The sequence below is a fragment of the Petralouisia muris genome (assembly GCF_004793545.1).
Taxonomy (GTDB): Bacteria; Bacillota; Clostridia; order Lachnospirales; family Lachnospiraceae; genus Petralouisia; species Petralouisia muris.
The window spans coordinates 1-57671 of record NZ_SRYA01000021.1 but is presented as its reverse complement, the minus strand read 5'-3'; the positions used below and the strand labels follow the sequence as shown (position 1 = coordinate 57671).

The window sequence follows — 57671 nt, the reverse complement described above, 5'->3', positions numbered from 1 at the left end:
TGGCAGGAAGGTTTTGAACTGCAACCATATATTGGGGATGAATTTCGTTTTCCGGCAGCTTTCTTTTTAATGATTCATTTTAATTGCGGCTTCCACGAATCCGCGGAACAGCGGGTGAGGCCGATTCGGCCGGGATTTCAATTCTGGATGCGCCTGTGTGGCAATGTACCAGGGATGATCCGGAATCTCAACCATTTCCACAATCCGTCCGTCAGGGGAAAGTCCGCACAGTTTCATGCCATGTTCTGTCAGGACAGAACGGTAATCATTGTTTACTTCATAACGGTGACGGTGCCTTTCATGGATGGTATCTGTCCCGTATACCTGATAAGCCAGGGAGGACTTGTCCAGAATACAGGGATAGGAGCCAAGACGCAAGGTTCCTCCGATATCCTCCACATCACTCTGATCCGGCATCAGCGCAATGACAGGATGTGTCGTGCCTGGATTCAGCTCAATGCTGTGTGCGTCTCGAAGGCCGCAGATATGCCGGGCGTATTCCACAATAGCAAGCTGCATTCCAAGGCAGAGTCCCAGGAAGGGCACTTTATGCTCTCTGGCGTACCGGCAGGCAAGGATTTTCCCGTCAATGCCCCGATCTCCGAAACCGCCGGGAACCAGGATTCCCTGTACGCCGCCCAGTATCTGATTAATATTTTCCTCATTTAAAAGTTCGGAATCCACCCATTTAATATTTACGGTGGCGCGTTCTGCAATTCCGCCGTGCTTTAAAGCTTCCACCACAGAAATATAAGCGTCATGAAGGGAAATGTATTTTCCTACCAGTGCAATTTCCACTTCTTTATCCGGATTGCGCAGTGCGTCTACCATATCAATCCAGTCGGTCAAATCAGGCTCCGGACAATCCAGCCGGAGACATTCGCAGGCCACCTGGGCCAGATTTTCTTTCTCCATGGCAAGAGGGGCCTCATAGAGGTATTCCACATCCAGATTCTGCAGTACATGGCTGTCCGGCACATTGCAAAACAGTGCAATCTTATCTTTAATTCCCTGATCCAGCGGATGCTCGCTGCGGCATACAATGATGTCAGGCTGGATTCCCATTCCCTGCAGCTCCTTTACGCTTGCCTGGGTTGGCTTGGTCTTGATTTCACCGGAAGCAGAAATATAGGGAATCAGGGTGACGTGGATTAAAATGGCATTTTCATGGCCCACCTCGTGTTGAAATTGGCGGATGGATTCCAGAAAAGGCTGGCTCTCAATGTCGCCTACCGTACCGCCTACCTCAATGATGGCGATGTGGGTTTCCTCTGTGGTAAAATTCCGGTAGAACCGGCTCTTGATCTCATTGGTGATATGAGGAATTACCTGAACAGTGCCGCCGCCGTAGTCCCCCCGGCGTTCCTTCTGCAGCACAGACCAGTAAACCTTTCCGGTGGTAACGTTGGAATTTTTACTTAAATTTTCATCAATAAAGCGCTCATAATGTCCCAGATCCAGGTCCGTTTCCGCACCGTCATCCGTGACAAATACTTCTCCATGCTGAATGGGATTCATAGTACCAGGGTCAATGTTGATGTAAGGATCAAATTTCTGCATGGTAACTTTGTATCCCCGGGCTTTCAGCAGACGTCCCAGGGAAGCGGCAGTGATTCCCTTACCGAGACCAGAAACAACTCCACCAGTGACAAAGACGTATTTTACGGGCATAGGAAGCTCCTCCTTTATAGTTGTGAACATTTTTACGAAATATAACTAACTCATTATACAACCTGTGTGGGAAGAATGCCAGAACTTTTGGTGAAAATCTTCAATTAATTGTAATAAGAATGTCATTAATATTGGAATACTGTTTATAAAAACTTTAGAAATTGTTCCCGAAAGTTTCGGAGAATTGTATTGATTTTCAGGTCAAATACACATATAATTGAAAAAGGCGCTGTGAAACAGAATGTTGCAGCATGCAGGAGGAAATAAATGGAGAACAAAGGAAACAATAATAATAACGGCGGCAATAATAATAATAGCGGCAATAATAAAAATGGCATGACAATTATGATTTTTATTCTGGCCGCATTGCTGGTGCTGTTTTTGACAAGCTTGCTGAATAGCTGCGCCAAAGACGCCACCAACAAAGAAATCACATATTCTGAGTTTATAGATATGGTAGAGAAGGACAAGGTAGAGTCTGTAACCTTCACATCCAGCAGAATTAACATTACTCCCAAAGGAGAGAATAAATTATACCGAATTAATTATTATACGGCAGAGCTTAACGATGAGAGCCTGCTCCCTCTTCTGAAAGAGCATGGCGTCAAATTTGGCGGAACGGTGGAAGATGTTTCTTCTGTAATTATGTGGAATATGTTAAGCTATATCCTTCCGCTGGTGCTGGTATGGGTTTTGCTGTATTTCTTGATTTTCCGTAAAATGGGAAGCGGCGGTATGATGGGAGTTGGAAAAACAACAGCGAAAGTCTACGTGGAGAAGTCCACAGGCGTTACCTTTAAGGATGTGGCGGGACAGGATGAGGCAAAGGAATCCCTGCAGGAGGTTGTGGATTTTCTGCACAATCCCAGGAAATATACGGATATCGGAGCCAAGCTGCCCAAGGGCGCACTGCTGGTAGGACCTCCCGGAACAGGGAAAACACTGTTGGCAAAAGCAGTGGCAGGAGAGGCGAAGGTGCCCTTCTTCTCACTGGCAGGTTCCGATTTTGTAGAGATGTTTGTAGGCGTGGGCGCCTCCCGTGTCCGGGACTTGTTTAAAGAAGCCCAGAAGCAGGCTCCCTGTATTATTTTTATTGACGAAATTGACGCTATCGGCAAGAGCCGCGATACCAGATACGGCGGCAATGATGAAAGAGAGCAGACCTTGAATCAGCTTCTGGCAGAAATGGATGGATTCGATACATCCAAGGGGCTTTTAATTTTGGCGGCTACCAACCGTCCGGAGGTGCTGGATAAGGCGCTGCTGCGTCCTGGGCGTTTTGACCGGAGGATTATTGTAGATAAACCGGATTTAAAGGGAAGGGTAGAGACGCTGAAGGTGCATGCTAAGAATGTACTGCTGGATGATTCCGTAGATTTGGACGCTATTGCGCTGGCAACCTCCGGGGCAGTAGGTTCAGATCTTGCCAATATGATTAATGAAGCGGCCATCAATGCGGTAAAGCAGGGCCGGAAATATGTAAACCAGAGCGATTTATTTGAATCTGTGGAAGTGGTCATTGCCGGAAAAGAGAAAAAGGACCGGATTATGGGGCCGAAAGAGAAGAAAATGGTGGCCTACCACGAAGTGGGACACGCCCTGGTTACCGCCTTGCAGAAAGATGCGGAGCCGGTGCAGAAGATTACCATTGTCCCCAGGACCATGGGAGCCCTTGGCTATACCATGCAGGTGCCCGAAGAAGAAAAATTCCTTATGACCAAGAATGAGCTGGTAGCTCATCTTGTTACTTATATGGGCGGCCGCGCTGCAGAAGAGATTGTATTTGATTCCGTAACCACAGGCGCTTCCAACGATATTGAGCAGGCAACGAAGATTGCCAGGGCCATGGTAACCCAGTATGGTATGTCAGAGAAATTCGGCCTGATGGGGCTGGTAACCATTGAGAACCAGTATCTGGATGGAAGAGCCAGCTTAAACTGCGGCGAAGAGACAGCGGCCCAGATCGATCAGGAAGTAATGAAAATTCTCAAAGAAAGCTATGACGAGGCAACCCGTCTGCTTCTGGAGAACAGGGAAATTCTGGATAAGATTTCCCAGCATCTCTATGAACATGAGACCATCACTGGCAAAGAATTTATGAAGATTTTCCGAGAATTAAAAGGAATTCCGGAGCCGGAAGAGAAGACAGAGGCGGAGAAGGCGGCGGAAGGCTTTCAGGCAGAAAGCGCCAAAAGCTGGGAAGTGAAGGAAGAAGAAATACTGGTGAATACTCTGAAGGAAGAGGATTTGCCCCCGGAAATTACCGGGGCGAAAGAGGATTTGTCTCCTGAGAATACCAGAGCGAAAGAGGAGGATTTGCCAAAGGAACAGAGTCTGGAAGTGAATACATTGGAAGGAGAAGAACTTCCCGGAGAGCTGACGGCATTGCAGCGGGAGGACAGAAGTTCAGGGGATGAGGCCAAATCAGAGACGGAGGTAGAGCTTATTCCTGTAATGGTCAACATGCCCAAAGTGCAGGAAACCGTCTCAGAAGAAGAGGCGAAGCCTGCGGATGTAGAGACAAAGGAAGAGCTTAAGCCTGCGGATGTAGAGACAAAGAACGAAGCGAAGCCCGCAGAAGCAAAGAAAGATCCGAAGCCGGCTTCACTGGAGCTATCTACTCCGGAAGAACTGGGCTTCTTCCCAGCGAAAAAAGGCAGCGGTAAGAAAGGAAAGAGCGTCCCTGTGAAAGGAGAAGCGTCCGTGCAGGAGAAGCCGCAGCCAGAAAAAAAAGAGGAAGCTGAGGAAGATTATCTGGATCAATTGTTAAAGGAATTGAAGTAATGTTTGATATTCAGGAAGAATTGAAAAAGCTCCCCCAGAAGCCGGGAGTGTATCTGATGCATGATAAGAAGGATACCATTATTTACATTGGAAAGGCGGTTAGCCTGCGGAATCGGGTACGGCAGTATTTTCGGCCAAGCCACAATGAAGGGCTGAAAAAGGATCAGATGGTAAGGCAGATTGAACGGTTTGAATATATTATCACCGATTCTGAGCTGGAAGCCCTGATTCTGGAATGCAACCTGATCAAAGAACATCGCCCCAAATATAATACTATGCTGAGGGATGACAAGACATATCCTTATATTAGAGTGACGCTGGGAGAAGATTTTCCCAGAGTCCTCTTTTCACGTCAGATGAAAAAGGACAAATCCCGCTATTTCGGGCCCTACACCAGTGCAGGCGCAGTAAAGGATACCATAGAACTGATTCAGAAAATCTATACACTGCGCACTTGCAATCGTTTGCTGCCCAAAGATATTGGGAAAGAGCGGCCCTGCCTGAATTACCATATTCACCAATGCACGGCGCCCTGCCAGGGGAATGTCAGCAAAGAGGATTACCGCAGGCAGATAGGCAGAGCGCTGGAATTTCTCAACGGAAATTATCAGCCGGTGATAAAAGAACTGGAAGAGAAGATGCAGGCTGCTTCTGAGGACATGAATTTTGAGAAGGCCATTGAATATCGGGAATTGTTAAAGGCGGTGAAGCAGATTGCCCAAAAGCAGAAGATTACCAGTTCAGATGGAGAAGATAAGGATCTTATTGCTATGGCGGCGGACGAAGAGGATGCAGTGGTCCAGGTATTTTTTATCCGGGACGGCAGGCTGATCGGAAGAGATCATTTTCATGTAAATATTGGCAGCGATGAGAATACCAGATCCCAGATCCTTGCCACCTTCCTGAAACAGTTTTATGCAGGGACGCCCTTTATTCCAAGGGAACTGGTCATACAGGAGGAGATTGAGGAGAGGGAAGTTATTGAAGAATGGCTGAGCCAGAAACGTGGGCAGAGAGTGTATCTCCATGTGCCGAAGAAAGGAACCAAGGAGAAGCTGGTGGAACTTGCAGCCCAGAACGCTGCCATGGTTCTGACACAGGATAAAGAGAAAATCAAGCGGGAAGAAGGAAGAACTATCGGCGCTTTAAGAGAGATCGGAAAACTGCTGGAATTGGAGGATTTGAAACGGGTGGAAGCATATGATATTTCCAATATCAGCGGATTTGAAACGGTGGGTTCCATGGTGGTGTATGAGAAAGGGAAACCCAAACGCAGCGATTATCGTAAGTTTAAATTGCGCACAGTAACCGGGCCGGATGATTACGGCTCCATGCATGAGGTGCTGACCAGACGGTTTTCCCACGGCATGAGAGAGCAGGAAGAATTAAAGGAACGGAATCTGGAAAATGACTATGGAAGCTTTACCCGGTTTCCGGATCTGATTATGATGGACGGCGGGAAAGGGCAGGTGAATGTTGCGCAGAAGGTTTTGGAAGAGCTGGGGCTTCATATTCCCGTTTGCGGCATGGTAAAGGATGATAATCACCGCACCCGCGGGTTATACTATCTAAATCAGGAGATCCCCATTGACAGGCATGGAGAGGGATTCAAGCTGATTACAAGAATTCAGGATGAGGCCCACCGGTTTGCCATTGAATACCACAGATCCTTAAGGAGCAAGGAGCAGGTGCATTCCGTATTGGATGATATTCCAGGCATCGGCGCTGCAAGGAGAAAAGCGCTGATGCGGGCCTTTCAGTCACTGGAGGAAATCCGGAACGCCCAGATAGAGACATTGGCGGAAATTCCTTCTATGAACGAGCGGGCGGCCAGGGCAGTTTATGAATTTTTCCACAGAGGTGATATTGAAGAAGAATCATAACTGTGATAAGATTAAGTGAGAGAATCAGCCATGAATTTTTGGGCTGTCAGGCAAAACATAATGCAAAATAATTGTGCCGCCAAAGGCTATGCCCGGAACATCCAACTGAAAGAAAGGAGATGCGGATGAAAGGCGTAAGTGTAAAAAAAATAGTAGAAAAAATGAACTTAAAAGTACTGAATCCGGAGATAGATATCCGGAACCGAAAAGTTACTACGGCAGAAGTCAACCGTCCGGCATTGCAGCTTACAGGATATTTTGACCATTTTGAGAAAAGCAGAATTGAAATTATCGGCAGGGTGGAACATACTTATGTGCAGAAATTAAGCCAGCAGGAAAAGTTGGATGTATACCGGAAGTTTCTGTCTTATCAGGTTCCCTGTGTGATTTTCAGCCGGGATTTGGAACCGGATTCGGATTTTCTCAGGATTGCAACGGAAAATGACACCCCCGTACTTTCCACAGATTATGGAACTTCCGCATTTATGGCTGAACTGATTTATTATCTGGGAGAGGTGTTAGCGCCCTGCATTTCCATTCACGGAGTTCTGGTGGATGTTTACGGCGAAGGACTTTTGATTATGGGAGAAAGCGGCATTGGAAAAAGTGAGGCTGCATTGGAGCTGATTCGCCGGGGACACCGTCTGGTCAGTGATGACGTGGTAGAAATCCGCAAGATCAATAAACGTACCCTGGTAGGCACCGCGCCGGATATTACAAGATATTTTATCGAATTGCGGGGCGTAGGGATCATTGACGTAAAGACCCTCTATGGAGTGGAATGCGTCAAAGAGAAACAGAACATCGATCTGGTGATTAAGCTGGAAGACTGGAAGAAGGATAATGAGTATGACAGGCTGGGCCTGGAAGAAGAATATACAGAATTTCTTGGAAACAAGGTGGTGTGCCATTCTCTTCCCATACGTCCGGGCCGTAATCTGGCTGTCATCTGCGAGTCAGCGGCCGTCAACCACAGACAGAAGAAAATGGGTTACAATGCGGCAAAAGAGTTGTATCGCAGGGTACAGGAGAATCTGCAGAAAACCGATGATGATGAGCTGGAAGAATAAAATATTTGCAAAATAAGAATCAGGAGGAAGAACCAATGGAAAGAAAAAATGCATGGAAAAAATATCCGGAAGGAAAGCGTGAGGAAATATTTGCCTTTGGAGAAAAATATAAGAAATTTATTTCTGACTGCAAGACAGAAAGAGAGTGCGTCACAGAGCTGATTGCGCAGGCAGAAGCGGCAGGCTTTGAGGATTTGAAGGAGGTTCTGGCGTCAGGAAGAACCCTTCAGGCCGGAGATAAAATTTATGCGGAAAATATGGGAAAGCTGCTGGCATTGTTTGTCATAGGGAAACAGCCCTTAGAACAGGGTATGAATATTCTGGGGGCCCATATTGATTCTCCCAGACTGGATTTAAAACAGGTGCCCCTGTATGAAGATACGGAGTTGGCGCTTTTGGATACTCACTATTACGGCGGCGTCAAGAAATACCAATGGGTAACGCTGCCTTTGGCCCTTCACGGAGTTATTGTGAAAAAAGACGGAACGAAAGTGGTTGTAAATATTGGAGAGAAAGAAGAGGATCCGGTATTCGGCGTCAGCGATTTGCTGATCCATCTGTCTGCAGACCAGATGGAAAAGAAAGCATCCAAGGTAATTGAAGGAGAAAACCTGGATGTGCTGGTAGGCAGCATTCCCTTTGAAAGCGAAGAGGATGAGAAAAAGGCCAAAGAGACAGTCAAAACAAATGTACTGAATATTTTAAAGGAACAATACAATATAGAAGAAGAGGATTTTCTGTCTGCGGAAATTGAGGTGGTTCCGGCTGGAAAGGCAAGGGATTACGGCTTTGACCGCAGTATGATTATGGGATATGGACATGATGACAGAGTATGCGCCTATCCGTCTTTTGCGGCAATTGCAGAGGCAGGCGTCTGCGAGAAAACCAGCGTGTGCCTGTTAGTAGACAAGGAAGAAATCGGAAGCGTAGGGGCAACCGGCATGGAGTCACAGTTCTTTGCCTATACGGTGGCAGAGATTTTAAATAATATGAAAGGTTTCGACCAGATTGTGTTCAACCGTGCCATGAGCAATTCCAAGGTGCTTTCCTCAGATGTGAGCGCAGCTTACGATCCCCTGTACGCGTCGGTTATGGAGAAGAAGAATGCTGCTTATTTCGGAAACGGCCTGGTATTTAATAAATACACAGGCTCCAGAGGAAAAGGCGGCTCCAACGACGCCAATCCGGAATATATGGCGGAGCTTCGCAGGATTATGGATGATAACCATGTGTCCTTCCAGACCTCAGAGCTGGGCAAGGTAGATCAGGGAGGCGGCGGAACCATCGCATATATTCTGGCAAATTATAATATGTCGGTCATTGACAGCGGCGTACCAGTGCTGAATATGCATGCACCCTGGGAAATTATCAGTAAAGTGGATCTTTATGAAGCAAAATTGGGCTATAGAGCATTTTTGAAAGAGGCATAATGTGAAGGAAGAATTTTTAGAGCATCTGCAGACGATTTTACGAGAGGATCAGTGGGCGTTAGAGGAAGATATGAAAAGCCACGTGACCTTCCGCACCGGAGGGCCGGCAGAGTATTATGTACGGCCAAAACGGCGGCAGGTTCAGCCGGTAATCTCTCTGTGCAGCAGATTTGGCATTCCCTGGATGGTAATCGGCAACGGCAGCAATTTGCTGGTGGGGGACAAGGGCATCAGGGGACTGGTGATGGAAATCGGGAGAAAGATGAATAAAATTTCTGTAAATGGAGAGCAGATTACTGCAGAAGCAGGAGCGCTTTTGTCTTCTGTGGCCAGGCATGCCGCCCAAAAGGAACTGACAGGTATGGAATTTGCCTCTGGAATTCCGGGAAGCGTAGGCGGGGCAGTGGTGATGAATGCAGGAGCCTACGGCGGAGAAATGAAGCAGATTATAAAAAGTGTGGCAGTTCTGACTCCTGCAGGGCAGGAACTGGAGCTTGAGGCAGGGGAACTGGAGCTGGGATACCGGCACAGCTGTATTCCAAAGAACCGGTATATTGTACTGGAGGCAAAGATGCAGCTTGCCAAAGGGAAATCAGAAGAAATCTGTCAGCGGATGGAGGAACTGAAGAAGCAGAGAGTGGCGAAGCAGCCTTTGGAATTTCCAAGCGCCGGAAGTACCTTTAAGCGGCCGGAGGGCTATTTTGCAGGTAAATTAATACAGGACGCCGGGCTTCGGGGATATCAGGTAGGAGGGGCCCAGGTTTCAGAAAAACACTGCGGTTTTGTCATCAACAAAGACAACGCTGTTTCTGCAGACATCCGTCAGCTTATTACAGATGTGCAGGAAAAGGTGGAGACACAGTTTGGGGTGCGTCTGGAGCCGGAGGTAAAATTCATAGGAGAATTCTAGCTGGCCTGAGTATTAGGGAGGAAATGAATTGAAATTTGTGATTTTAACAGGAATGTCCGGCGCCGGGAAAAGTACGGCGCTGAAGATAATGGAAGATATTGGATATTTCTGTGTGGATAATCTGCCGATTGCATTGATTGAAAAGTTTGCGGAACTGGTGAATGTGTCGGGAGGAGAGCTGCAGAAGGCAGCCGTGGGAGTGGATATCCGCAGCGGGCAGGCCTTGGATGAATTGCAGAATGTGTTAGATGAGCTGAATCAGACAGGAATTGATTTTGACATTCTCTATCTGGATTCAGCCGATGAAGTTCTGGTAAAAAGATATAAAGAGACAAGACGCACCCATCCCCTTGCAGCAGGGGAGCGGGTGGACAAGGGGATACAGAAGGAACGGAGACGTCTGGAGTTTTTGCGGAAGCAGGCAGATTATATTGTGGACACCAGCAATATGCTGACCAGGGAATTGAAAGCGGAGCTGGAGAAGATTTTTGTTCAGAATCAGGATTACAAGAATCTGTTTGTGACGATAGTATCTTTTGGATTTAAGTATGGAATTCCTACAGATTCCGATTTGGTATTTGACGTCCGGTTCCTGCCCAATCCCTATTATGTGGAGGGACTGCGGGCTAAGACGGGAAACGACAGGGAAATACAGGATTATGTCATGCAGTATTCGGAAGCGGGTCAGTTTTTAGATAAGCTGGAAGAGATGGTGAAATTTCTGATTCCCTATTATATTACAGAGGGAAAAACAGCCCTTGTGATCAGCATAGGGTGCACCGGCGGAAAACACCGTTCCGTCACCCTTGCCAACGGACTTTTTGAACGGTTGAAGAATCAGAAGGAATTTGGAATCAAAATTGACCACAGAGATATCCAGAAAGATGCACTGCGCAATAAGTAAAGGGATAAGCCAGGAATTTGGAAACCGAATTGCCAAAGGAATGTCCCGGGCGGAATTGAGCGCTAAGCAAGGGAAAACAGCGGGAGGAAAGCGTTATGTCTTTTTCCGGTCAGGTAAAGGAAGAACTGGTGCGCCAGGTTTCCGAAAGCAGGCATTGCCGAATTGCAGAAATTGCGGCAATTTTGAGCTTTGCAGGAAAGACAGAGGAGGCAGGCGGAGAACATATTCTGAGGATTTACACAGAGAATCTTCTCCTTGCCCGGAAATATTTTATCCTGATGAAGAAAACCTTTCAGGTCACGTGCCGGATAGCTGTACGGCAGAATATTTATCTTCACAAGAGCAGAACCTTTGTGATTTCCCTCTTTGGGGAACGAGAAGTGAAGCGTGTGCTGCAGGCGGTGAAATGGCGGAATGAGAAAAATGAGGATATCAGAACCAGAGAACTGGTAAATGGCCTTCTGGTACAGAAATCCTGCTGCCGCAGGGCTTTTATCCGTGGGGCTTTTTTGAGCGCAGGCTCCATGAGCGATCCGGAAAAATCTTATCATTTTGAGATTGTCTGCACCGGAGAGGGAAAAGCCAGGCAGTTGATGGAAATTATTAATAGCTTTGAAATGGACGCAAAGGTTGTGATGCGAAAGAAGAACCATGTGGTATACTTAAAAGAGGGTTCACAGATTGTGGATATGTTAAATATTATGGAAGCCCATGTGTCTTTGCTGAATCTGGAAAATGTGCGGATTATAAAGGAAATGCGCAATTCTGTCAACCGTAAGGTAAATTGTGAAACAGCCAATATCAATAAAACTGTCAGCGCGGCAGTGAAGCAGCTGGAGGATATCAATTATATCAAAAATACCAGGGGGCTGGACAGCCTGCCGGATAATTTAAGGGAGATTGCGCTGGTGCGCCTGGAGTATCCCCAGGCGCCCTTAAAGGAGCTGGGCGCATATCTGGAGCCGGCAGTGGGCAAGTCCGGGGTGAATCACCGGCTGCGTAAATTATCTGAGCTGGCAGAAGAGTTTCGGCAGGCAGAGACAGGAAATGGGTAGCAGACAGTATTTTTGCAGACAGGAAATTTGGAGGAACTATGGAAATAAGGAAGCTTTTATTCGTATTCAACCCTTTTTCCGGAAAGGGCCAGATAAAAAGTAAGCTGTTTGAGATTGTGGATCAGTTTGTGAAAAGCGGATATGAGGTTACAGTTTATCCCACCCAGAAAGCCCAGGACGCCATGGAGCTGGTAAAAGAGCGGGCTGGGGAATATGAACTGGTGGTATGCAGCGGCGGAGACGGTACGTTAGATGAAGTGGTGACAGGAATGATGTGCGGGGACAGCAAGACCCCTATCGGCTATATCCCGTCAGGAAGCACCAATGATTTTGCTAATTCCCTGGATATTCCCAAAGGTGTGGAGCAGGCGGCGGAAATCGCAGTAAATGGGATTCCTTTTTCTTGTGATATTGGGAAATTTAATGAGGATTATTTTGTCTATATTGCAGCCTTCGGTCTGTTTACAGATGTATCCTATGCCACCAGCCAGGAATTGAAGAACCGGATTGGACATATCGCATATATCCTGGAAGGGCTGAAACGGCTTCCATCCATTCAGTCTTTCCATCTTCAGGTTATCTGGGAAGGGCAGACCATAGAGGATGAATTTATCTACGGCATGGTGACAAATTCTACCTCAGCAGGAGGCTTTAAGAACATTACCGGGAAAAATGTCCAGTTGGATGACGGGCTCTTTGAAGTAACCCTGATCCGCATGCCCGGAAATCCCATAGAGCTGAATGAAATTATCGGCAGCCTTACAAATCTGATTGATAATACCGATTCTATCTATACCTTTAAGACAGACAGCTTGTATATCAAAAGTTTAGAGGAGATCCCTTGGACGCTGGATGGAGAATACGGCGGAACTCACAGTGAGGTAGAAATAAGAAATCAGAAGCAGGCAATACAAATTATGGTAAAAAACTCAGAATTATCTGCATAAGACCTTTTCTTTTTGGGAAAAATGGGGTAAAATGTAAATGGTATTTGTCCGCGGGCCATGTTTTGAAATATATTCCCGCCATCATCTTGCCGCAAGGCAGCCTTTCAACAGGCCCCGGGCAAATCATATGAAATTTAGGAGCGTTCCCTGTGCGGGGAACAGAAATGGAGGAAGAGAAATGTTAGTATCTGCAAAAGAAATGTTACAGAAAGCAAAAGCAGGACACTATGCTGTGGGCCAGTTCAACATCAACAACCTGGAGTGGACCAAATCTATCTTACTTACGGCACAGGAATTGAAATCACCGGTTATCCTGGGCGTATCTGAAGGCGCCGGCAAATATATGGCCGGATATAAGACCGTTGTAGGAATGGTAAATGGTATGTTGGAAGAGCTGAATATCACGGTTCCCGTTGCAATCCATCTGGATCACGGCAGCTATGAAGGATGCCTGAAATGCGTAGAGGCAGGATTTTCTTCTATCATGTTTGACGGTTCCCATTATCCCATTGATGAGAATGTAGAAAAGACAAAAGAGCTGGTGAAAATTGCTCATGACAAGGGAATGTCTATTGAAGCAGAAGTAGGCTCTATCGGCGGAGAAGAAGATGGAGTTATTGGTGCAGGAGAATGTGCAGATCCTAACGAATGCAAGGCAATTGCAGATCTGGGCGTTGATATGCTGGCAGCAGGCATTGGCAACATTCACGGCAAATATCCGGACAACTGGGCAGGTTTAAGCTTTGAGACATTGGATGCAGTTCAGCAGAAAACTGGAGATATGCCGTTAGTGCTTCACGGCGGTACCGGTATTCCGGAGGACATGATTAAGAAAGCAATCTCTTTGGGAGTTGCTAAGATTAATGTAAATACAGAGTGCCAGCTTTCCTTTGCAGCAGCTACCAGAGAGTACATCGAGGCAGGCAAGGATCAGCAGGGCAAAGGATTTGACCCGAGAAAATTACTGGCTCCCGGTGCAGAAGCAATCAAAGCAACCGTAAAAGAGAAGATGGAATTATTCGGATCTGTAGGCAAAGCAGAATAATTTTAAAGCTCTTTCCTCAGAGAGTTTTGGATATGTTTCATTTTATTATATTATATAGAAAAGATTGCCCATTGGTAATTTTTAATAAAAATGGAACGGAAATTGAATAAATTTATCCGAAATAGCAAAAAATAAAATATTTCTAAAATTTCTATTGCTTTTTTCTAAAAAGTGGAGTATCTTATTACCAGACAGAAAATAAACGATAGAACAAGGGTGTTCCAAGAGGCTTGGAATGCCCTTTTTTTGGAAAGGATGAGAATATGAGTGAATACTACAACGTAGCGGAAATCTTCGGAGAAAACGTATTCAATGATGCAGTGATGCAGGAGCGTCTGCCCAAGAAGGTTTACAAAAGGTTGAAAGACGTCATCAGCGAAGGCAGGGAGCTGGATCTGGAAACAGCAGACGTAGTTGCCCATGAGATGAAGGAGTGGGCCATTGAAAAAGGAGCTACCCACTATACCCACTGGTTTCAGCCCTTAACCGGCGTAACGGCGGAGAAGCATGATTCTTTTATTACAGCGCCGATGCCCAATGGAAAAGTATTGATGAGCTTTTCTGGAAAAGAATTGATCAAGGGTGAGCCGGACGCCTCATCTTTTCCATCCGGAGGACTTCGGGCAACCTTTGAGGCAAGGGGCTATACAGCCTGGGACTGCACTTCTCCGGCGTTTGTAAGGCAGGATGCGGCAGGCGCCACACTCTGTATTCCCACTGCCTTCTGTTCCTATACAGGAGAAGCCCTGGACCAGAAAACCCCCCTTCTGCGTTCCATGGAAGCAATCAATACCCAGTCCATCCGGCTTTTGCGTCTGTTCGGAAATACGACTTCCAAGAAAGTGACGCCTTCCGTAGGGCCGGAGCAGGAATATTTCCTGGTTGACCGTCAGAAATATTTAAAGAGGAAAGATTTGATTTTTACTGGACGTACCTTGTTCGGCGCAATGCCCCCCAAGGGCCAGGAAATGGATGATCACTATTTCGGAGCCATTCGGGAACGGATTGCAGCATATATGAAAGATGTGAATAAAGAACTGTGGAAGCTGGGAGTCAGCGCCAAGACACAGCATAACGAGGTGGCCCCGGCCCAGCACGAACTGGCGCCGATTTATGCGGAAGCCAATATTGCAGTGGATCACAATCAGCTTGTGATGGAAACTTTGAAGAAAGTGGCCGGCCGCCACGGAATGACCTGTCTCCTTCATGAGAAGCCTTTTGCAGGGGTAAATGGTTCCGGTAAGCACAACAACTGGTCCATCACCACAGACGATGGCATTAACTTGTTGGACCCAGGCAAAACCCCTCATGACAATATTCAGTTCCTTCTGGTGCTGACCTGTATTCTGAAAGCGGTTCACAAGCATGCGGATCTCCTTCGGGAATCTGCCGCAGATGCAGGAAATGACCACAGGTTAGGGGCAAATGAGGCGCCTCCCGCAATTATTTCCATTTTCCTGGGAGAGCAGCTTCAGGATGTGCTGACACAGTTAATCAGTACCGGAGAGGCCACCAGAAGCCTGAAAGGGGAAGTGCTTCAGACAGGCGTAAAGACTCTGCCGGATTTCATGAAAGACGCCACCGACCGGAACCGTACCTCTCCCTTTGCCTTTACCGGAAATAAATTTGAATTCCGTATGGTTGGTTCCAATGATTCCATTGCAGCGCCCAACGTTGTATTAAACACCATTGTGGCGGAAGCCTTTTCTGACGCCTGCGATGTGCTGGAGAAATCCAATGATTTTGAAATGGCTGTGCACAATTTAATTAAGGAGCAGGCTACCGAGCATCAGGATATTGTATTTAATGGAAACGGTTATTCTCCGGAATGGGTAGAGGAGGCAGAACGACGGGGACTTCCCAATATCACCAATATGGTGGATGCAGTTCCGGCTCTTACCACAGAGAAGGCAATTGCGCTGTTTGAGAGATTCAATGTGTTTACCAAGGCCGAGCTGGAATCCAGAAGCGAGATTCACTATGAGAACTATGCAAAAGCCATTAACATAGAGGCCCGGGCTATGATCGATATGGCAGGCAAACAGATTATTCCTGCTGTAATCAAATATACTACAGCCCTTGCAAATTCCATCAATTCCGTAAAGGCGGCGTGTGACGCAGATTTAAGCGTTCAGACCGGGCTTCTGACAGAAGTTTCTGCTTTGCTGGCTGAAACAAAGGCGGCATTAATCAGATTGACAGAAGCTGCGGAAAAAGCATATGCAGTGCCGGAAGGAAGAGAACAGGCGGTATGCTACCGTGATGATGTAAAAACTGCCATGGATGCGCTGCGGGCTCCGGTGGATAAGCTGGAGATGATTGTAGATAAAGAAATGTGGCCCATGCCGTCTTATGGAGATTTGATTTTTGAGGTTTAATCTTGAAATCAGATAACGGGAATTGACGTTTGGATTTATACAGAAGCAAATAAATTGCAGTTCAGAAAGGGAGGATGCCAGGTAACCTCCGTTACCTGGCATTTATTATGAAAAAGTTTATTCAAATAGTAATTTGTAATTACTTGTGTTTGTCATTTGTTATGGTTTTATTATATGTGGAAGAAATGAAGTTTCCGTGTTGATGAAATGAAACTTTTTTGAATCTAAAATGAATAATTTATGAACGTAAAATGTAATAAACGGTATTTTTGTCGGACCACAACGCTGTGGAAAACGGGAAAAGTACCGTTTTTTATATACATGAAAATTTGATTTCAGGGAGGAATTATTATGACGGAAGAAACAATTGTAAGCCTGGTAAGCGAACATACCTTTGGCGTCTGGTTTTTGATTGGCGCTGCACTGGTGTTTTGGATGCAGGCGGGCTTTGCTATGGTGGAGGCAGGCTTTACCAGGGCAAAAAACAGCGGCAATATTCTAATGAAAAATCTTATGGATTTCTGTATTGGAACAGTAATGTTCATTTTGATTGGATTTTCCCTTTTGCTGGGAGAAGATTTGATGGGCTTTATCGGGAAGCCGGGATTTGATATTTTTACTGCTTATCAGGAATTTGATTTTTCAAATTTTGTATTTAACCTGGTATTCTGTGCAACTACGGCCACTATTGTATCCGGCGCCATGGCAGAGCGGACAAAATTTATATCTTATTGTATTTACTCTGGCGTGATTTCTGCATTGATTTACCCCATTGAGGCCCATTGGATCTGGGGAGGAGGATGGCTGGCACAGCTGGGATTCCATGATTTTGCAGGTTCCTGCGCCATCCATATGGTAGGGGGCATGTCAGCGCTGATTGGCGCGAAAATCATCGGTCCCCGCATTGGGAAATTTACAACGGACAAAAATGGAAAGGTTACGAAAGTCAACGCATTTCCAGGGCATAATCTTCCTTTGGGGTGTCTGGGGTGCTTTATCCTTTGGTTTGGCTGGTATGGATTTAACGGTGCGGCTGCCACAAGCATTCCCCAGCTTGGCTCCATCTTTTTAACCACAACCATTGCGCCGGCAGTTGCTACAGTAGCTTGCATGGTATTTACCTGGGTGAAATTCGGAAAACCGGATGTGTCTATGTGCCTGAATGCATCACTTGCTGGCCTGGTAGGAATTACTGCCCCTTGTGATGTGACGGATGCCTTCGGCGCGCTGGCAGTTGGAATTGTATCAGGAGTGTTAGTGGTATTTGGCGTATGGCTGCTGGATGATAAGCTTCATGTGGATGATCCGGTAGGCGCGGTTGCGGTTCATTGCCTGAATGGCGTCTGGGGAACTTTGGCAGTGGGGCTGTTTGCTACTTCCTCTGCCCCTGGAAATGAGATTGACGGTTTATTCTACGGCGGCGGATTCCACCAGCTGGGCCTGCAGATTCTGGGAATTGCAGCGGTGGGCCTATGGACCGCAGTAACGATTACCATTGCATTTCTGCTGATAAAGGCAACTCTGGGGCTTCGGGTGAGCGAAGAGGAGGAAATTGTGGGTCTGGATTCCACAGAACATGGAATTGCTTCTGCATATTCGGGATTCAGCATTATGGATGTGTCCAACACCATGACTATGGACATCAATGAGAATACCAATCTTGGCACTGCGGAGTACGAAAATGCTTCTCAGGCAGTCAGGGATGCAGCAGTTCCAGTGGTTACTGCAGTCGGCACCGGCAGCGGCATGTATAAGGTGACAATTGTGGCAAAGCTGTCTAGGTATGACAAGCTGAGAAAGGCCATGAATGAACTGGGCGTTACAGGAATGACCGTTACACAGGTAATGGGATGCGGAATTCAGAGGGGCGCCGGGGAGAAATACAGAGGCGTGGAAATGGACGCTACCTTGCTGCCCAAGGTAAAACTGGAAATTATTGTGGGAAATATTCCGGTGGAAAAAGTGATTGAAGCGGCAAAGCGAACATTGTATACAGGACATATCGGCGACGGCAAGATTTTTGTTTACGAGGTGGCAAAGGTTGTGAAAATCCGTACCGGTGAGGAAGATCTGGACGCTTTGCTGGATGTAGAATAAAGAAATGATTCATGTGTATCAGAAAAAGAGTCTCCTTCGGGGGATTCTTTTTCCGGTTTTGGAAAGGAAAGGATGAAAATGTCTGGATTTTTCCGCACAGAGGGATTATAATGGACAAAAGACGAATGCAACGGGAGGATGGGAAATGGAAAATAATCTGTTGTTTGTCAATCAGAATCAAGAAATTATTCAGGAATTTCTGACGGCTATGGAGGGGAGAAAGGGAAATCTCGTGATCGATACGGCAGACAGCGGACTGGAGGCTGCTTATCTGCTGAAGAAAAAGAAATATAAGGTGGTAGTCACAGGATTGGATCTTCCTACGTTTGACGGCTCCAAAATCATCGAATATCTGAATCGGAATTATCCGGAAACAGTGTGCATTGTATACACCTGGAGGCTGGAGCTGGCGCATCTGAGGCTGCTGATCAATGAACGGAAGGTGTTCCGGATTTTTCAGAGGCCCGTAAAGTATCATAAGATCTACGATGCCGTAATGGATGGTATGGTAAAGTATGACAGACGGGAGATTGACCAGCTGAACAGGCAGGAGCTGGAACAGGAATTGCGGAAGAAATCCTTGCAGGTGGCGGAATTGAGACGGGTGACAGAAGAGAGAGGCTGGGAGAGAGAGGGACTGATAAAGTTTCTGTCTGCCCTGATGAATGTATTTCTTCATAATACCGAATCAGATTTGGAGGGAAAGGGAAAGTGGCAGCTTGTCCGTTATGAGAAGAAGTTGGTTTTCTGGCTGTTAGAGCATCAGCAGTCTTTGAAAAAAGACTTGGAAGATGTGAAAAAAGATATTTACGGCAGATTTCTGCATCCGGAACACAAACAGAAGGTGGAAATCCGCTTAGACGAGGGAGTGGGAATGCCCTCCCAGGATTTTTGCAGCAGCCTGCATTTTATTATCTGGCTGCTTCTTACGAGGTTTGTGATGATTTCTTCCGTTTATGACGTGCGGATAATTCTCATTCCCATGGGTCAGGAGCGGTTTCGTGTACGGGTAGAAGGAATATTTCCGGAAGGCGTCTGGAGTGCAGCCCATGAGGATATGACGGCACAGACTCTGACAAGCGTTACACAGACGGTTTTAGAATGTTTTGCAGCTAGGTTTACCCAGAGCATCAGCGATGAAAAAGTTATTTATTATATGGAATTATAGAGAAATTGCACTAGAGGATTTTTCAAGCACGCTCTGGCAGCGCCTGCAGGTCAGGTCAGGAATTTAGTTGGTTCATCAGTATGCGCTTAAGTATAAAGGGGCTGTCGGGAAATGAGTGGTTAGCACAATGGATCATGTGATTCTTTCGGCGTCACACGGTAGGTTGTGTTATAATTTCATTTTCCGACAGCCCCATTTTCACTTCCTATAAGGCGTTTCTCAGGGTTCTTCTCCTGGCGGAACAGCATCTGGGCCGTTTCCTTCTGGAGAAGTGTCCTCGGGAGGCACGCTCACGTCATCTTCTCCTGGCAGCTCATCTTCTGGAGGTTCCTCCTCATCTTTCTTATCATTGGTATGCTCCTTATCATCTTTATTGGGTTTCTTTCCGCCTCCCTGGGTATCGTCGTCTGGGATTTGGATTTCCGGAATTTCCGGAATCACAGAAGCAGCGGTGTGGACGGTACAGTAGTTTTCCTGTGACAGAGAATCCGACAACAGGAAAGGTCCGTCTTCCGTATCCGGAGAGCCTCCAACAATATAGATGCCGCCCTGACGGTTTTCCTGCGGGCAGAATTCGTTGGCCAGCATGCCGGAAGCAGTACAGACGGTTGCGCTGACATGATGGTCGCAGTATTCGGTGGGGACAGTTCCGGCAGCGAAAAATTCCGTTTCCACCATGCTTCCTCTGGGATCTGCATCACACAGCCCTTCGACTGCTAATTTTCCGGATTTTTTGCAGACGGCGGCAGTGGTAATGCCCTCCGGCTGGGTAAAATCTTTGTATTCCAGGTTTTCATGAATTCTTCCCATAATATTGCGCCAGAGAGTTTTGGGATTGGCAGTCAGCGCACTGTCCTGGGGGGAGTTGTCGTCGTATCCGCACCAGACAGAGCAGGTGTAATAAGGGGTGAAACCGGCAAATAGCGCGTCTCTGTTCTTGGTGGTGGTTCCGGTTTTTCCCGCAATGGGCATAGTTCCAAAATTAACAGCTCCGCCGGTTCCAACTGTGATAACATCCTGCATGGCGGAAGTTAAAAGAAAGGCGGTGCTTTCTTTCAGTACGGTATGGGTTTCCTGGTTATTGTCAATCAGCACATTGCCGTTGTGATCCAGAATTCGGGTATAAAATCTGGGCTTTGTGTAGGTTCCCCCATCGGCAATGGTGGCATAGGCGGCAGTCAGTTCCAGATTGGTGACGCCCTGGGTAATGCCGCCCAGAGCTAAGGACTGGACAATATCGTCTTCCGTCAGGGTGGTAAATCCAAAATTGGTCAGATAATCATAGCCGGTCTGAGGAGAAATGTCTGTCAGGGTTTTGACGGTTACCACGTTGATGGATTTGGTTATGGCATAGCGGATGGTGGTAAATCCCCGGTAGCTGTTGTCATAGTTGCGCAGTGAGGTTCCGTTGGCGTAAGAAAAGGGCGCATCGTCCTGGACAGTAGCCAACGTCATCCCGGCGGTATCCAGAGCCGGAGCATAGGCGGCCAGAACCTTGAAGGTGGAGCCAGGCTGCCTGGTGGTGTCTGTGGCCCGGTTCAGGGTACGGCTTCCGCTTTTGTCGCCTCTTCCTCCCACAATGGCCTTAACATCGCCGGTATATTGATCCATTATGGTAACCGCCGCCTGGGGCTGCAGGGTAAATACCACAGATTCTCCGCCTTCCACAATGGTATCTCCCGGTTCCATAATTGCCGCTTTGTAAGCGTCAATGGCCGCCTGCGCCTCCTCCCGGCTGGAAAAGTTCAGAGAATAGTCTGCAGAGGAAGCGCTGTAATAGGAGATCATGGTCTGGTCACTGTAATTTTTTATGGAACCGTCTTTGTCCTCCACCGTCAGGCGGTAAGAAAAAGAATACTGAGGAGCCGTGGAATAATTTTCCTGGTTATTGACTTCTTCGTCGCAAATCTGCTGGATTCCCATATCCTGGGTGGATTCGATGGTAAGACCGCTGTTGTAGAGCGCTTTGTAAGCCTGGGTATCGGTATATCCCTTTTTCTCCACCAGATCTCGGGCCACCTGATCAATTAATGCGTCTACAAAATAAGAATTGGGATTGTCGGTGCCGTATTCAATGTTGACCTGCTGAATGCGGGAATAAACGTCATCCTTTAGGGCTTCATTGTATTCTTTCTCAGAAATGTAGTTCTGGTCCTTCATATTTTTCAGAACCAGCTTCCGCCGTTTGTTATTTTCCTCTGGATGGCTGACTGGATTATAAGCAGAAGGATTCTTGGTAATTCCGGCAATTACTGCCCCTTCCGAAAGAGTCAGCTCTGAGACGTCTTTGCCGAAATAACGGCGGGAAGCGGATTGTACCCCCAGCGTGTTCTGTCCCAGGTTGATGGTATTCAGGTAATTCTCCAGAATCCAATCTTTGGATTTCACCTTGCTCAGCTCTATGGCCAGGTATTGTTCCTGGATTTTCCGCTTTACCTTCTCAATGCCGGATTGGTTGGTCCAGCCTTCGAATACGTTGTTTTTCAAAAGCTGCTGGGTGATGGTGCTGGCACCCTGGCTGAAATGAAAGCCATTGGCGATGCCGGTAAAGCCTGCCCGGATAATTCCCTTGATATCAATGCCGTTGTGCTCATAGAACCGTTCATCTTCAATGGCTACAAAGGCATGCTGAAGATCCTCGGGAATTTCATCCAGCGTCACATAAACACGGTTGGAGCCGGAAGCCACCAGCTTAGCAGTCTGATTCCCCTGGTTGTCCAGCACTACGGACAAGTAGCCGGTAGGGGTGGGATCGATATCGGAAATATCCGGGGCGGAATCAATAACGCCCTTGAATACGCCGATTCCTGCGCAGCCGCCGATAACGATGGCCGCCAGAAAGAAAACCAGCAGTGTTTTAAAGAAAATAACTGAAAATTTCCTGCGTACCAGCGAGGCGGTAGAAGTAAGCTGCTTTTCCTTTCGCGATACGCCTTTTTTTCCATAATTCATTCGTAAACCTCCTTTACCAAGAAATGTGGGTGTTGCTTTGATTTATCCAAATACACGTTCAAAATACATTCCGTAGAAAGCTGCCTGTTTTTATATGATGTAGTATCTGACTTATCGCCGCAAATTAACCATTAGATTCCCTTTGACGGATGGCAGCTTTCACAGTATTATAACAAAAAAGAATTGTGAAATAAAGAAAAATTTTGTGACTTGTGGAAATACAGGCAGGTGTGTTAGAATAGAAAGCAGCAGTTCAAAGGGAGGAAATCATGTCGGTGAAAATATTATATCAGGGGGGAAGCGGCGAAATTGTGGAAAAGAAATCACGTTTCATTGCCACCACAGAGAAGATAGAAACAGAAGAAGAGGCGCTTTCGTTTATCGGGAGAATGAAAAAGCAGTACTGGGACGCAAGGCATAACTGTTTCGCCTTTGTTGCAGGGGAGCGTCAGAACCTGCAGCGATGCAGCGATGACGGAGAGCCTGCCGGAACGGCAGGACGTCCGATGCTGGATGTGCTGCTGCGGGAGGATATTCACAATATGGCTGTAGTGGTGACCCGGTATTTCGGCGGAACGCTTTTGGGCACCGGAGGTCTTGTGCGGGCTTATCAGAAGGCAGTGCAGGAAGGACTGAAGAACAGCGTTGTGATAGAAAGAATCCAGGGAAGGCTTCTGACCATCGAGAGCGATTATAACAGCATTGGAAAGATACAGTATCTGCTGGCGCAGAATCAGATTACGGCTATTGATACTGTTTATACGGATAAAGTGGTGACAGAGGTAATGGTTCCGGCTGAAAAGCTGGCGGGGCTGCAGCAGGAGATTACAGAAGGAACCAGCGGGACGGCAGGATTTCAGGTAGGAAAAACGGCAGAATTTGCCTTAATTGACGGAAAAATAAAAATTTTTTAAAAAATAAAAAAAAATGCTTGCATTTCTGTCGGAACTCGTATATAATACATTTTGTTGAAAACAATGGCCCATCGCCAAACGGTAAGGCAACGGACTCTGACTCCGTCATTTCAAGGTTCGAATCCTTGTGGGCCAGCTTGGAACCCATCACAGAGCGTGATGGGTTTTTATCATATCACAGGAAATTGGATGTTAGTTTGGAGGAAGAGATGTACAGTTTTGACAGCAGAGTCCGCTACAGCGAGGTGGACAGTAAAGGATATATCAAGATGAATTCCATCCTGGACTATTTTCAGGATTGCAGTTCCTTTCAGGCAGAAGAAGTGGAGGTAGGGCTGGATTATATGGCAGAGAAACATATGGCGTGGGTACTGACCTGCTGGCAGGTAGAATTCAAACGCTGTCCCTCCTTTGGAGAGAAAATCACAGTCAGCACCTGGCCCTATGATTTTAAGGGTTTTTTTGGCTATCGCAATTATACCTTGAAGGGAGAGGGAGAAGAGCTTCTGGCCTGCGCCAATTCTGTTTGGGTGCTTCTTGATTTGGAAAGCGGGAAGCCCGTCAGAGTGCTGCAGGAAATGGCAGACGCTTACGAGTTTTGTCCCAGACTTCCTATGGAGCATACATCCAGGAAGGTGGCCCTGCCAAAAGAGATGGAGGCGAAGGAGCCTTTTCCGGTGCACAAATATCATATTGACACCAATCAGCATGTGAATAATGGAAAATACATCTGCATGGCACAGGAATATCTGCCTCAGGGATTTCAGACAGGCAAAATGAAAGCAGAATACCGAAAAGCGGCAGTGTACGGAGATATGATATATCCTTATGCCCGTCAGGAAGCGGGGAAAATAACCGTAAGTCTGGCAGATGAGCAGGGCAGTCCTTATGCAGTCATAGAATTGGAGGAAAGAAAATGATTCGGTTAGGAGAAAAACAGAGTCTTATAGTGGTGAAAAAGGTGGAATTCGGCATTTATCTGGCAGAGCGGGAGGGGGATGAGACCAGAGTTCTGCTTCCGGCCAAGCAGGTGCCCCAGGGAACAGAGATTGGAGATCGTCTGGAGGTTTTTGTCTATAAGGATTCCAAGGATCGGATGATTACCACCACCCGGGAGCCGAAACTGAAAATGGGGGAAGTGAAGGTTCTGACGGTAGTATCCGTACAGGGGATCGGTGCATTTCTGGATTGGGGTCTGGAAAAAGACTTATTTCTTCCATATAAAGAGCAGGTCGGCAAGGTGCGGGAACAGGACGAAATACTGGTAAGGCTGTATATAGATAAAAGCCGGCGTCTCTGCGCCAGCATGAAGGAAATCTATGAAATGCTGGATACTGATTCCCCCTATCAGGCGGGAGATACAGTCCAGGGGCGGGTCTATGAATTCAGTGATAATTTCGGCGCCTTTGTGGCAGTGGATGACCGATATTCTGCCTTGATTCCCTGTCATGAGGATCACAGTTTTCTTCGGATCGGAGATTGCGTCAATGCCAGGGTGACCGGCGTAAAGCCGGATGGGAAACTGGACTTGACCCTGCGGGAAAAAGCATATGTGCAGATGAATGAGGACGCCCTTAAGGTGCTGGAGCTTTTAGACCAGTACAACGGAGTGCTTCCCTTTACGGACAAAGCATCCCCGGAGCTTATTATGCAGGAGACGAAAATGAGCAAGAATGCATTTAAGCGGGCTGTGGGACGGCTGTATAAAGAACGAAAAATTGAAATTACAAAAGAAGAAATCCGAAAGAGTTAGGAGGGGCTGTTATGTCCGAAAACAAAAGTGTAAACCGTGTATTTCTGCTGACTGTAGTCCTTTATGTGGGCGTGAGCCTGGCGTTTAGCTTCCTGTCTGTTATCGTGCCGGCAATTGGGAATATGTCCACATATGTTTCCATTCTGATTTCCCAGATGCTGGTCTTTGTGCCAGGATTTTGGTACTGCAGAAGGCTGTCCCGTTCCCAGGCTTTGGCGGTGCAGAGCGGGGAACGGGACAGCGGGGAAGGAGCAAACGGAATACGGCAGTTTATTCCTTATCGGAAAATCAACATTGCCACCATTGTGCTGGTGGTGGTGTGCACGTATCTGATGTATCCGCTGATTATTGTGCTGAACGCCATTTCCATGATTTTTACTACCTCCGGTTCGGCGGCAGTGATGGATATGATGCAGGGACAGAATTTTTTTCTGAGCCTGTTGTTTACAGCAGTCATGCCGGCTTGTGTGGAGGAGTTTCTGTTTCGGGGCGTGATGTTTCAGACTTATAAAAGGAGCAGGATGCTTCCGGCTATTCTCCTTACCGGATTTCTGTTCGGCTGTATGCACATGAACTTAAATCAGTTTGTGTATGCCTTTGCCCTTGGAGTGTATCTGGCGTTTCTGGTGGAGGCTACCGGCAGTATCTTCAGCTCCATGATTGCTCACTTTACGTTAAATGCTACCAGTGTGGTGATGAGTTTTCTTCTGCCAGTTCTGTATGAGATGGTGGGATTGGAAGCCGATATGCAGGTGCAGGCAGGAGGATATGCCTCCACCATGGAGAGCGGTGAGCTTCTGATGTTTTTGATAGGGATTACGGTCTGGGCAATCGTCGCGGTGGGAACCACCTGCGGTGCAGTGGGGATTTATATTGCCATTTGCAAAATCAATCACCGCTGGGAGTATGTGAAACAGATGTTTTCTGGCGGAACGAAGAAGAGAATGATTACAGTACCCCTTGTCATTGCTGTTATTATTTGCTTTGGAATGATGGGAATGCGCATTTATATAGAAAGAATGGGATAGAATAGGTGATAAAGGTACTTTTTCAGCCCCGGGAAAGAAATATCCGAATGCCGGAATCCTTCCTGGGGCTGTCCTTACAAGGGATTAGATGGAAATATCAATGTTTCCGCCGATATGGGGATTCACAGACTGTTCCATGAGCTTAATCATGGAGTCCCCCATGTTTTCCATCGTATCCAGTTGTTTGCTCAGCATAATGGCGCCCACGTCGTTGTTGACGCTGGTCATGCTGAGAGCAGTTGATAAAGAAGCAATATCCATAATCGTGCCTCCTTTCTTAGATTCCGGAACTGTGAGACAGAAATCCGCCTGGTTCCGCAGGTAAAATCACCCTGTTCCTATTATGGCACGAGATATGGGAAAAATCAATATCAGATAAGCAGGAGGGTTCACATGATGTATGATGTAATAATTTTGGGCAGCGGCCCGGCGGGTTTGAGCGCAGCGATTTATGCACAGAGGGCAAGGTTAAGCACTTTAATAATAGAAGAAAAGCCTCTGAGCGGAGGCCAGATTCTGGATACCTATGAAGTGGATAATTATCCGGGGCTTCCGGGGATTACAGGTTTTGAAATCGGTCAGAAATTCCGCGCCCATGCAGATCGATTAGGAGCCGAGGTGGTGAATGCCAGGGTGACAGAGGTAAAATTAGAGGGTGAGAAGAAGGTTGTCATCACTTCTAAGGACGCTTATGAAGCAAAAAGCCTGATTATTGCAACCGGAGCCAGGCACCGGAAGCTGGGAGTGCCGGGAGAAGAGGAGCTGGCAGGAATGGGAGTGTCCTACTGCGCTACCTGTGACGGGGCCTTTTTCCGGGGAAAAATCGTGGCAGTGGCCGGAGGCGGAGATGTGGCGTTAGAGGATGCATTATTTCTGGCGCGGGGCTGCGAGAAGGTTTATCTGATTCACAGAAGAGAAGAGTTCCGTGGCGCAGGGATTTTGCAGGAAAGGGTCAGGGATACCCCGAATATTGAACTGGTGCTGAACAGCAATTTAACTGCTATTCAGGGAGAAGGGCAGGTATCGTCGGTTCTTGTCCATAATCACAAAGAGGATAGGGACAGAGAGCTTTTTGTGCATGGGGTGTTTATTGCAGTGGGAATTGAGCCCAATTCCGGGGCGCTGAAAGATCTTGTGGCCCAGGACGCCCAGGGATATATTGTAGCCGGTGAAGATACAAAGACCAGCGCCGCAGGGGTATTTGCGGCGGGAGATGTGAGGACTAAGCAGTTAAGGCAGGTGTTGACGGCTGCGGCTGACGGAGCCAATGCAATTACTTCGGTGGAAAAATATATTGCGAAGCAGGGAAAATAATATAAGCTGCAATGCAATAATGACAAGATCAGAGTAAATATTGCAACTTTTTTGTCAAAGATTACGGTTGACATAAACAGCCCTCCTTGTTATAATAAGTCCTGTAATAAATTTGTAACATATGAAGAATCCTATCAGGACTTCACACTTTATAGAAGATTATGGGTGAAAATGGAGGGTATTGTTATTATGAACAGGAATTCAATTAGAAAAGCAACAACTTGTTGTTTAACTGCAGCAGTAGTACTTACAGGAAGCTCTTTCGTATCTCATGCGGCAGTAAGCGCCGGAGCAGGCGATTTGATTTCGGCAGCTACCGAAGCGCCGGCGGACAATGCGAAGGAAGCGGATCAGGCAGCAGAAAAAGAAAGCACTGCAACTGCAGGGGTTACAGAGATTTTTGCAAATTCTTTAGCTCCCAGGCAGGAAGCAATTGATACAGGCGCAGCAAAGGACGGAGCTGAGGCTCCTGCTAAGACAGAATATGACGACATTGCAATTGCGCAGGTTGACAATTATGTAAATGTACGTTCCGCAGCCAGTGAAGAGGGCGAAGTGCTTGGCAAGTTATATAATAACTCTGCATGTACCGTACTTGGAACCGAAGGCGATTGGTATAAGATTCACTCCGGTAATGTGGAAGGCTACATTAAGGCAGAGTTCCTTGTATTAGGAGATGCTGAGCTTGCTAAGTCTGTGGGATACAGAGTGGCGGATGTAACGACCGAGACTTTGAATGTCCGTGCAGATTCCAGTACGGAAGCTGAGTTGTTGGGACAGGTGCCTCAGGGAGAAGAACTCAGCGTAGTAGAAGAGAAAGACGGCTGGGTTAAGGTAGCAATTGAAGAAGGCGATGGCTGGGTATCCAGTGAATTTGTAGATTGCAACACACATTATGTAGTGGCAGAATCCAAGGAAGAAGAGGAAGCGCGCCTTAAGAAAGAAGAAGAAGAGCGTAAGGCAGCAGAGGAAGCGGCAAGAAGAGCTACCAGATCCAAATCTTCCAACTCAGGTTCTTCCAGTTCAGGCTCCTCAGAATCTAGTTCCGGAGAGAGCAGAAGCTATGCTCCTCCAAGCGGCGGAAGCGGACAGGCAGTTGCAGATTATGCATGTCAGTTTGTGGGCAATCCTTATGTATACGGCGGGACAAGCCTGACAAATGGAGCTGACTGTTCTGGATTTGTAATGAGCGTATATGCAGCGTTTGGCGTTGGCCTGCCTCATTCCTCCAGTGCACTGGCAGGAGTAGGATACGGGGTAAGCACAGACGCAATGCAGCCTGGTGATATTGTATGCTACAGCGGTCACGTTGGAATCTATATCGGCGGCGATACAATTGTACATGCTAGTACAGAAGCAACCGGCATTAAGTATACTTCTCCGGCAGCATACAGACCGATTGTGGCAGTAAGAAGAATTTTCTAAGAGTATTACATAATACAAATATAAGGAGACTCCTGAATCATTCTATGATTTAGGAGTTTTCTTTCGGTTTCTTTTACAGGTTTCCTGGAGCGCTGCTTGCAGTGGAGTTCATTGGCAAGGACAAGAATTCTCACAATTTCTACAATTTTCTAAAATAATTTTTGCAGAAATAGGAGGAAAAATATTATATCCTGGATCCAGAAAAAAAGTGCACAAAATTATGGGGATAACAGAAAATTATCCCAAAGTTATCCACATGAAAAAGCGACAGAAAATCCAAAATTTTGAGTTATACACAGAGTTATCCACATTATCAACAAAAATCCTTGTAAATAACCTGGTTTACATAGTATAAAAAAGAAACATTTGTTTTGTGAAGTTGTGATAAATTTGACGATTTCAGGAAAAAATAAGAAAAACTATTGACTTTTTAATAGACAAAAAAAACATTTTTCCAGGCAGAAATGTCAGTTAATTTCCGTTGAAAAGGGTGGTTGAAAAAATTTCCTTCATTTGGTATACTTCTAAAAGTACATGGAATAACCGCAGTATCAGGAAAGATTAGAAACGGGTGTTATATGATTAAAAAATTGGAAATACTGGGAATGTCTCTGGATAATGATACCGTAAGGGAAGCAATGATTCGTGTGGAAGGGTTTCTTGACACTACTGTAATGAATACCATAGAGGCTATTTCCATGGATATATTGGTTAAGACACAGGAGGACGACAGGCTGAAAGCCTGTATTGAAAATCTGGATTTGACGGTAATCAGTGATAAAGAGATATTAAAAGCTGCCGGGGTGACCTCCATGCAGCGGATTCAGGAAACCGTGGACAATGATTTTTTTAAAGAGTTTGCAAGCAGGGCCTCTCAAAATCAGAGAATTGTGTTTTTGCTGGGAGAAACAAACGAACAGCTTGTGCAGCTGGGAGAATTCCTGGAGGAAAATTACGGCGGAATCCAGATGGCGGGAGGCTATGCGCTGGCGGACTGCACCGGAGATTATGATACAGTGATTAATGAAATAAATATTGCAGAGCCGGATGTCATTTTGTCAGTGATTGCAGCGCCGAAGCAGGAATATTTTCTGCAGGACAACCGGGAAAAATTAAATGCTAAAATTTGGTATGGATTGGGAGAGGCTTATACAGACAAAAAAGGAGTGTCGGAGATGGCAGGTTTTGCCAGAAAGCTGATTCAGAAGGGCGTAATGCGCAGTATGATATCCCGTTATAATAAGAAAGATGAGTGAGGTAAGAGGATGAACAGACTTTTGGCTTACAGGAGGACGCCGGTATTCTTATATCTGGTAATCATTGCAGGGACAGGGCTTTTAGCCTTTGCTATCAAATGCATTTTTGATCCTATCAGTCTTGTAACTGGAGGTTTTACTGGTATTTCAATTCTGCTGAAGGAGTTGACAGCGGTATTCTATGAAGGGGGAATTCCTCTCTGGTTTGCGAATATTGCATTAAATCTTCCGGTGTTTTTACTTGCCTGGAAGATCAAGGGCAAACGGTTTATCGGCCGGACTGCTATTGCAACAGCGCTGCTATCCGGCTGGCTCTATGTGATACCGGAACTGGATTTTGTCAGCGGAGACTATATTCTGGCTGCTCTGTTTGGCGGAACCATTTCCGGTATCGCTATGGGAATGATTCTCTGGGCGGACGCCACCACCGGAGGAACGGAAATGGTAGGCGCGTTGATTCAATGCAGATTAAAGCATTATTCCGTGGCGCAGATTATGCAGGTTTTGGATGGGATGATTGTGCTGGCGGGACTGTATGTGTTTGGCCTGCGCCCTTCCATGTATGCCATTGTATCAATATTTATTACCTCTAAGGTGACGGATACGATTTTGGAAGGTATGAAATTCTCAAAGGCTGCTTACATTATTACCGACAAATATGAAGAGGTTTCCAGAATCATTATGGAGACTCTGGATCGGGGAGTCACAGGGTTAGAAGCCAGGGGAATGTATTCCGGGGAGAAAAAGTGCATGCTGTATTGTGTGGTGTCTAAGAAAGAAATCGTTCAGTTAAAGGAGTTGGTGCACCAGATTGATCTGAATGCATTTGTGATTGTGGGAGATGTGAGGGAGGTTTTGGGAGAAGGATTTATTGAGTACCGCAAAGGATGAGAAGAGTTTTGTGTACAATGCCTATGAAACAATTGGAAGAAATTTCAAAAAAGTCGAGGAAATGCATAAAAAAATATGGATTTCCTCTTCCTTTTTTTGTGCTTTTGCATTAAAATACATATGAAGTTGTTTTGTTTTCCCAAAATACCTGCAACAGAATTGTGAAAGTTGTATAGGAATTATTGCACATAAGAAAATGGAGAACTGTCAGAAAGAAAACAGTGCAGAAGAAGGAAGAGAAAAGGAGTGAAGCACATGATTTCGAATCAGATACTTCAGAGCACCATTGATGGATTAAAAGGAATTACCAGAATTGATTTATGTATTATTGATACGGAAGGTAAGGTATTGGCGGCAACTTTTCAGGATGCGGACAGTTATGTGGCCGCGGCGCTGGCATTTGTGGAATCTCCGGCAGACAGCCAAGTGTTTTTGGGATGCCAGTTTTTTAAAGTATTTGATGAGCATCAGTTGGAATATATACTGCTTGCCAACGGAGACAGCGATGATGTCTATATGGTGGGGAAGATTGCCAGCTTTCAGATACAGAATCTGCTGGTGGCGTACAAAGAGCGTTTTGATAAAGATAACTTTGTGAAGAATCTGCTTTTGGACAATCTGCTTTTGGTGGATATTTATAACCGTGCCAAGAAGCTTCATATTGACACGGAAGCCAGGCGGGTGGTATTTATTATAGAAACAAACCGGGAGAAGGATGGCAATGAATTAGAGAAGGTGCGCAGTCTTTTAGGCGGCAAGTCCAGAGATTTTATTACGGCAGTGGATGAGAAAAATATCATAGTGGTGAAGGAAGTTATGGAGAATGAGGGCTATGAGGAAATGAACCGGACGGCGGAAGTGATTTTAAGCATGTTCCACGGCGGGGATGATATGGATATCCATATTGCTTACGGCACCATTGTAAATGAAATCAAAGAGGTTTCCCGTTCTTATAAAGAAGCCAGGATGGCCCTGGATGTGGGAAAGATTTTCTTTGAGGAGCGTCATGTCAATGCATATTCCACATTGGGAATCGGGCGTCTGATTTATCAGCTGCCCATCCCTTTGTGTAAAATGTTTATCAAGGAAATTTTTGATGGAAAATCTCCGGATGAATTCGATGAAGAGACCCTTACCACCATCAATAAATTTTTTGAAAACAGCCTGAATGTGTCAGAAACTTCCAGACAGCTGTATATTCATCGGAATACCCTGGTGTACCGGCTGGATAAGCTTCAGAAGAGCACCGGCCTGGATTTGCGGGTATTTGAGGACGCCATTACCTTTAAGATTGCTCTGATGGTTGTAAAATACATGAAGTATATGGAATCTTTGGATTATTGAATTTAGGAGTGAATCAGATGATAAAACTTGAAAATGTCAGCAAAGCATATTCCGCGGGAATTCCTGCGTTAAATGATGTGAGCCTGTATATTGAGCCGGGAGAATTTGTTTTTGTAGTGGGAGACAGCGGTTCAGGAAAATCCACCCTGATCAAATTGCTGTTAAAGGAATTGGAGCCTACCAAAGGAAGCATTTCCATTAATAATCAGAAGCTGGGAAATATCCGACATAGGGATATTCCCAGGTTCCGGAGAAATATCGGCGTAGTATTCCAGGATTTCAGGCTGTTAAAGGATCGGAATGTATATGAGAATGTGGCTTTTGCCCAAAGAGCTGTGGGAACGCCGGTAAAGATTATGAGAAGGAAGGTTCCCGCTGTGTTGTCCATGGTGGGACTGGCTGCAAAGTACAAATCCTATCCCAAAGAAATTTCCGGAGGGGAGCAGCAGAGGGTGGCGATTGCAAGGGCTTTGGTGAATGAACCAAGGATTCTTCTTGCAGACGAGCCCACTGGTAATCTGGACGCTCATAACGCCTGGGAAATTATGATGCTGTTGGAGGAAATCAACCAGAGAGGCACCACAGTCCTGGTGGTGACCCATAATCTGGAGATTGTAAAGGCCATGCGCAAACGCGTCATTACAATGAAGAAAGGCGTTGTCATTTCGGATGAGCGGATAGGTGATTTTTATGAGGATTAGTACGTTCTGGTATACCTTAAGACAGGGAGCAAAGAATATCTGGAAAAATAAAATGTTTTCACTGGCCTCCATTGCCACTATGGCAGCATGTATTTTTCTTTTCGGCATTTTCTACTCTGTGGTAGTGAATTTCCAGAGTGTGGTACGGGAGGTGGAGTCCGGGGTTGCTGTTACGGTTTTCTTTGTGGATGGAGCTACCCAGGAACAGATGGATGCTGTGGGAGAACAGATAGGAAAGCGTGTGGAGGTATCAGAAAAGGTATTTGTATCTGCAGAAGCCGCCTGGGATAATTTTCAGAAGATTTATTTTAAAGGAGCAGAAGATATGGCGGAAGGATTTGCAGAGGATAATCCGCTGGCGAATTCAGCTCATTATGAAGTGTATATGAATGATATTTCCATGCAGGAATCTCTGGTGACATATATTCAGTCCCTGGATGGCGTGAAGGAAGTGAAAAGTTCAGATCTTGCGGCCCATACCCTGACGGATTTCAACCGTCTCATCGGTTATGTGTCAGCGGGAATTATTTTGATCCTGCTGTGTGTGGCGGTATTTCTGATCAGTAATACGGTTACCATCGGAATTGCGGTCCGGCGGGAGGAGATTGCCATTATGAAATTAATCGGCTCTACCGATTATTTTGTACGGGCTCCGTTTATTGTAGAGGGAATCCTGATTGGGCTCATTGGCTCTGCCCTGCCGCTATTGGTGCTGTATCAGATGTATCGGAAGATTATTGTCTATGTGGGAGAAAAATTTCTCTGGTTAAGCGGAATGCTGGAATTTCTTCCAGTGAATAAGGTATTTTCCACATTAGTTCCAGTAGGATTGATTCTGGGTGTGGGAATCGGATTTTTAGGAAGCCGCCTGACAATCCGAAAACATTTGAAAGTTTAATTTCTATAGAATAAAAATTCATGATATAAACATAATTTTTTGATATAATAAATGGAAATTACAGATCAGGAAAGAGGAATCACAGAATATGGATTATCAGGAATATTTAGAACCCCCCAGGAAAAATAAGTCGAATTTCGGCAAAGGAGTTGCAGTGGGTACCCTTGCAACGCTGCTTGTGGTGACCCTGACAGCCGGAGGAATCTGGCTGGGCGTCAGCGCCGGCAGTCAGAGAAAGGTGCTTTCCCAGAATGAGGAAAGCAGCAGAGAGGCGATTTTAGAGAAAAGTGTGGAGGAGAAATCTGGTGAAATTGCAGATCTCATCGATCAGTATTACTATGAGGATGTGGATGAAGAAGCGTTAGTGGAGGGCATGTACGCCGGAATGGTGGAGGGATTGGGAGATCCTTATTCTGCTTATTACACGGCGGAGGAATACCGTGCCCTTACAGAGAGCACCAGCGGAATCTATTATGGGATCGGCGCAGTTCTGACCCAGAACGTGAACACGAAAGTTGTTACAATCCTTCATGTTTACCCAGGCACTCCTGCAGAGGAAGCAGGGGTAAAGGACGGAGATGTGATTGTTAAAGTAGGGGACATTGAAGGGGACAGTATGGAGTTGTCGGAGTTGGTGACCCATATCAAAGGAGAGGAGGGAACGACGGTACATTTGGAACTGCTGCGCAGCGGTGAGTTGGAGCATATCCAGCTGGATGTAGAGCGGCGGCAAATTGAGGTGCCTACCGTGCAGTCTGAGATGCTGGAGGGGCAGGTAGGCTTTATTCAGATTTCGGAATTTTCGGAATCTACGCCAGAGCAGTTTTCAGAGGCCTGGAAGGAGCTTGAGAATCAGGGCATGGAATCGGTGATTGTGGATTTGCGGGATAATCCCGGGGGAGTGCTTCAATCTGTGTGTGCAATGTTGGATGCGATTCTGCCGAAGGGATTGCTGGTGTATACAGAGGATAAGTACGGCAGCCGTTCCGAGTACAAATCGGATGCAGAATGTACAAAGCTTCCCATGGCAGTGTTAATCAATGGGAACAGCGCCAGTGCGTCGGAAATTTTTGCAGGGGCCATTAAGGATTATGAATATGGAACCTTGATTGGAACCACTTCTTTTGGAAAAGGCATTGTTCAGACTATTATTCCCATGGAAGATGGAAGCGCTGTGAAGGTTACCATGGCCAAATATTTTACGCCCAAGGGAAATTATATTCACGGAGCAGGCATTGAACCGGATATTGAGCTGGAATACAGCTATCAGGAAGAAACAGAGGGCGAGGTCTACAATCCTTTGCATGATAATCAGGTTTTAAAGGCCCTGGAGGTGCTTCAAAAGGGAGAAAATAGCGAATAATGGATTGACCTGGTACTTTAGATAGGATAAGATAGTAATAACAGTAGTTCTATTTTATCATTCATACAGAAAGGGATAACGAAGTGAAACAGTTTTATGGTATGAGCCAGAAGGGAGATTTGAAGGAGGCGGTCAAAGGGCTTAAGAACCCCCAGATGATTTTGCTGATGTCAAATGAGGGACAGTTTGAAGCGCATGTGCGTAAATTGGAAGAACTGTATCCCGGCGTGCCCAGCATCGGGTGCATTGGGATGAGTTATGATACCAGAGTAGTGGAAAAGGGCGTGGGCCTGGTTGCGTTTTACGATGGCGTTTCTGCGGCGGCCGATGTTTTGGAGGAGGTTTCCGTGATGCCGGTAAAATATATTGAACGTCTGCAGCGGGATGTGGAGCAGGTAGACGCTTCCAGAAATGACACGATATGTCTGGATTTTTGCTCCGGCAACGATGCTTGTGCGCTGACTACGGTATACAGCGTGCTTAAGCGCAGAGGAATTTCTCTGGTAGGCGGCACCGGCGACGCCGGAAAAGTATCGGCCAATGGAAGGATTTATGAGGATGCAGTGGCGTATGCTTTGATTAAGAATCTGGGAGGAAAAGTAAAGGCATATAAAGAAAACATTTATCATAAGATGGGAAATTACCGTTTTATTGCATCCAAAACCAACAGGGCCAAATATGTGATCGGAGAATTGAATGGAAAGCCTGCAAAGCAGGTATACCAGAGTATTTTGAAAGTAACGGAGCAGGAGATTACGTCCCAGACCTTTAAGAATCCTTTTGGACGGATTGACGGGGATGAGACCTGCATTATATCTATTAAGGAAGTGGAAGGGAATGCACTGGCGTGTTTTCGCCAGGTGAATGATTCGGATGTGCTGATTCTGCTGGAACTTGGAGATTATAAGAGAATTGTAAAAGATACGATTCAGACCATTCAAAGAGAGTTCCCCAAAGTTTCCGGCGTGTTTTCTGTCAACTGCCTGTTCCGGTATCTGATGTTCAGCGAGAATCATTACATGCAGGAATATCTGATGGATATGGGAACTCTGGGAAATCATGCGGGGCTTGTAGGATATGGGGAACATTATAATAACCGTTTTGTGAATCAGTCCATGACCTGTGTGGTGTTTGAGTAAAGGGGGTAAAAGATGCTATTTGAAAAAAAAGGCCCCAAAAAGGCCGGAAAGAAACAGAAGAAGGGTCTTTATCCCGTATTGTATGTAATGGAAAGTCTGAAAGGATACCACACAGATTTGGTGCAGAAGGAAGTGAATTCTCTGCAGGAATTAGGGATAGTGAGTAAATCCTTTGCCAGGGTGCTTCGTGAATCAGAGAACTTTCAGGAGAGACTTCAGGATTTTGGAGATACTTTTTCCACGATCAACCAGGCGTCCGGACAGTTTACAGAGGTAAAAAGTGAGATTGCCCAATCTGTGGATCAGGCCCAGAACGGGGTGGAGGATCTTAAGAACAGTTCCAAAGAGGTGGAATCTCATTTTGAGGAAATGGAAAACACCTTCGGGGATTTCATGGAAGCGGTGAAGAAAATCAAGAAGTGTACCAGTAAGATTGTAACCATTGCAGACCAGACCAATATGCTTGCGCTGAATGCTACCATCGAGGCTGCCAGAGCCGGAGAGCAGGGCAAAGGGTTTGCGGTGGTAGCTGTGGAAGTGAAGGCCCTGGCGGATGAGATCAAGAAGCTTGTGGCGGAAGTGAATTCCAGCATCGGAGATGTGGAACAGGGAACCGATAAGCTGAATGAAAGCATCAATACCTCCCAGGAGGCATTGGAAGCAAGCATTAATAAAGTAAATGATACATATGAGATGTTTGACAAGATTACTCAGGCAGCGGAAGGGGCGGAGACAGTGCAGACGGAGATTTCCGGCGTCATTGATCAGTCAAATACATCGCTGCAGTCCTTGTGCGGGTTTTTTGATAAAACCAGAGAGCATTATCAGGAGGTTATGGAGCATATTGAGTATGCAAGTAAGCTTGGAACTACGAAGAGCGCCATGTTTGAGGATATTGACCTTATGATGTCTCAGATACCTCCTATCATAGAGGAATACAATAAGTAACGTTGTTTATTGACAACAGAATCAAAATCATATATGATTAGCATTGATAGCAGAACGCAGAGGGACCGCAGCGCGGTTGAGAAGGTTAAAACCTGACTCTTTGAACCTGTCAGTTAATACTGTCGTAGGGAGCGTAGATATTCAGCAGATTCAGAAGACGCTCGCAATTTGGAGCGTCTTTTTTTCGGAGGAAACGCCGAAAGGCATACCGTGATGTCCAAAAAGCAGGACAAGAAGGAGGAAATGTAATGAGAGATTATGCAACGCAGATGGAAGCGGCCCGCAGGGGTATTGTAACAGAAGAATTGAAGAAGGTGGCAGCCAAGGAACGGATGACGGTGGAAGAACTGATGCCGCTGGTAGCGGAGGGGAAGGTGGCAATCTGCGCCAATAAGAACCATGCCTGCATTGATCCGGAAGGGGTAGGCTCCATGCTGCGGACGAAGATTAATGTGAATCTGGGAGTATCCAGGGACTGTAAGGATTATGACGTGGAGATGGAAAAAGTTATGGAAGCGGTAAATATGGGAGCCCACGCCATTATGGATCTGTCTTCTCACGGAGACACCATTCCTTTTCGGAGAAAATTAACTTCGGAGTGCCCTGCCATGATTGGGACTGTGCCGGTGTATGATTCGGTGATCCATTATCAGAGGGATTTGGCCACATTGACAGCCAAAGATTTTATTGATGTGGTAAGGCTTCATGCTCAGGATGGCGTGGATTTTGTAACGCTTCATTGCGGCATTACCAGAAAAACTATTGAGCAGATTAAAAAGCATAAGCGGAAAATGAATATTGTATCCAGAGGAGGCTCCCTGGTATTTGCCTGGATGAGCATGACCGGAGAAGAAAATCCATTTTATGAATATTTTGATGAAATTCTGGAAATCTGCCGGGAATATGATGTTACCATTTCTCTGGGAGACGCCTGTCGTCCAGGCTGTCTGGCGGACGGATCGGATGTATGCCAGATTGAGGAGCTGGTGCGATTGGGAGAGCTGACAAAACGGGCGTGGGAAAAGGATGTACAGGTGATGGTGGAAGGACCGGGCCATATGCCCATGGACCAGATTGCGGCCAATATGAAGATCCAGCAGACGATTTGCATGGGAGCGCCTTTTTATGTGCTGGGGCCCATTGTGACGGATATTGCTCCAGGGTATGATCATATTACCTCAGCCATTGGCGGAGCCATTGCGGCCCAGAACGGAGCGGCGTTTTTGTGCTATGTAACGCCGGCAGAGCATCTGGCGCTTCCTAATGTGGAGGATGTGAAACAGGGAATTATGGCCTCTAAGATTGCAGCCCATGCAGCAGATATTGCAAAAGGCGTCCGAGGAGCCCGAGAGCTGGATGACAAAATGGCGGATGCAAGGCGTAATCTGGACTGGGAGGCTCAGTGGGAGTGTGCCATGGACCCGGAGACAGCAAAAAAGATTCGGGAGGACAGAAAGCCGGAGCATGACGACACCTGTTCTATGTGCGGGAAATTCTGCGCAGTCCGCAGTATGAACAAAGCTTTGTCTGGAGAATATATTGATATTTTGTAACAGGAGGGAATATGAAAGTGAATACAAGAAAACTGGCGGCGGCAGGCATGATGACTGCCCTGGGCGTCAGCCTGTCGGCGTTTTCCATTCCCATTGGGGCTTCCAGATGTTTTCCCATCCAGCATCTTTTGAATGTGCTGGCCGGAGTGTTTCTGGGTCCTTCTTATGCAGTAGGATTTGCCTTTTCCACTGCGCTGATTCGGAATCTGATGGGAACAGGAAGCCTTCTGGCGTTTCCCGGAAGTATGGCCGGGGCTTTCCTGGGAGCTGTGCTGTTTCGGTATACGGGAAAAGTGTGGACTAATTTTGCCGGAGAAATTCTGGGAACAGGGGTAATTGGAGCAATGCTTTGTTATCCGGTTGCCAGTCTGCTTCTGGGGAATCAGGAGGCCGCACTGTTTACCTATGTACTTCCCTTTTTCATCAGTACGGCAGGAGGCTGCATTCTGGCGGCAATCCTGTTAGGAGCCATGTACCGTTCCGGGACAGTCCGCTATTTGCAGGGAATGCTGAAAGGGACAGAGCAGTGAAAGAAAAGGAGAACAGAGAATTATTATCTGAATATTCGCTGGAGGAGATTGCAGAGGTATTCGTCAGAATCAGGAGGGAGAATTATCTGATTCATATGATTCCGAATGGAGTTTCCGTCTCTTTGTGTGCAGACGGTCTGGCCGCATTGGGAGCCAGGCCTCTGATGGCGGTGGCTCCGGAGGAAATGACAGAAATTGTATCTCAGGCAGACAGCTGCGTGATTAATCTGGGACAGCTGACGAAAGAAAAGCAGGAAGCAGCCGAACTGGCGCTGAAACAGGGGGCGGAATCAGGCAAGCCGCTGGTATTGGATCCGGTGGGCTGCGGGGCCTCCCGTTTTCGCATGGAGGCTGTGCAGGAACTTCTGAACATGCCTTGGCGGGGAATCTTAAAAGGAAACCGCTCAGAAATATACAGTATCCAACAGGGGAAGCTGACCAAAGAAGGCATTGATTCCATAAAAGAACGTTCCCTGACCAGACAGATTCCCCAGGCCAGAGTATATCTGGTGACAGGGGAAACCGATGATATTTTGTGGGAAACTGGAAAAACAGAAATTTCTCACAGAGAGGGAATATACCGGAATCTGGTAGGAACGGGATGTCTCACAGGAGCAGTGGCAGGAGCCTGTTACTGTGCGGCGGCGCAGATTGTGGAAGAGACACAGGAGCGTAGCCAAGCGGTGCAGATCGAGACAGAGGCAGGAAAGCAAGGCGGCGCAGCAGAAGCGCTGAAATCCATGAAATTAGCCGCTGTAGCAACGTCTCTTGCCATGGCATATGTCCTGGAACAGGCGGGAAAGGCAGAAGGATACGGAAGGGCAAAGAATGCATTACTGGACGCATTGGAACAGCTATCGGAAAAAAACTTTTTGGAATGGCTGCTGTGGCGGCAAACATGTTCCGATAGAATAGATACTGGTCTTTGGCAGCTTTTATAAAGGACTGATTGTAAGGAAAGGAGAACAGAATGAAAAAGTGGCTGTATCTGATTGCAGATTTTTCCTATGGAGAAGAGAAGATAGAAGCTGCGCTGAAAGCCGGCGTGGACTACATACAGCTTCGGGAAAAGAATATTTCTTCGGCAGAATATCTTCTGCGGGCCAAAAGGCTTCGGGAGATGACGGAAAAATATCATACCAGGCTGATTATCAATGATCGGCTGGATCTGGCAGCGCTTAGCGGTGCAGACGGAGTTCATCTGGGGCAGGAGGATGTTCCTGTGAAGGACGCCAGAAGGTTTCTGGGCCCTCAGGGAATCATCGGCGCAACAGCCAAAACGCCGGAGCAGGCAAAAAAAGCCATGGAAGACGGCGCAGATTATCTGGGCGTTGGCGCATGGTTTTTTACAGAAACCAAGAAGGACGCCCTTCCAATTTCAGAGGATACTTATCAGAAAATTTTACAGGCTGCCTCCATTCCCAACCTGGCAGTGGGGGGAATTAATGCAGAGAATTGCAGAAAGCCCCTTTCATTGGGAGCCGGCGGCCTTGCAATTTCTGCAGGAATTCTGAAAGCAGAAGATCCTGGGGCGGAAACAGCGAAAATACGGCGGATTCTGGAGGGATGAATGTGAAAACAGTGCTTACGATAGCCGGAAGCGACTGCAGCGGCGGCGCCGGCATTCAGGCGGATTTAAAAACAATCGCTGCCCATGGATTGTATGGGGAAAGTGTGATTACTGCACTGACAGCGCAGAATACAATGGGGGTAGCGGAGATTGTGCCGGTATCCCCAGATTTTTTGGAAAAGCAGTTGGAATGCATTTTCACAGATATTGTGCCGAATGCTGTGAAGATTGGTATGATTACAGGAATTTCACAGATGAAAGTGATTAAAAAAGGTCTGGAACACTGGCAGCCAAAGCATGTGGTAATGGATACGGTGATGGTATCCAGCAGCGGAAGGAAGCTGATGGAGCCGGAAGCTATATCTTTTTACCAGAAAGAACTGCTCCCGCTGGCAGAGATTTACACTCCCAATCTTCCAGAGGCAGAATTGCTGCTAAAAACAACCATAAAAACAAAGGAAGAAAGGGTTGCAGCGGCAAGGGAGTTTGCGTTACAATACAAGGGTATTGTATATTTAAAAGGCGGCCATGAGGAAGCTTTTGCAGATGATTTACTTTATCTGGATGGAGAGCCTGTCTGGATGCTGGGAAAACATATTGAGAACCCCAATACCCATGGCACGGGATGTACCCTGTCTTCTGCCATTGCCTGCGGACTGGCGCAGGGCTTTGGAGCCGAAGAAAGTGCAAGGAATGCAAAAGAGTATATTACCGGAGCCATTGCAGATGGAATGAATCTTGGAAAAGGAAATGGACCGCTGAACCATATGTATCGGATCAACCGCAGCCAGCCCGGCTTTTGACCGGTTGGGGTATGGCGTTGTACAGATGGTGGAGTGCATGATGGTTGTTACAGTAAAGGAGATTTTGCAGATGAAGAAGAAATTACTATTGCTTGGATTGGGAATCTGTCTGCTGTTTACTGCCTGTTCCGGGAAAAATGCAGCAGAAAATACAAAACAGCAGGAAGAGAACACAGACGATAAGGAAGAAACAAAAAAAGACAAGGAAGAGGAAAAAGAGAAGGAGGACTTTCCAGAAGAAGCCGGCGTGGAGCTGACAAAGGTTCCGGAAGTGACTTTTACTGATTATTCCAAGAATGTCACAGATGAAGAAAGCGGCGTACTGCTTCTGTCTGTCACAGAGAACAGCCCCGTTGTTTCCATTCCGGAAAATGAAGCTGCGGCCGAGAAAATAAATATGGCTTTTGAACAGAAGCACGCAGAAACCCAGACCTATATTGAGGAAGATACGGAACTTGCAAAAAGCGTCTATGAGGAATTGTCAGAGGAAGAGAAAAAGGAGTGGTCAGGCTATGGATATGGCTCCACATATAAAATGGTCTATAGTTCCACAAAAATTCTGAGCATGGAAGCTCAGAGTTATCAGTGGCAGGGAACTCCCCACCCCAACACCTGGACTTCTGCATATTGTTTTGACGCCTCCACTGGAAAGCTTCTGTCATTGTCGGATATTTTTGAAGATAAAGCAGCGGCAGGAAAGATTGTGGAAGAGCATATTTTGAAAAAAATAACAGAGGATCCTTATAAGGACGGGCTGATGGAGGATTATGAAAGCTTCGTGCCGGATGTTCTGACTGAGGACGTATTTTATCTGAATGACAAGGGCCTGGTGGTGATCTGCAATCCTTATATCCTGACCTCATACGCCTCAGGCGTTATTGAAATCGAGGTGCCCTATGAGGCTCTGAAAGATGTGATGAAGGAGGAATATCTGCTGAAGCAATAAAGGGAATATGATGGAAAAATCAAATTTGACAACCTTATGTTACATCGAACAGGACGGAAAATACCTGATGCTCCATCGGGTGAAAAAGGAGAAAGATGTCAATAAGGATAAATGGATTGGAATTGGCGGACATTTTGAACCGGGGGAAAGCCCGGAAGAATGTCTGCTCCGGGAAGTAAAGGAGGAAACCGGTCTTATGCTGACCGGTTTTTCTTTTCGGGGAATAATTACTTTTTCTGCAAAAGGATGGCCGGTAGAATATATGTGCCTATATACAGCGGACCATTTTGAAGGAACTCTGACAGATTGTGACGAGGGGACGCTGGAATGGGTGGAAAAAGAGCAGGTCCTTTCTTTGAATATTTGGGAAGGGGACAAAATATTTTTCCGGCTTCTGTTGGCGGACGCCCCGTTTTTTTCTCTGAAACTAAGCTATGAGGGAGACAGGCTGACAGAAGCCGTGCTGGACGGGCAGCAGTTAGAAATATAGGCAGAATGGAAGATATAATAGAAGCAGACGATAGGGAAAGCCCCATTTCTTGTTACAGATAGGGTTCCGTGGCCTGCTTCCAATATTCTGTCAGCCGCTCCAGCGTCCAGGCAGCATTGGCAGGGCTGGTGGAAGGAAGTCTGCGGATGGCGGCGTGCCGGGAAATATCCATCGGCGGCGCATCGGTAAACTTCTGCTGCTTTTGCCGGAAAGAGCCGGCAGGCAGAGGAGAAGAAGCTGTCAGCATTGGCGCCGTGTACTTTTCATAAAGTTCACATGCTTTATTGCCGTTGCCAAAGACAGCCTGGATAGAGGTTTCCTTCAGCAGGCCGGGGATGTCGGCTGGAATGACATTACGAATGCTGCTGTCAGAAGAGCCGATAATATCACAGCTTAAAATTACATCCCAGACTGCAATCCGGTGGGACAGCAGAAGATGCTTTTTTTCCGGGACAGACCCGGGAATCGGTTCACCAGTGATGGCAGCCAGGACTTTCCAGAACCGGTTCTGGGGATGACCGTAATAAAAATGCTGTTCTCTGGATTTCACAGAAGGGAAAGTACCCAAAATCAATATTCTGGAATCTTTCTGAAATACAGGTTCAAATTCGTGAGTAAGTCTTTGGTATTCTGGCATGGATGCGCTCCTTTCTGCGTGTTATTTCCGGTGCGCTTGAATGCTGCATTTGTCAGTCATTTTTTAAAGAAAAGCGTCCAATCAGTCCTTTCAGGTTCTGTGCCTGAGCTGCTAATTCCTCGCTGGAGGAGGCGCTTTCCCGGGCAGTCATCGAGTTGATTGTAACAGCGTCGGACATCTGCTCAAATCCTGTATTAATCTGTTCAATTGCTGCTGCCTGTTCTCCAGCAGCATCTGCAATATCGGCAATAATGCTGTTAATTTCTATGGTATTGTTTACCACCTGAGTTAGGGACTCGGCTGTCTCATTGACAATGTTGGTTCCGTTTTCTACAGTTTCAATTGACTTTATAATCAGCTTGGCAGTGTTCTGGGCAGCCTTAGCGCTTTCTTCCGCAAGGCTTCTGACCTCCTGTGCCACAACGGAAAAGCCTCTTCCGGCTTCCCCGGCCCGCGCCGCCTCGATTGCGGCATTTAAGGACAAAAGGTTGGTTTGTTCTGCAATATCCTCAATGCTTTTGATAATGTCGCCGATTTTTGCAGAGCCGGCTTTGATATCAGACATTGCATGGATCATAGACTGCATCTGCTGGTTGCAGGCTTCTGCATTTTTCTCTGCCTCTAAGGAACGCAGGTTTGCCCTGGAAGCATTGTCTGCTGTAAGTCTTACCTGCTCAGAGACGCTTGCGATGCTTGCCGTCAGTTCTTCTAATACGCTTGCCTGGTCTGTGGTGCTGTCTGCCAGATTCTTAGCCCCTTGTGAGGTGCCGTCTGAGTGATCAGCCACAAGATCTGCGGCGCTGTTCATCTGGGTCATGGTTTCATTGAGGGAGCGGACAATCGTATCAATGGATTCCTTTAAGCTGACAAAATCCCCGGTAAAGCTGGCTTCTGTCTGAATATCCAGATTTCCGTCCGACAACTGGGAAAGCACTCTGGTAATGTCAGAAATATACAGGTTCAGGCTTTGGATGGTTTCATTCAGGTTATTTGAAAGAATGGCAAGCTCATTTCCGGTGTTTATAATCTCAACGGGAGTCTTCAAATCTCCTTCCGCAAGCTTTACCAGACGTTCCGTCACGGAATCAACAGGGTTGATAATGTCCCTGATTTTGCGTGTCATCAATGAGATATTACCAGCTAACAGGAGAAAACCGATTGCGCTGTTGACAAGTACGGAAATCAAAACCATAGAGGTGAATTCCCGGTTCGGCGCAGTAATAATCAGACGCCAGTCCTCATGGCCTTTCACCGGACAGTAGGCTGCAAACATCATTTTGCCATTCTGCCAGTAGGTCATAGTGCCGTCTTCGGTACGGGAAAGAATTTTCTCCGTTGCCTTTGCCAGAGAAGGGTTCTTCCCGTCTGTTTGTGTAATGGCGTTGGACTGGTCTGCAATTTTCTGCGGATCTTTGTGGAAAATTACTGTGCCTTCTTTATTTACTATGTATGCAAAGCCTGTTTTTCCGAATGTAATTTCTCCGATTTTATCATTGACAGAGGCAACCAGATCTACAATGTACACGGTGCCCACAATCTTGTCGTCATTGTAAACAGGCGCGCCGGATATGATGATAATGTCACCGTTAAGGCGGTTGATAATGGGCTCGCCCACAAAGACCTCTCCTTTGGATGCTGCCTGGAAATGAAGCTGGTCGTTAAAATCGAAGTCCCCATAATTGGAATAGCCTTGCCCGTTCAGTTCTACAAAGCCTACTTCATCATAATTATTCTGAGTGCGGACGTTTTCCATTGCTTCTAATTTTTCCTTCTTGGATGCTCCGGTATCCCGAATGGTTTCCAAAGAAGCAACGTTCAGTGCGTTCACCTCCAGGGTATGCAGCGTCTGTTCCACGGCGGAAGAGGTTGAGTTTAACGCCACATTCGCCATTTCGTGAAGTGTGTTCATATTACTGAAATACATAAACACTCCGGATACGAGAATAAGTGCGATGACTGACATCAGAAACAGACGAGTGACCTGTGAAACCAGAAGCTTCTGAAGGCTTTGCTCCTGATTCTGCCTTTTGCTCGATTTAGCTGATTTGGAAGTTTGTTTTTTTATCTTTTTCATCTTTGGCCTCCTGTTTTCTGCCAGTTCCATGCCGCGGAAAAAGCGATGTTCTCCGGCGGAAACTGTTCAAATCCTTTAAAATCAGAATAGCATTTCAATGGGGCGCTGTCAATGTGAAATCTTGTCCGATTCGGGCGTCAGAGACAAACAGCCACTGTTTTTTCCAGTAATCAGAGATTTTCTTCGGAACAGTTGCAAAGTCAGGAAAATCCATTTATAATCAACCTGATAGCAGAAGGGAGAAAAGCAAATGGTAAAAAACAGAGGAAAACGCCTGATGCGGTATATCGGGGATTATGTGGTATTCGATTTGGAGACTACGGGAATCCGGCAGGGGCTGGACCGCATTATAGAAATATCGGCTGTCAAGGTACGCAGCCATAAAGTGACGGATCAATATACAACGCTGGTGGACCCTGAAATGCATATTCCAAAAGGTGCAACGGCAGTCAACGGCATTACAGATGATATGGTAAGGGATGCGCCGAAGATGAAAGAGGCTCTTCCGGGTTTTTTAAATTTTATTGGAAATGATATTCTGGTGGGACATAACATCCATACCTTTGATTTGAATTTTGTCTGTGGTGCGGCTATGGAAACCCATGGGGCAGAAATAAGGAATGATTACATAGACACCCTTTATCTGTCAAGAAAATGTCTGCCTCAGCTTTCCCACCATAAACTGTCAGATGTGTCGGAGTATTTTGGAATCAGTACAAAAGGCGCGCACCGTGCGCTGAACGATTGTATCATGAACCAGAAATGTTATGAAGAGCTGGGGAAGATTCTCCAGAAAATACAACCGGTTTCGCCAGATATCCTCTGTCCTCTGTGCGGCGCAGAGATGATAAAGCGCAGCGGAAAATACGGGGAATTCTTTGGATGCAGTAATTTTCCAGGCTGCCGGGGAACCAGAAAGATATAGCGGTTCTGACGGGAGACGGCAGTGAAACGGCGGTATCCTGCCAGAACAGGGCGCCAGGGAAAGGAAAGTGAGGAGCGCATGTTTGGAAGAAAGAAAAAGCAGCATACAGAAATGAAACCTTATGATTCTGAAAAACAAATGCCTGTGATTCGCGCCAGCATTTGCACCGGAGAGCAGGTAGCAGGATTTAAGGACAGAGAAAGCGGGAAATTTGAGGAGGCTATGCTAATCCGCGGCGAAGGGGATCTGCAGGAATTCTGCAGCCGTTATGGAGTAAACAAAGAAGACATTAAGAAAGTGTGGTAGAGAAATGAAGTCAGTAGTGATTGCGGAAAAACCCAGCGTAGGCAGGGATATTGCCAGAGTTCTTGGATGCAGCAAGGGCGGCAATGGATTTCTGGAAGGGAAGGATTATGTGGTGACCTGGGCGCTGGGGCATCTGGTGGAATTGTCAGATCCGGAAAGCTATGGAGAACAGTGGAAAACCTGGAAGATGGAAACTCTTCCCATGATGCCCGAAAAGCTGGAAATTCAGGTGATTAAGAAAACCGGAAAACAATTCCAGACAGTGAAGGCACAGATGTACCGGAAGGATGTAGGCGAGATTATCATCGCCACAGACGCAGGGCGGGAAGGAGAACTGGTGGCCCGCTGGATCATTCAGAAAGCCGGCGTCAGAAAGCCTATGAAGCGTCTGTGGATTTCTTCTGTGACCGATAAGGCCATCCGGCAGGGCTTTGCCCAATTAAAGGACGCCAGGGAATACCAGAAATTGTATGAAGCGGCTGTAGCCCGCGCAGAGGCTGACTGGCTGGTGGGATTAAATGCAACCAGGGCCCTTACCGTTAAGCATAATGCGCAGCTTTCCTGCGGCAGGGTTCAGACGCCTACGCTTGCCATTATTGCCAAACGGGAGGCTCAGATTCGGGGATTTCAGTCTCAGCCTTATTACAGCCTGAAGGTAAAAGGAAGCGGAATCTGGTTTCGCTGGAGATCAGGAAGCAACGGCACAACCACCAGTTCCCGGGAGGAAATCAGCCGGATCAGTGATAAAGTGAGAAACAGTGCCGGAACCGTGGAGGATGTGAAGAAAAAACAGCAGAAAGCCTATGCGCCGCTGCTGTATGATTTGACTTCACTGCAGCAGGACGCCAACAGGCTTTTTGGGTTTTCTGCCAAGCAGACCCTGGATTATATGCAGCGGCTGTACGAACATTATAAAGTAGTGACCTATCCCAGAACAGATTCCAGATATCTTACCCAGGATATTGTGGAGACGCTGCCGGAGCGGGTTAAAGCCTGCAGAGGCGGAATCTACGGGCAGGTCTGTACAAAGCTTCTGAAATCGTCCATAAAAGGCAATAAATCCTTTGTAGATGACAGGAAGGTTTCCGATCATCACGCCATTATTCCCACAGAACAGGGGATCAGTCTCAGTGAACTGGAATATGGGGAGAGGAAAATTTACGAACTGGTGATTTCACGGTTTCTGGCGGTTTTACTGCCGCCCTGCGAGTATGAACAGACGGAAGTAACCGTGGGCTGTGCGGGAGAGTATTTTACCGTAAAAGGAAAGAGAATCCGCCAGCCGGGATGGCAGGAAATCAGAAACCTCCAGAAAGAAGAAGGAGCCTTTTGGGATGAGACGGAGGATGAGGCTCTGCCGGGAAATGGAATTTCCAGGGAGGAAATATTAGACCAGATGCCGGAATTTGTCAAAGGGCAGAAGATTTTGTTTGGAGAAGGGAAAATCTCCGAAGGAAAAACAAAGCCGCCGCAGCCTTTTACAGAGGCCACGCTTCTTGCCGCCATGGAAAATCCTGTGAAATATATGGAAAGCGCTGACAAAAGTTTACGCAAGACACTGGGAGAAACGGGAGGTCTGGGAACGGTTGCCACCCGCGCCGATATTATTGAAAAGCTTTTTAACAGCTTTATGCTGGAAAAGAAAGATCAGTATATTCATCTGACTTCTAAGGGCAGGCAAGTGCTGGAGCTGGCGCCTCAGGGATTGACTTCCCCGGAGCTTACGGCAAAATGGGAGCAGCAGCTTTCCGATATTGCCAGCGGAAAAGCCAGAAAGAAGGATTTTGAAGCCGAAATCCGAAGCTATACGGCAGATATTGTCAAAGACATTGCAGCGTCTTCCAAAACTTACCGCCATGATAATCTGACTGGAAAAAAATGCCCGGAATGCGGAAAGCTGATGTTAGAGGTGAATCACAAAAACGGACGGATGCTGGTGTGCCAGGACAGGGAGTGCGGTTATCGGAAGACTTTGTCTAAAGTTACCAACGCCCGCTGCCCCCAGTGTCATAAGAAAATGGAGCTGGTGGGAGAGGGAGAGCAGCGGCGGTTTACCTGTGGATGCGGTTATCGGGAGAAGCTGTCTGCTTTTGAGAAGCGGAAAAAAGAAAGCGGCAAAGGAGTGTCAAAAAAGGATGTCAGCCGCTATATGAACAAGATGCGGCAGGAAGCGAAGGAACCAGTGAACAATGCTTTTGCAGACGCCCTTGCCAAGATAAAATTGTAAAATGGCAAAGCAGACGTTACAGATGGGGTTTTAATCTTCCTTTGTCTGGAACATAAAGCAGGCTGCTCCATTCAGGAACCATTCTGCAGGATATAGGAAATTGATTTCCGATTTCTGCAGAATAATTTCGAATGGGGCAGCCTTAAATTTTCAGCAAGTGAAATCCTTATCAGGACAGCTCAAATTTCTGCACCATCTGATTCAGCATTTCAGCCTGGGAAGCCAGCTCCTGTGAGGTGGCAGAGGTTTCCTGGGAAGCTGCGGAATTGTCCTGGATTCCGTGGGCAATCTCTTCAATTCCCATACGGAGCTGGTTCATGTTTTCCGCCTGCGCTGCTGCATTTTTTGCTGTTTCCGTTATCATGTTATTGACATTGCCTATGGCGGCAACGGATTCCTTCAGGGATTCCATAGCGCTGTCGGCAATGGTGTTTCCTTTGCGGATTTCTTCCATTGAAATTCCAATCAGTTCTTTGGTGGTGTTTGCCGCTTCGGAGCTTTCTAACGCCAGCTTTCCGATTTGATCTGCAACTACTGCAAAGCCTTTTCCCGCTTCGCCGGCGCGGGCAGCTTCAATAGAGGCGTTTAAGGAAAGCAGGTTCGTCTGGGAAGCAATATCCTCGATGGTCTGGATGATTCCCACAACCTGTTGGGAGGTTCCGTGTATCTTGTCCATGGCGTTCATCATTTGTTTCATTTTTTCCTGATTCTCTTCAATGACAGCGGTGGCCTGTTCCGTTGCCTTGGCAGAAGCTTCCGCTTCTTTGCGGCTGTTATCCACCTGTTCTGCAACTGTGGCAGTGGTTGCCGTAAGCTCCTGGATAGAGGCTGCTTGCTGTTCTGCGCCTTCGGCCAGAATCTGAGAGGCGGAGGCAAGTTCAGAAGCTCCTACCGATACGTGCTGAGAACTTTCGTTGATTCCCAGCATAACCTGGTTCATGGAATCAGAAATATTAAGAAGGGCGGTTTTTATTTTCTGGAATTCTCCTGCATAATCGTTTTTCAGAGTGATGTTCAGGTTTCCGTCAGCAACCTGTGCCAGCACTTCTGCTGTTTCATCAATATATACAATATATTCTTTCAGCCTGTTGACAGTTTTTTTGATGGATTCGCCCAGTTCACCGATTTCATCCTGGCTTGTTACCTGAAGATTTACATCCAGATCTCCGGCTGCAAGCCGCTGTGCGGTATGGTTCAGATCCAGAATCGGCTTTGTCAGGCTGGCGGAGCTTTTTCGGATGCTGAAGGCTATCAGAGTGATTCCCGCCGCAAAAATGAGGATCAGCCCAAGAACCATTGCCAGCAGCGTTGCATAATATTCAGAAGAAGGCAGGCTGCTGATCACTATGTATCCGATGTCTCCGGCATGCTGCAGGAAACCGTACTTGGCGGTGCCTCCTGTTTTGTATTTTAAAAATTCGTTTTTCCCTGATTCTACGGCGTCAACCACATTTTCTGTGATGCCAACGTCCCTGATATTTTTCTGGATCATATCGTTCTGGGGATGATAAAGTAATGTGCCGTTTTCTGACAGAAGCAGGATATATCCTTTCCGGCCGATTTTGTATTCGCTCATGACGCTTGTCATATGCTCCAGGGAAATATCCATGCCTACTGCGCCCAGAACATTTCCGGCGTCATCTAACACCGGTGACGCTGCGCTTAAAATCATTTTTCCAGTGGAAGAATCTGCATATGGTTCCGTCAATACGGTCTGTTTCGTCTCAATACAGCCATACCATCCGCGGCCTGTGATGTCCCAGCCTTCTTCGCTGGTAAAACCGTCAGACTGTGTAAGAACGCTTGCGTCCAGGTCAGAAATCCATACGGCCATAAGGTTTTCTGTGTCGGTATTTGCAATATTTACGAGATTTTCCATAACGGCGTCCATGTTTTCCGCCTGACGGATATCATCGCCAGCTTTTGTTTCTGTCATAACCTGCTTGATTTCCGGATTGGCGGCAAGCTGTTTTGTGCTTTTTGTATATTGTTCTAAAAACCCTGTCAGTTGATTGGCCGCAGCATTGGATTCCTCTGTCAGCTCCGTCTTTTTGGACGAAATGCTCAGCCATGCTACCATGCAGACGGAAACGGCCGCTGTCAGCAGAAATACAAGAATAACGCTTCCGCCGATTTGGCGGAGTATTTCGTCTGCAATTCGTTTCTTTGAAATTGATGCCTTCTTCTGTCGTTTCATAAATAAACCTCCAAATGTAAGCGAATTTGTTTTCTTGTTTTATTATAGCTCTATTTTCCAATTATCACAACGAAAATTTAAAATCTTAGGAATTGCCTGGGGAAGGATAAGCGCAGCGTATGGAAATTGATTGTGAAATAAAGGGGGATAGGGTATAATATGGCATGAGGAGGAACCTGCGAAGTAGAAGGAGGCAGTGATGAAGAAACCATTACCAATAGGTGTTGATAATTTTGAAAAAATAGTAACAGACGGTTATTACTATATCGATAAAACCATGTTAATTAAGGAGTTACTGGATTTAAAAGGGGAAGTAAATCTGTTTACCCGTCCAAGACGTTTTGGAAAGACGTTAAACCTGAGTATGCTCCGATATTTTTTTGAGGATACAGGGGATGAAAAAGCAAATGAACGGAATAAAAGTCTTTTTCAGGGAATGAAGATTATGGAAGCCGGGGAAAGCTGCACCGATCAGATAGGAATGTACCCTGTGTTTGAACTCACATTGAAATCGGCGAAACAGGAAGACTACGATATGGCCGTATATATGATACAAAATGCGGTCAGTGTGGAATTTGAACGGCACAGACATATTGTAGAAGGAGAAAAAGAATATCTTTCTGCCAGAGAGTATGAACAGTATACCGCTATTGCGGAAGGAAAAGCAGAGGAAAAAACTCTAAGAAATTCTCTGCAGTTATTTTGTCAATGTATGTATAAGATTACAGGTAAGAAGACGGTTATTCTGATTGATGAATACGACGTACCGCTGGAAAGTGCATATTTCAGCGGCTTTTATGATAAAATGGCTGGCTTTATCCGGTCGTTGTTTGAAGCGGCTTTAAAGACGAATCAGTATTTACAGTTTGCAGTTATTACCGGATGTCTGCGGATCTCAAAGGAGAGTATATTTACGGGATTGAATCATCTGAAGATCATATCTATACTCGATCAGAGATATAGTGAGCATTTTGGCTTCACAGAAGCGGAAGTGCGGCAGATGATGGCTTACTATGGCATAGAGAGCCGCTTTTCGGTTATGAAAGAATGGTATGATGGATATGCATTTGGCAATACAGAGGTTTATAATCCGTGGAGTGTGATCAATTTTATGTATGATTTATATGCGGATGTTAATGCATTTCCCCGTCCTTATTGGATCAATACCAGTTCCAATGACATAATTAAGGATCTGGTTGCAAGATCCGACCGGGAAATGAAAGGGCAGATTGAAACGATTTTAAGCGGCGAAACCTTAGATATTCAGGTGCATGAAGAAGTGACCTATGGGGATATGCACAGTAATGAGGAGAGCTTATGGAACTTCCTTTATTTTACGGGATATCTGACAAAAGAAAGTGAATATTTTAAAGAATCATCTATCTTTTTACGAGTGCGGATTCCAAATGTAGAAGTGAAGACGATTTATCAGAATACCATTTTAAATTGGATGAAAGATGTCATAAAGAAAGAGGATTTTCGTGATCTGTACCAAGCCATGGAAGACGGAAATGCCCAGAGGATGGCGGATATTTTGAATGGGCAGCTTTTTCGCACAATCAGCTTCTATGACAGTGCAGAAAACTTTTATCATGGATTCCTGGCAGGCATATTAAGCCAGAGTGAAAATTATCTGGTAAAATCCAACCGTGAATCAGGGAATGGACGGTCAGATATCATGGTGAAAAGTCCGTCTCTGCGGGGCAGGTCATTTATTCTGGAGTTGAAGGTATCAGATTCGATTGATGATTTGGAGAGGGATGCAGAGAGGGCATTACAGCAGATATATGATAAGAAATATGCGGAAGAGTTACGGACAGAAGGGTACCGCAGGATAGATTGTTATGGGGTATCGTTCTTTCGGAAAGACTGCGAGATCCGGTTTGGGGGAGGGCAAAGCGTAAGTATGCTGTCAAAATAAAGAAGAGGGTAGCGTATAATATGCATGGATGAGGAACTTGTAAAAAGTAAAAGAAACTCTAAATGCGAATTGTGGAAAACAGGGAAAATGGGAGGTGCAGGAGTGAAAAAACCATTACCGATAGGCGTGGAAAATTTTAAAGATATGGTAGAATCGGAATATTACTATATAGATAAAACAATGTTTATCAAAGAGTTACTGGATTTGAAAGGAAAAGTGAATCTATTTACCCGGCCAAGGCGCTTTGGAAAAACATTAAACTTAAGCATGCTTCGCTATTTTTTTGAAGATACCGGTGATATAGAAAAGAATGAACGGAATAAAGAACTTTTCCAGGGAATGAAAATTATAGGGGAAGGTGAGAAATACAGCGGCCAGATGGGAATGTACCCCGTGATAAACCTGACGTTGAAATCAGCGAAACAGGAAGATTTTGAGACGGCTTATTATATGCTGCAGGTTGAGATAGCATCTGAATTCGATAGGCACAGGAACATAATTGAAAATGGAAAAGAGCGTCTTACCCCAAAAGAGTATGAACAATACATGAAAATTGCAGATGAAGAAGCGGATCAAAGGCAGGTCAGGGCTTCCTTAAAGCTGTTTAGCAAATGTATGTATAAAATTACAGGCAAAAATACCATTATTTTGATTGATGAATATGACGTCTCATTGGAGAACTCCTATTTTAGAGGGTTTTACGAGGAAATGGCAGATTTTATCCGTTCTTTATTTGAATCAGCATTGAAAACGAACGATTATCTGCAGTTCGCTGTCATAACCGGATGTCTGAGGATTTCAAAGGAGAGTATTTTTACCGGGCTGAACCATCTGAAAATTATTTCTATACTTGACCAGCAATATAGTGAACATTTTGGATTTACGGAACAGGAAGTTTTTCAGATGATGTCCGAATATGAAGTGAAAAGCCGTTTTCCAACCATGAAAGAATGGTACAATGGCTATACATTTGGCAATATGCAGGTTTATAATCCGTGGAGTGTTATTAACTTTATGTATGACCTGTGCGGAAAAGTCGAGGCATTTCCCCATCCATACTGGATCAATACCAGCTCCAATGATATCATTAAGGACTTGATCCTCCGTGCAGACCGGGAAATGAAAGGGCAGATTGAGGCACTTTTAGGCGGTGGAATCTTAGACATTCAGGTTCATGAGGAAGTGACTTATGGGGATATGCACAGTAATGAGGAGAACCTGTGGAATTTCCTTTATTTTACGGGATATCTGACAAAAGAAAGCGAATATTTTAAGGAGTCGTCTATCTTTTTGCGAGTGCGGATTCCAAATGTAGAAGTGAAGACGATTTATCAGAATACCATTATAAATTGGATGAAGGACGTCATAAAGAAGGAAGATTTTCATGATTTATATTCTGCGATGGAAGATGGCAATGCAGATAAAATGAAGGATATCTTAAACAGCCAGCTTTTCCGAACGATTAGTTTCTATGACAGCGCAGAAAATTTTTATCATGGATTTCTGACAGGAATCTTAAGCCAGAGTGAAAATTATCTGGTGAAATCTAACCGAGAATCCGGGAACGGGCGGTCAGATATTATGGTGAAAAGCCCGTCTCTCCGGGGGCGTTCATTTGTTCTGGAGTTAAAGGTATCTGATTCCATTGATGATTTGGAGGATGATGCAGAGAAAGCCTTACAGCAGATTTATGATAAAAAATATATGGACGAGCTTAAGGAAGAAGGATATCGGTACATAGATTGTTATGGGATATCGTTTTACCGAAAAGACTGTGAGGTAAGGAACTGTTAAGGTTTGGAAAACAGAGGAATTGATTGTAGGATAAGGGCTAAAATTAAGATGGTGAAAGGAATCCTCAGGAGAATTAGAATCCCTTGGGGATTTTTCATGGAAAAGAGTGAAAAATGAGAGAAGGGATGTTATAATTGTTAAAGGCAGTATACTGGAGCAAAAATGCAGGGATATGGTTTGGAATATAGCCAATAGATTTCGCTTGTCCATACAGCAATTCGGCCTGATTGAAAGATATCAAAAAGACAGGATACAGCAAAACAAGGAAAGAGAACAACATGAAACAAAAGACAAAAAGAGTGTTGCAGAAATATCTGTCGCTGCTTCTTATAGCGGCAATCCTTCTGACAACACAGGGGGTTTTGGCACAGGCAGAAACGGTAACGCCGGATGATGCAGAAAAACGGCAGGCGGAAACGGTAACGCCGGATCATGCAGCCAGACGGCAGACAAGGGGAAGGGAACTGCCATCAAACCCGGTGCATCACTGCACGAAGAAGGATGACGGCACGGACTATACCGACTGGAGTTATGTCTACTTCGGCAGCTATCCGCAGACAGAGGTTACAGGTGATGCTCTGACATCGGATATTATAGGAGCTGCTTATGATGAAAATGGGGATGCATGGGTAAATGGCAGGAAATATCGCAGGATAAGTAAAAATGATGCAAAGTATGATGGCTTTTATTTTGGAGATAGCGAATACCGCTTTTTCAAATGGCAGAGGATTAAGTGGCGAGTACTTAAGAATGATGGAAATACACTGTTTATTATGGCAGACAAAGGATTAGATTGTAAATACTATCATGATGATGGAGGCAGTATTACTTGGGAAAATTGTAGTCTCCGCAGTTGGTTGAATAACACATTTTATAATCTGGCATTTAGCAATGATGAACAAAGTGCTATTATAAAGACAGATGTAATAAATAGTGTGGAAAATCCTATTACGCATGCTGATGCGGGAAATGATACGCAAGATATGATATATTTGCTTTCTTATAATGAAGCATCAAGTTCTGTTTATGGTTTTTGTAATAATGCAAGGATACAATCCGTCAGCAGATTTGTTAAAGTAAGCGAATATGCACATATTCTGGGACAATATGCTTATACTGCTGATGCAGGCGAAGGAAATTGTGATTGGTGGCTACGCTCACGAAAAAGAAAGAATAATTGTACTGCCTCATATGGTCAATTTTGGGGAGACATCAGTGCTGAAACAACAGTAATTGGAACTGGCAGCATAACAGCTAACAAAACGACAGGAGCGGTTGTTCCAGCCCTGCATATTACTCTATCTTCAGATGCCTGGTCTCTGACAGATGATGGAACCAGTGGGGAAGGAAGTTCTGGCAGTGGTGAGGAAAATGGTGATATAACCGAAACAGGCAATCAAGCTATCATAGACCGTGTATCAGAGTATACATCGGATGAGTTATATGCTCTTCATCAAAGTATCTTAAACAGTAATTGTTCTGAGGAAGCAAAGTATAAAGTATACCAAGCCCTTTTTCAGGATTATGGCATTACGGACGTTCATGAAGGGATTCGTTATTTAAGTAATACGACGGATAAGCGGCGTGCATATCTGGCTTTGACAACGGATGACTTTTATAGCGCGGCTAATTATAAACATTGGTTAAAGAATACGGCAAAAGGAAAAGCAGCCCAGGTAGTTTTGCTTGCAGATGGATTGATCTTTAATAATGAGATAAATGACTGGCTGGATTTTTCAACTTATCTGGAAAAGAACTATCCAGGGGTAGCCAAATATAAAGCTATGCTGTACGATTTTATGGATGCATCGTCAGACAGCATTGAAATAGTAAGTAATATAAAGTTAGTCAGCGATTTGTCAGGCAAAGTGACAGGCGCTGCAAAATTAAAGGCGGATAATTTGATAGAGCAGCTAAATCGTTGTTCTACTGCAGCAGAGGCAGAAAAAATCATGGATTCCAGCGCGGCTATGGAAGTATGGATTGAACTTGCAGAAGTAAAAGATAAGAATGGGAATTTTGTCAGGGATGATAATGGCAGTATAAAATTGACCTATCGCTTGGATGAATCCTCTGGATTTGGGCAGTTTGCCAAGGCAATGGGATATGCAACGAAAGGGATTTCCCTTGTGGATATGGCAGTTTCAGATTTTATGGATTTTAAAGCATTGGATGACAAACTGGCTGTCTATATGCAATATCAGAGATTTTTGCAGGATATTGTATCAGATACGGATGGACTGCCCTATCAGATGCGCTGGGCTGCATCATTGATATTGACAGAATTGGAAGAAAGCTATTTTGGTGAGATAAAGGATGTTGCATGGGAGGTGGTAGAAGAAACAAAAATTAATGATATTGTTTTAGAAAAGATGTTAGGAACTTACCAACGTTTTTCTACGCAAAATGGCAAAATTTACCCATAGTGAA

General features: G+C 45.9%; 44 protein-coding genes, 1 tRNA gene, 1 pseudogene and 1 riboswitch. Of the genes and pseudogenes, 40 read left to right on the top strand and 6 right to left on the bottom strand.

What is annotated here, in order from left to right:
* Nucleotides 1-66 precede the first annotated feature (66 nt).
* Nucleotides 67-1671: a CTP synthase gene (locus tag E5329_RS11975; RefSeq protein WP_135989766.1), complete on the bottom strand. Its 1605-nt coding sequence runs from the start codon at nt 1669-1671 to the stop codon at nt 67-69.
* A 267-nt stretch (nt 1672-1938) separates the two neighbouring features.
* Here E5329_RS11975 and ftsH point away from each other — a divergent pair, with 267 nt between their 5' ends.
* From ftsH to E5329_RS11915, 12 genes are all read left to right on the top strand, one after another.
* Nucleotides 1939-4455, top strand: a complete 2517-nt coding sequence (gene ftsH / locus E5329_RS11970) for an ATP-dependent zinc metalloprotease FtsH (protein WP_135989765.1) — start codon at nt 1939-1941, stop codon at nt 4453-4455.
* The gene (gene uvrC, locus E5329_RS11965) at nt 4455-6338 is read left to right on the top strand and encodes an excinuclease ABC subunit UvrC (RefSeq protein ID WP_135989764.1); all 1884 of its coding nucleotides are present in this window, start codon (nt 4455-4457) and stop codon (nt 6336-6338) included. Before ftsH ends, uvrC begins: the two co-directional genes overlap by 1 nt.
* A 125-nt stretch (nt 6339-6463) precedes the next feature.
* Nucleotides 6464-7408 (top strand): HPr(Ser) kinase/phosphatase, encoded by a 945-nt coding sequence (hprK, locus tag E5329_RS11960; RefSeq protein ID WP_135989763.1) that lies wholly within the window; start codon nt 6464-6466, stop codon nt 7406-7408.
* A gap of 35 nt (nt 7409-7443) precedes the next feature.
* Nucleotides 7444-8838 carry an aminopeptidase gene (locus E5329_RS11955; RefSeq protein WP_135989762.1) on the top strand — a complete coding sequence of 465 codons (1395 nt, stop codon included), beginning with the start codon at nt 7444-7446 and terminating at the stop codon, nt 8836-8838.
* A gap of 1 nt (nt 8839) precedes the next feature.
* Nucleotides 8840-9748, top strand: coding sequence for a UDP-N-acetylmuramate dehydrogenase (gene murB, locus E5329_RS11950; protein WP_135989761.1), 909 nt, complete (start codon nt 8840-8842; stop codon nt 9746-9748).
* Between the two features lie 28 nt (nt 9749-9776).
* Nucleotides 9777-10652 (top strand): RNase adapter RapZ, encoded by an 876-nt coding sequence (rapZ, locus tag E5329_RS11945; RefSeq protein WP_135989760.1) that lies wholly within the window; start codon nt 9777-9779, stop codon nt 10650-10652.
* Between the two features lie 95 nt (nt 10653-10747).
* Complete coding sequence (gene whiA, locus E5329_RS11940) at nt 10748-11707, top strand: DNA-binding protein WhiA (protein WP_135989759.1); 960 nt, start codon at nt 10748-10750, stop codon at nt 11705-11707.
* Between the two features lie 38 nt (nt 11708-11745).
* Nucleotides 11746-12654, top strand: a complete 909-nt coding sequence (locus tag E5329_RS11935; RefSeq protein WP_135989758.1) for a diacylglycerol/lipid kinase family protein — start codon at nt 11746-11748, stop codon at nt 12652-12654.
* A gap of 178 nt (nt 12655-12832) precedes the next feature.
* Nucleotides 12833-13699 carry a class II fructose-1,6-bisphosphate aldolase gene (gene fba / locus E5329_RS11930; RefSeq protein WP_135989757.1) on the top strand — a complete coding sequence of 289 codons (867 nt, stop codon included), beginning with the start codon at nt 12833-12835 and terminating at the stop codon, nt 13697-13699.
* A 263-nt stretch (nt 13700-13962) separates the two neighbouring features.
* Complete coding sequence (locus tag E5329_RS11925) at nt 13963-16077, top strand: glutamine synthetase III family protein (RefSeq protein ID WP_135989756.1); 2115 nt, start codon at nt 13963-13965, stop codon at nt 16075-16077.
* A 351-nt stretch (nt 16078-16428) separates the two neighbouring features.
* A complete protein-coding gene (locus tag E5329_RS11920; protein ID WP_135989755.1) occupies nt 16429-18174 on the top strand; it encodes an ammonium transporter in 1746 nt (581 codons plus the stop codon).
* Nucleotides 18175-18319: 145 nt separating this feature from the next.
* Complete coding sequence (locus E5329_RS11915) at nt 18320-19342, top strand: response regulator (protein WP_135989754.1); 1023 nt, start codon at nt 18320-18322, stop codon at nt 19340-19342.
* 219 nt (nt 19343-19561) lie between these two features.
* Here the strand turns inward: E5329_RS11915 and E5329_RS11910 are convergent, their stop codons facing one another.
* On the bottom strand, nt 19562-22294 hold the full coding sequence (locus E5329_RS11910; RefSeq protein WP_135989753.1) for a transglycosylase domain-containing protein: 2733 nt from the start codon (nt 22292-22294) through the stop codon (nt 19562-19564).
* A gap of 269 nt (nt 22295-22563) precedes the next feature.
* On the opposite strand from E5329_RS11910, the gene E5329_RS11905 reads away from it, so the two are divergent.
* From E5329_RS11905 to E5329_RS11885, 5 genes are all read left to right on the top strand, one after another.
* Nucleotides 22564-23208, top strand: a complete 645-nt coding sequence (locus E5329_RS11905; RefSeq protein WP_275443215.1) for a YigZ family protein — start codon at nt 22564-22566, stop codon at nt 23206-23208.
* Nucleotides 23209-23272: 64 nt separating this feature from the next.
* A tRNA-Gln gene (locus E5329_RS11900) sits at nt 23273-23344 on the top strand.
* 73 nt (nt 23345-23417) lie between these two features.
* On the top strand, nt 23418-24128 hold the full coding sequence (locus E5329_RS11895; RefSeq protein ID WP_135989752.1) for an acyl-[acyl-carrier-protein] thioesterase: 711 nt from the start codon (nt 23418-23420) through the stop codon (nt 24126-24128).
* A complete protein-coding gene (locus E5329_RS11890; RefSeq protein WP_135989790.1) occupies nt 24128-24961 on the top strand; it encodes a CvfB family protein in 834 nt (277 codons plus the stop codon). Before E5329_RS11895 ends, E5329_RS11890 begins: the two co-directional genes overlap by 1 nt.
* An 11-nt stretch (nt 24962-24972) precedes the next feature.
* Nucleotides 24973-25989, top strand: a complete 1017-nt coding sequence (locus E5329_RS11885; protein WP_135989751.1) for a CPBP family intramembrane glutamic endopeptidase — start codon at nt 24973-24975, stop codon at nt 25987-25989.
* 84 nt (nt 25990-26073) lie between these two features.
* Here the strand turns inward: E5329_RS11885 and E5329_RS11880 are convergent, their stop codons facing one another.
* Nucleotides 26074-26250 carry a YjfB family protein gene (locus E5329_RS11880; protein ID WP_135989750.1) on the bottom strand — a complete coding sequence of 59 codons (177 nt, stop codon included), beginning with the start codon at nt 26248-26250 and terminating at the stop codon, nt 26074-26076.
* Nucleotides 26251-26385: 135 nt separating this feature from the next.
* Between E5329_RS11880 and trxB the strand changes: the two genes are divergently transcribed.
* From trxB to E5329_RS11795, 17 genes and pseudogenes are all read left to right on the top strand, one after another.
* Nucleotides 26386-27303, top strand: coding sequence for a thioredoxin-disulfide reductase (gene trxB, locus E5329_RS11875; protein ID WP_135989789.1), 918 nt, complete (start codon nt 26386-26388; stop codon nt 27301-27303).
* Nucleotides 27304-27492: 189 nt separating this feature from the next.
* A complete protein-coding gene (locus E5329_RS11870; protein ID WP_135989749.1) occupies nt 27493-28728 on the top strand; it encodes a C40 family peptidase in 1236 nt (411 codons plus the stop codon).
* Nucleotides 28729-29306: 578 nt separating this feature from the next.
* Nucleotides 29307-29984 carry a WecB/TagA/CpsF family glycosyltransferase gene (locus E5329_RS11865; protein ID WP_135989748.1) on the top strand — a complete coding sequence of 226 codons (678 nt, stop codon included), beginning with the start codon at nt 29307-29309 and terminating at the stop codon, nt 29982-29984.
* Between the two features lie 9 nt (nt 29985-29993).
* Entirely contained in the window at nt 29994-30875 is an 882-nt protein-coding gene (locus E5329_RS11860; RefSeq protein WP_135989747.1) for a YitT family protein, read from the top strand.
* 255 nt (nt 30876-31130) lie between these two features.
* Nucleotides 31131-32219: a PucR family transcriptional regulator gene (locus tag E5329_RS11855; protein WP_135989788.1), complete on the top strand. Its 1089-nt coding sequence runs from the start codon at nt 31131-31133 to the stop codon at nt 32217-32219.
* A 17-nt stretch (nt 32220-32236) separates the two neighbouring features.
* Nucleotides 32237-32920, top strand: coding sequence for a cell division ATP-binding protein FtsE (gene ftsE / locus E5329_RS11850; RefSeq protein ID WP_135989746.1), 684 nt, complete (start codon nt 32237-32239; stop codon nt 32918-32920).
* Nucleotides 32910-33818: a permease-like cell division protein FtsX gene (gene ftsX, locus E5329_RS11845; RefSeq protein ID WP_135989745.1), complete on the top strand. Its 909-nt coding sequence runs from the start codon at nt 32910-32912 to the stop codon at nt 33816-33818. The genes ftsE and ftsX overlap by 11 nt, the downstream gene beginning before the upstream one ends.
* Nucleotides 33819-33906: 88 nt before the next feature.
* Nucleotides 33907-35181: a S41 family peptidase gene (locus E5329_RS11840; protein WP_135989744.1), complete on the top strand. Its 1275-nt coding sequence runs from the start codon at nt 33907-33909 to the stop codon at nt 35179-35181.
* An 83-nt stretch (nt 35182-35264) separates the two neighbouring features.
* Nucleotides 35265-36320: an FIST signal transduction protein gene (locus tag E5329_RS11835; RefSeq protein WP_135989743.1), complete on the top strand. Its 1056-nt coding sequence runs from the start codon at nt 35265-35267 to the stop codon at nt 36318-36320.
* 12 nt (nt 36321-36332) lie between these two features.
* A complete protein-coding gene (locus E5329_RS11830) occupies nt 36333-37268 on the top strand; it encodes a methyl-accepting chemotaxis protein (RefSeq protein ID WP_135989742.1) in 936 nt (311 codons plus the stop codon).
* A 48-nt stretch (nt 37269-37316) separates the two neighbouring features.
* Nucleotides 37317-37416: riboswitch (TPP riboswitch) on the top strand.
* A 100-nt stretch (nt 37417-37516) separates the two neighbouring features.
* Entirely contained in the window at nt 37517-38821 is a 1305-nt protein-coding gene (gene thiC / locus E5329_RS11825; protein WP_135989741.1) for a phosphomethylpyrimidine synthase ThiC, read from the top strand.
* Between the two features lie 11 nt (nt 38822-38832).
* Entirely contained in the window at nt 38833-39351 is a 519-nt protein-coding gene (gene thiW / locus E5329_RS11820) for an energy coupling factor transporter S component ThiW (RefSeq protein ID WP_135989740.1), read from the top strand.
* The gene (locus tag E5329_RS11815; protein WP_135989739.1) at nt 39348-40292 is read left to right on the top strand and encodes a hydroxyethylthiazole kinase; all 945 of its coding nucleotides are present in this window, start codon (nt 39348-39350) and stop codon (nt 40290-40292) included. The genes thiW and E5329_RS11815 overlap by 4 nt, the downstream gene beginning before the upstream one ends.
* A gap of 29 nt (nt 40293-40321) precedes the next feature.
* Nucleotides 40322-40921: a thiamine phosphate synthase gene (gene thiE, locus E5329_RS11810; protein ID WP_135989738.1), complete on the top strand. Its 600-nt coding sequence runs from the start codon at nt 40322-40324 to the stop codon at nt 40919-40921.
* 2 nt (nt 40922-40923) lie between these two features.
* Nucleotides 40924-41724 (top strand): bifunctional hydroxymethylpyrimidine kinase/phosphomethylpyrimidine kinase, encoded by an 801-nt coding sequence (thiD, locus tag E5329_RS11805; protein ID WP_135989737.1) that lies wholly within the window; start codon nt 40924-40926, stop codon nt 41722-41724.
* A gap of 70 nt (nt 41725-41794) precedes the next feature.
* Nucleotides 41795-42670, top strand: coding sequence for a DUF3298 and DUF4163 domain-containing protein (locus E5329_RS11800; RefSeq protein ID WP_168356599.1), 876 nt, complete (start codon nt 41795-41797; stop codon nt 42668-42670).
* A 7-nt stretch (nt 42671-42677) separates the two neighbouring features.
* Nucleotides 42678-43157: pseudogene (locus E5329_RS11795) on the top strand (NUDIX hydrolase); the annotation flags it as partial.
* A gap of 55 nt (nt 43158-43212) precedes the next feature.
* Here E5329_RS11795 and E5329_RS11790 read toward each other — a convergent pair.
* Complete coding sequence (locus E5329_RS11790; RefSeq protein ID WP_135989734.1) at nt 43213-43797, bottom strand: DNA-deoxyinosine glycosylase; 585 nt, start codon at nt 43795-43797, stop codon at nt 43213-43215.
* Nucleotides 43798-43849: 52 nt separating this feature from the next.
* Nucleotides 43850-45871 (bottom strand): methyl-accepting chemotaxis protein, encoded by a 2022-nt coding sequence (locus tag E5329_RS11785; RefSeq protein WP_168356598.1) that lies wholly within the window; start codon nt 45869-45871, stop codon nt 43850-43852.
* Between the two features lie 250 nt (nt 45872-46121).
* Here E5329_RS11785 and E5329_RS11780 point away from each other — a divergent pair, with 250 nt between their 5' ends.
* The 3 genes from E5329_RS11780 to E5329_RS11770 are packed head-to-tail and all read left to right on the top strand — an operon-like array spanning nt 46122 to nt 49329.
* Nucleotides 46122-46796, top strand: a complete 675-nt coding sequence (locus tag E5329_RS11780) for a 3'-5' exonuclease (RefSeq protein WP_135989732.1) — start codon at nt 46122-46124, stop codon at nt 46794-46796.
* Nucleotides 46797-46817: 21 nt separating this feature from the next.
* Nucleotides 46818-47102, top strand: a complete 285-nt coding sequence (locus tag E5329_RS11775; RefSeq protein ID WP_330572124.1) for a hypothetical protein — start codon at nt 46818-46820, stop codon at nt 47100-47102.
* Nucleotides 47103-47106: 4 nt separating this feature from the next.
* On the top strand, nt 47107-49329 hold the full coding sequence (locus tag E5329_RS11770; protein WP_135989731.1) for a DNA topoisomerase III: 2223 nt from the start codon (nt 47107-47109) through the stop codon (nt 49327-49329).
* A gap of 169 nt (nt 49330-49498) precedes the next feature.
* Here E5329_RS11770 and E5329_RS11765 read toward each other — a convergent pair whose 3' ends face one another.
* Nucleotides 49499-51526: a methyl-accepting chemotaxis protein gene (locus tag E5329_RS11765; RefSeq protein ID WP_135989730.1), complete on the bottom strand. Its 2028-nt coding sequence runs from the start codon at nt 51524-51526 to the stop codon at nt 49499-49501.
* 199 nt (nt 51527-51725) lie between these two features.
* Here E5329_RS11765 and E5329_RS11760 point away from each other — a divergent pair, with 199 nt between their 5' ends.
* The 3 genes from E5329_RS11760 to E5329_RS11750 all read left to right on the top strand — a co-directional run bounded on the left by E5329_RS11760 (nt 51726) and on the right by E5329_RS11750 (nt 57667).
* Nucleotides 51726-53447, top strand: a complete 1722-nt coding sequence (locus E5329_RS11760) for an AAA family ATPase (RefSeq protein ID WP_135989729.1) — start codon at nt 51726-51728, stop codon at nt 53445-53447.
* Nucleotides 53448-53549: 102 nt separating this feature from the next.
* The gene (locus E5329_RS11755) at nt 53550-55241 is read left to right on the top strand and encodes an AAA family ATPase (protein ID WP_135989728.1); all 1692 of its coding nucleotides are present in this window, start codon (nt 53550-53552) and stop codon (nt 55239-55241) included.
* A gap of 278 nt (nt 55242-55519) precedes the next feature.
* Nucleotides 55520-57667, top strand: coding sequence for a DUF6273 domain-containing protein (locus E5329_RS11750; RefSeq protein WP_135989727.1), 2148 nt, complete (start codon nt 55520-55522; stop codon nt 57665-57667).
* Nucleotides 57668-57671: the final 4 nt, after the last annotated feature.

Excerpts from the sequence above, each read along its gene's own strand:
- E5329_RS11975 (WP_135989766.1), bottom strand. The coding sequence starts at position 1,671 with ATGCCCGTAAAATACGTCTTTGTCACTGGTGGAGTTGTTTCTGGTCTC.
- ftsH (WP_135989765.1), top strand. The coding sequence starts at position 1,939 with ATGGAGAACAAAGGAAACAATAATAATAACGGCGGCAATAATAATAAT.
- uvrC (WP_135989764.1), top strand. The coding sequence starts at position 4,455 with ATGTTTGATATTCAGGAAGAATTGAAAAAGCTCCCCCAGAAGCCGGGA.
- hprK (WP_135989763.1), top strand. The coding sequence starts at position 6,464 with ATGAAAGGCGTAAGTGTAAAAAAAATAGTAGAAAAAATGAACTTAAAA.
- E5329_RS11955 (WP_135989762.1), top strand. The coding sequence starts at position 7,444 with ATGGAAAGAAAAAATGCATGGAAAAAATATCCGGAAGGAAAGCGTGAG.
- whiA (WP_135989759.1), top strand. The coding sequence starts at position 10,748 with ATGTCTTTTTCCGGTCAGGTAAAGGAAGAACTGGTGCGCCAGGTTTCC.
- E5329_RS11935 (WP_135989758.1), top strand. The coding sequence starts at position 11,746 with ATGGAAATAAGGAAGCTTTTATTCGTATTCAACCCTTTTTCCGGAAAG.
- fba (WP_135989757.1), top strand. The coding sequence starts at position 12,833 with ATGTTAGTATCTGCAAAAGAAATGTTACAGAAAGCAAAAGCAGGACAC.
- E5329_RS11925 (WP_135989756.1), top strand. The coding sequence starts at position 13,963 with ATGAGTGAATACTACAACGTAGCGGAAATCTTCGGAGAAAACGTATTC.
- E5329_RS11920 (WP_135989755.1), top strand. The coding sequence starts at position 16,429 with ATGACGGAAGAAACAATTGTAAGCCTGGTAAGCGAACATACCTTTGGC.
- E5329_RS11915 (WP_135989754.1), top strand. The coding sequence starts at position 18,320 with ATGGAAAATAATCTGTTGTTTGTCAATCAGAATCAAGAAATTATTCAG.
- E5329_RS11910 (WP_135989753.1), bottom strand. The coding sequence starts at position 22,294 with ATGAATTATGGAAAAAAAGGCGTATCGCGAAAGGAAAAGCAGCTTACT.
- E5329_RS11905 (WP_275443215.1), top strand. The coding sequence starts at position 22,564 with ATGTCGGTGAAAATATTATATCAGGGGGGAAGCGGCGAAATTGTGGAA.
- E5329_RS11895 (WP_135989752.1), top strand. The coding sequence starts at position 23,418 with ATGTACAGTTTTGACAGCAGAGTCCGCTACAGCGAGGTGGACAGTAAA.
- E5329_RS11885 (WP_135989751.1), top strand. The coding sequence starts at position 24,973 with ATGTCCGAAAACAAAAGTGTAAACCGTGTATTTCTGCTGACTGTAGTC.
- E5329_RS11880 (WP_135989750.1), bottom strand. The coding sequence starts at position 26,250 with ATGGATATTGCTTCTTTATCAACTGCTCTCAGCATGACCAGCGTCAAC.
- trxB (WP_135989789.1), top strand. The coding sequence starts at position 26,386 with ATGTATGATGTAATAATTTTGGGCAGCGGCCCGGCGGGTTTGAGCGCA.
- E5329_RS11870 (WP_135989749.1), top strand. The coding sequence starts at position 27,493 with ATGAACAGGAATTCAATTAGAAAAGCAACAACTTGTTGTTTAACTGCA.
- E5329_RS11865 (WP_135989748.1), top strand. The coding sequence starts at position 29,307 with ATGATTAAAAAATTGGAAATACTGGGAATGTCTCTGGATAATGATACC.
- E5329_RS11860 (WP_135989747.1), top strand. The coding sequence starts at position 29,994 with ATGAACAGACTTTTGGCTTACAGGAGGACGCCGGTATTCTTATATCTG.
- E5329_RS11855 (WP_135989788.1), top strand. The coding sequence starts at position 31,131 with ATGATTTCGAATCAGATACTTCAGAGCACCATTGATGGATTAAAAGGA.
- ftsE (WP_135989746.1), top strand. The coding sequence starts at position 32,237 with ATGATAAAACTTGAAAATGTCAGCAAAGCATATTCCGCGGGAATTCCT.
- ftsX (WP_135989745.1), top strand. The coding sequence starts at position 32,910 with ATGAGGATTAGTACGTTCTGGTATACCTTAAGACAGGGAGCAAAGAAT.
- E5329_RS11840 (WP_135989744.1), top strand. The coding sequence starts at position 33,907 with ATGGATTATCAGGAATATTTAGAACCCCCCAGGAAAAATAAGTCGAAT.
- E5329_RS11830 (WP_135989742.1), top strand. The coding sequence starts at position 36,333 with ATGCTATTTGAAAAAAAAGGCCCCAAAAAGGCCGGAAAGAAACAGAAG.
- thiC (WP_135989741.1), top strand. The coding sequence starts at position 37,517 with ATGAGAGATTATGCAACGCAGATGGAAGCGGCCCGCAGGGGTATTGTA.
- thiW (WP_135989740.1), top strand. The coding sequence starts at position 38,833 with ATGAAAGTGAATACAAGAAAACTGGCGGCGGCAGGCATGATGACTGCC.
- thiE (WP_135989738.1), top strand. The coding sequence starts at position 40,322 with ATGAAAAAGTGGCTGTATCTGATTGCAGATTTTTCCTATGGAGAAGAG.
- E5329_RS11800 (WP_168356599.1), top strand. The coding sequence starts at position 41,795 with ATGAAGAAGAAATTACTATTGCTTGGATTGGGAATCTGTCTGCTGTTT.
- E5329_RS11790 (WP_135989734.1), bottom strand. The coding sequence starts at position 43,797 with ATGCCAGAATACCAAAGACTTACTCACGAATTTGAACCTGTATTTCAG.
- E5329_RS11785 (WP_168356598.1), bottom strand. The coding sequence starts at position 45,871 with ATGAAAAAGATAAAAAAACAAACTTCCAAATCAGCTAAATCGAGCAAA.
- E5329_RS11780 (WP_135989732.1), top strand. The coding sequence starts at position 46,122 with ATGGTAAAAAACAGAGGAAAACGCCTGATGCGGTATATCGGGGATTAT.
- E5329_RS11770 (WP_135989731.1), top strand. The coding sequence starts at position 47,107 with ATGAAGTCAGTAGTGATTGCGGAAAAACCCAGCGTAGGCAGGGATATT.
- E5329_RS11765 (WP_135989730.1), bottom strand. The coding sequence starts at position 51,526 with ATGAAACGACAGAAGAAGGCATCAATTTCAAAGAAACGAATTGCAGAC.
- E5329_RS11760 (WP_135989729.1), top strand. The coding sequence starts at position 51,726 with ATGAAGAAACCATTACCAATAGGTGTTGATAATTTTGAAAAAATAGTA.
- E5329_RS11750 (WP_135989727.1), top strand. The coding sequence starts at position 55,520 with ATGAAACAAAAGACAAAAAGAGTGTTGCAGAAATATCTGTCGCTGCTT.